53 protein-coding genes and 1 pseudogene (2 of these 54 cut by a window edge) are annotated in these 57,671 nt (G+C 44.0%); 9 read left to right on the forward strand and 45 right to left on the reverse strand.

Going from position 1 to position 57,671, the window contains the following annotated elements; translation table 11 throughout:
* Positions 1–1,498, forward strand: the 3' portion of a protein-coding gene (locus NST40_RS30660; protein WP_076276318.1) for a family 16 glycosylhydrolase. It extends 1,124 nt beyond the left edge of the window; 1,498 of the gene's 2,622 nt are visible here — the last part of the coding sequence; its start codon lies beyond the left edge, outside the window; the stop codon is at positions 1,496–1,498.
* A gap of 185 nt (positions 1,499–1,683) precedes the next feature.
* On the opposite strand, the gene NST40_RS30665 is transcribed toward NST40_RS30660, so the two are convergent.
* The 4 genes from NST40_RS30665 to NST40_RS30680 all read right to left on the reverse strand — a co-directional run bounded on the left by NST40_RS30665 (position 1,684) and on the right by NST40_RS30680 (position 4,860).
* Positions 1,684–2,064, reverse strand: a complete 381-nt coding sequence (locus NST40_RS30665; RefSeq protein ID WP_076218791.1) for a FlxA-like family protein — start codon at positions 2,062–2,064, stop codon at positions 1,684–1,686.
* Positions 2,065–2,267: 203 nt separating this feature from the next.
* On the reverse strand, positions 2,268–2,978 hold the full coding sequence (locus NST40_RS30670; RefSeq protein ID WP_076218792.1) for an ABC transporter permease: 711 nt from the start codon (positions 2,976–2,978) through the stop codon (positions 2,268–2,270).
* The gene (locus NST40_RS30675; RefSeq protein ID WP_076218793.1) at positions 2,975–3,820 is read right to left on the reverse strand and encodes an ABC transporter ATP-binding protein; all 846 of its coding nucleotides are present in this window, start codon (positions 3,818–3,820) and stop codon (positions 2,975–2,977) included. Before NST40_RS30675 ends, NST40_RS30670 begins: the two co-directional genes overlap by 4 nt.
* A gap of 104 nt (positions 3,821–3,924) precedes the next feature.
* Positions 3,925–4,860: a LytTR family transcriptional regulator DNA-binding domain-containing protein gene (locus NST40_RS30680; RefSeq protein WP_076276319.1), complete on the reverse strand. Its 936-nt coding sequence runs from the start codon at positions 4,858–4,860 to the stop codon at positions 3,925–3,927.
* A 735-nt stretch (positions 4,861–5,595) separates the two neighbouring features.
* Between NST40_RS30680 and NST40_RS30685 the strand changes: the two genes are divergently transcribed.
* From NST40_RS30685 to NST40_RS30695, 3 genes are all read left to right on the forward strand, one after another.
* Positions 5,596–6,132, forward strand: a complete 537-nt coding sequence (locus tag NST40_RS30685) for an ABC transporter ATP-binding protein (RefSeq protein WP_256718959.1) — start codon at positions 5,596–5,598, stop codon at positions 6,130–6,132.
* Positions 6,133–6,315: 183 nt separating this feature from the next.
* Entirely contained in the window at positions 6,316–8,202 is a 1,887-nt protein-coding gene (locus tag NST40_RS30690; RefSeq protein ID WP_081398205.1) for an FtsX-like permease family protein, read from the forward strand.
* On the forward strand, positions 8,192–8,872 hold the full coding sequence (locus NST40_RS30695) for an FtsX-like permease family protein (protein WP_179087486.1): 681 nt from the start codon (positions 8,192–8,194) through the stop codon (positions 8,870–8,872). Before NST40_RS30690 ends, NST40_RS30695 begins: the two co-directional genes overlap by 11 nt.
* A 126-nt stretch (positions 8,873–8,998) precedes the next feature.
* Here the strand turns inward: NST40_RS30695 and NST40_RS30700 are convergent, their stop codons facing one another.
* The 3 genes from NST40_RS30700 to NST40_RS30710 all read right to left on the reverse strand — a co-directional run bounded on the left by NST40_RS30700 (position 8,999) and on the right by NST40_RS30710 (position 11,176).
* Entirely contained in the window at positions 8,999–9,532 is a 534-nt protein-coding gene (locus tag NST40_RS30700) for a YceI family protein (protein WP_076105142.1), read from the reverse strand.
* A 251-nt stretch (positions 9,533–9,783) separates the two neighbouring features.
* Complete coding sequence (locus NST40_RS30705) at positions 9,784–10,218, reverse strand: MarR family winged helix-turn-helix transcriptional regulator (RefSeq protein ID WP_076276320.1); 435 nt, start codon at positions 10,216–10,218, stop codon at positions 9,784–9,786.
* Between the two features lies 1 nt (position 10,219).
* Positions 10,220–11,176 (reverse strand): zinc-binding alcohol dehydrogenase family protein, encoded by a 957-nt coding sequence (locus NST40_RS30710; protein ID WP_076276321.1) that lies wholly within the window; start codon positions 11,174–11,176, stop codon positions 10,220–10,222.
* 470 nt (positions 11,177–11,646) lie between these two features.
* Between NST40_RS30710 and NST40_RS30715 the strand changes: the two genes are divergently transcribed.
* Complete coding sequence (locus tag NST40_RS30715; protein ID WP_076219982.1) at positions 11,647–12,117, forward strand: pyridoxamine 5'-phosphate oxidase family protein; 471 nt, start codon at positions 11,647–11,649, stop codon at positions 12,115–12,117.
* A gap of 132 nt (positions 12,118–12,249) precedes the next feature.
* On the opposite strand, the gene NST40_RS30720 is transcribed toward NST40_RS30715, so the two are convergent.
* The 8 genes from NST40_RS30720 to NST40_RS30755 form a co-directional block, all read right to left on the reverse strand.
* On the reverse strand, positions 12,250–13,539 hold the full coding sequence (locus NST40_RS30720) for a hypothetical protein (RefSeq protein WP_342410290.1): 1,290 nt from the start codon (positions 13,537–13,539) through the stop codon (positions 12,250–12,252).
* Positions 13,540–13,552: 13 nt separating this feature from the next.
* Positions 13,553–15,214, reverse strand: a complete 1,662-nt coding sequence (locus tag NST40_RS30725; protein WP_076219980.1) for an HlyD family efflux transporter periplasmic adaptor subunit — start codon at positions 15,212–15,214, stop codon at positions 13,553–13,555.
* Entirely contained in the window at positions 15,215–17,416 is a 2,202-nt protein-coding gene (locus NST40_RS30730; RefSeq protein ID WP_076276323.1) for a peptidase domain-containing ABC transporter, read from the reverse strand.
* Between the two features lie 117 nt (positions 17,417–17,533).
* Positions 17,534–17,731: a hypothetical protein gene (locus NST40_RS30735; RefSeq protein ID WP_076219978.1), complete on the reverse strand. Its 198-nt coding sequence runs from the start codon at positions 17,729–17,731 to the stop codon at positions 17,534–17,536.
* 116 nt (positions 17,732–17,847) lie between these two features.
* Positions 17,848–18,105, reverse strand: coding sequence for a hypothetical protein (locus NST40_RS30740; RefSeq protein WP_076219977.1), 258 nt, complete (start codon positions 18,103–18,105; stop codon positions 17,848–17,850).
* Positions 18,106–18,127: 22 nt separating this feature from the next.
* Positions 18,128–18,397, reverse strand: coding sequence for a hypothetical protein (locus NST40_RS30745; RefSeq protein WP_076219976.1), 270 nt, complete (start codon positions 18,395–18,397; stop codon positions 18,128–18,130).
* Between the two features lie 104 nt (positions 18,398–18,501).
* Positions 18,502–18,978 (reverse strand): hypothetical protein, encoded by a 477-nt coding sequence (locus NST40_RS30750; RefSeq protein WP_218640427.1) that lies wholly within the window; start codon positions 18,976–18,978, stop codon positions 18,502–18,504.
* A gap of 325 nt (positions 18,979–19,303) precedes the next feature.
* Positions 19,304–20,140 (reverse strand): helix-turn-helix transcriptional regulator, encoded by an 837-nt coding sequence (locus tag NST40_RS30755; protein WP_076219975.1) that lies wholly within the window; start codon positions 20,138–20,140, stop codon positions 19,304–19,306.
* A 930-nt stretch (positions 20,141–21,070) separates the two neighbouring features.
* Here NST40_RS30755 and NST40_RS30760 point away from each other — a divergent pair.
* A pseudogene (locus NST40_RS30760) lies at positions 21,071–21,298 on the forward strand (DDE-type integrase/transposase/recombinase); the annotation flags it as partial.
* Positions 21,299–21,385: 87 nt separating this feature from the next.
* On the opposite strand, the gene NST40_RS30765 reads toward NST40_RS30760, so the two are convergent.
* Entirely contained in the window at positions 21,386–22,357 is a 972-nt protein-coding gene (locus tag NST40_RS30765) for an aldo/keto reductase (RefSeq protein WP_076220813.1), read from the reverse strand.
* Between the two features lie 373 nt (positions 22,358–22,730).
* Here NST40_RS30765 and NST40_RS30770 point away from each other — a divergent pair, with 373 nt between their 5' ends.
* Positions 22,731–23,078, forward strand: a complete 348-nt coding sequence (locus tag NST40_RS30770) for a MarR family transcriptional regulator (RefSeq protein WP_256718960.1) — start codon at positions 22,731–22,733, stop codon at positions 23,076–23,078.
* Positions 23,079–23,845: 767 nt separating this feature from the next.
* On the opposite strand, the gene NST40_RS30775 is transcribed toward NST40_RS30770, so the two are convergent.
* The 5 genes from NST40_RS30775 to NST40_RS30795 all read right to left on the reverse strand — a co-directional run bounded on the left by NST40_RS30775 (position 23,846) and on the right by NST40_RS30795 (position 29,189).
* A complete protein-coding gene (locus NST40_RS30775) occupies positions 23,846–26,089 on the reverse strand; it encodes a U32 family peptidase (protein WP_076276324.1) in 2,244 nt (747 codons plus the stop codon).
* Positions 26,090–26,199: 110 nt separating this feature from the next.
* Positions 26,200–26,340: a hypothetical protein gene (locus tag NST40_RS30780; protein WP_179086990.1), complete on the reverse strand. Its 141-nt coding sequence runs from the start codon at positions 26,338–26,340 to the stop codon at positions 26,200–26,202.
* 697 nt (positions 26,341–27,037) lie between these two features.
* Positions 27,038–27,835, reverse strand: a complete 798-nt coding sequence (locus NST40_RS30785; RefSeq protein ID WP_076218800.1) for a class I SAM-dependent methyltransferase — start codon at positions 27,833–27,835, stop codon at positions 27,038–27,040.
* A gap of 268 nt (positions 27,836–28,103) precedes the next feature.
* Positions 28,104–28,583 (reverse strand): 23S rRNA (pseudouridine(1915)-N(3))-methyltransferase RlmH, encoded by a 480-nt coding sequence (gene rlmH / locus NST40_RS30790; protein WP_036677839.1) that lies wholly within the window; start codon positions 28,581–28,583, stop codon positions 28,104–28,106.
* Between the two features lie 255 nt (positions 28,584–28,838).
* Positions 28,839–29,189, reverse strand: coding sequence for a helix-turn-helix transcriptional regulator (locus NST40_RS30795; protein WP_076276325.1), 351 nt, complete (start codon positions 29,187–29,189; stop codon positions 28,839–28,841).
* 142 nt (positions 29,190–29,331) lie between these two features.
* Here NST40_RS30795 and NST40_RS30800 point away from each other — a divergent pair, with 142 nt between their 5' ends.
* On the forward strand, positions 29,332–30,744 hold the full coding sequence (locus tag NST40_RS30800) for an MFS transporter (RefSeq protein WP_081398230.1): 1,413 nt from the start codon (positions 29,332–29,334) through the stop codon (positions 30,742–30,744).
* A gap of 98 nt (positions 30,745–30,842) precedes the next feature.
* On the opposite strand, the gene NST40_RS30805 is transcribed toward NST40_RS30800, so the two are convergent.
* From NST40_RS30805 to NST40_RS30840, 8 genes are all read right to left on the reverse strand, one after another.
* Positions 30,843–31,010, reverse strand: coding sequence for a CxxH/CxxC protein (locus NST40_RS30805; RefSeq protein WP_063829780.1), 168 nt, complete (start codon positions 31,008–31,010; stop codon positions 30,843–30,845).
* Positions 31,011–31,241: 231 nt separating this feature from the next.
* Entirely contained in the window at positions 31,242–32,993 is a 1,752-nt protein-coding gene (cydC, locus tag NST40_RS30810; RefSeq protein ID WP_341004185.1) for a thiol reductant ABC exporter subunit CydC, read from the reverse strand.
* A complete protein-coding gene (gene cydD, locus NST40_RS30815) occupies positions 32,990–34,756 on the reverse strand; it encodes a thiol reductant ABC exporter subunit CydD (RefSeq protein ID WP_076219261.1) in 1,767 nt (588 codons plus the stop codon). The genes cydC and cydD overlap by 4 nt, the downstream gene beginning before the upstream one ends.
* Positions 34,756–35,772: a cytochrome d ubiquinol oxidase subunit II gene (gene cydB / locus NST40_RS30820; protein WP_076191480.1), complete on the reverse strand. Its 1,017-nt coding sequence runs from the start codon at positions 35,770–35,772 to the stop codon at positions 34,756–34,758. The genes cydD and cydB overlap by 1 nt, the downstream gene beginning before the upstream one ends.
* On the reverse strand, positions 35,759–37,162 hold the full coding sequence (locus tag NST40_RS30825) for a cytochrome ubiquinol oxidase subunit I (protein ID WP_076124303.1): 1,404 nt from the start codon (positions 37,160–37,162) through the stop codon (positions 35,759–35,761). The genes cydB and NST40_RS30825 overlap by 14 nt, the downstream gene beginning before the upstream one ends.
* Before the next feature lie 222 nt (positions 37,163–37,384).
* Positions 37,385–37,612, reverse strand: a complete 228-nt coding sequence (locus tag NST40_RS30830) for a cold-shock protein (RefSeq protein ID WP_036677829.1) — start codon at positions 37,610–37,612, stop codon at positions 37,385–37,387.
* A gap of 92 nt (positions 37,613–37,704) precedes the next feature.
* A complete protein-coding gene (locus tag NST40_RS30835) occupies positions 37,705–37,905 on the reverse strand; it encodes a cold-shock protein (protein WP_019914582.1) in 201 nt (66 codons plus the stop codon).
* 419 nt (positions 37,906–38,324) lie between these two features.
* A complete protein-coding gene (locus NST40_RS30840) occupies positions 38,325–39,572 on the reverse strand; it encodes a trypsin-like peptidase domain-containing protein (RefSeq protein ID WP_076124305.1) in 1,248 nt (415 codons plus the stop codon).
* A 388-nt stretch (positions 39,573–39,960) separates the two neighbouring features.
* On the opposite strand from NST40_RS30840, the gene NST40_RS30845 reads away from it, so the two are divergent.
* Positions 39,961–40,167 carry a hypothetical protein gene (locus NST40_RS30845; protein ID WP_342410294.1) on the forward strand — a complete coding sequence of 69 codons (207 nt, stop codon included), beginning with the start codon at positions 39,961–39,963 and terminating at the stop codon, positions 40,165–40,167.
* Here the strand turns inward: NST40_RS30845 and NST40_RS30850 are convergent.
* From NST40_RS30850 to NST40_RS30925, 16 genes are all read right to left on the reverse strand, one after another.
* Positions 40,136–40,942, reverse strand: a complete 807-nt coding sequence (locus NST40_RS30850; RefSeq protein WP_036677825.1) for an MBL fold metallo-hydrolase — start codon at positions 40,940–40,942, stop codon at positions 40,136–40,138. The two genes, NST40_RS30845 and NST40_RS30850, sit on opposite strands and share 32 nt — an antisense overlap.
* Before the next feature lie 14 nt (positions 40,943–40,956).
* Positions 40,957–41,697 carry a two-component system regulatory protein YycI gene (gene yycI / locus NST40_RS30855; protein ID WP_036677823.1) on the reverse strand — a complete coding sequence of 247 codons (741 nt, stop codon included), beginning with the start codon at positions 41,695–41,697 and terminating at the stop codon, positions 40,957–40,959.
* Between the two features lie 38 nt (positions 41,698–41,735).
* Positions 41,736–43,028, reverse strand: coding sequence for a two-component system activity regulator YycH (gene yycH, locus NST40_RS30860; protein WP_076124306.1), 1,293 nt, complete (start codon positions 43,026–43,028; stop codon positions 41,736–41,738).
* Complete coding sequence (gene walK, locus NST40_RS30865; RefSeq protein ID WP_036677817.1) at positions 43,025–44,854, reverse strand: cell wall metabolism sensor histidine kinase WalK; 1,830 nt, start codon at positions 44,852–44,854, stop codon at positions 43,025–43,027. The genes yycH and walK overlap by 4 nt, the downstream gene beginning before the upstream one ends.
* Positions 44,854–45,585, reverse strand: a complete 732-nt coding sequence (gene yycF, locus NST40_RS30870; RefSeq protein ID WP_076124308.1) for a response regulator YycF — start codon at positions 45,583–45,585, stop codon at positions 44,854–44,856. Before yycF ends, walK begins: the two co-directional genes overlap by 1 nt.
* Before the next feature lie 191 nt (positions 45,586–45,776).
* On the reverse strand, positions 45,777–47,324 hold the full coding sequence (locus tag NST40_RS30875) for a M23 family metallopeptidase (protein ID WP_076276327.1): 1,548 nt from the start codon (positions 47,322–47,324) through the stop codon (positions 45,777–45,779).
* A gap of 316 nt (positions 47,325–47,640) precedes the next feature.
* Entirely contained in the window at positions 47,641–48,285 is a 645-nt protein-coding gene (locus NST40_RS30880) for a hypothetical protein (protein WP_076124311.1), read from the reverse strand.
* 190 nt (positions 48,286–48,475) lie between these two features.
* The gene (locus NST40_RS30885) at positions 48,476–49,762 is read right to left on the reverse strand and encodes an adenylosuccinate synthase (RefSeq protein ID WP_342410296.1); all 1,287 of its coding nucleotides are present in this window, start codon (positions 49,760–49,762) and stop codon (positions 48,476–48,478) included.
* A gap of 211 nt (positions 49,763–49,973) precedes the next feature.
* Positions 49,974–51,335, reverse strand: coding sequence for a replicative DNA helicase (dnaB, locus tag NST40_RS30890; RefSeq protein ID WP_036677807.1), 1,362 nt, complete (start codon positions 51,333–51,335; stop codon positions 49,974–49,976).
* 1 nt (position 51,336) lies between these two features.
* A complete protein-coding gene (rplI, locus tag NST40_RS30895) occupies positions 51,337–51,783 on the reverse strand; it encodes a 50S ribosomal protein L9 (protein WP_036677804.1) in 447 nt (148 codons plus the stop codon).
* Positions 51,780–53,786: a DHH family phosphoesterase gene (locus NST40_RS30900; RefSeq protein WP_342410297.1), complete on the reverse strand. Its 2,007-nt coding sequence runs from the start codon at positions 53,784–53,786 to the stop codon at positions 51,780–51,782. The genes rplI and NST40_RS30900 overlap by 4 nt, the downstream gene beginning before the upstream one ends.
* Positions 53,787–53,797: 11 nt before the next feature.
* Entirely contained in the window at positions 53,798–54,715 is a 918-nt protein-coding gene (locus NST40_RS30905; RefSeq protein WP_076124314.1) for a DUF2232 domain-containing protein, read from the reverse strand.
* 6 nt (positions 54,716–54,721) lie between these two features.
* Positions 54,722–55,024 carry a MazG-like family protein gene (locus NST40_RS30910; RefSeq protein ID WP_170914153.1) on the reverse strand — a complete coding sequence of 101 codons (303 nt, stop codon included), beginning with the start codon at positions 55,022–55,024 and terminating at the stop codon, positions 54,722–54,724.
* Between the two features lie 223 nt (positions 55,025–55,247).
* Positions 55,248–55,673 (reverse strand): CBS domain-containing protein, encoded by a 426-nt coding sequence (locus NST40_RS30915; RefSeq protein WP_036677795.1) that lies wholly within the window; start codon positions 55,671–55,673, stop codon positions 55,248–55,250.
* 194 nt (positions 55,674–55,867) lie between these two features.
* Positions 55,868–56,893 (reverse strand): LCP family protein, encoded by a 1,026-nt coding sequence (locus tag NST40_RS30920; protein ID WP_076099795.1) that lies wholly within the window; start codon positions 56,891–56,893, stop codon positions 55,868–55,870.
* 322 nt (positions 56,894–57,215) lie between these two features.
* Positions 57,216–57,671 carry the 3' end of a D-alanyl-D-alanine carboxypeptidase family protein gene (locus NST40_RS30925; RefSeq protein ID WP_342410298.1) on the reverse strand. The gene runs 489 nt beyond the window's last position, so the window shows 456 of its 945 coding nt (coding positions 490–945); the start codon falls outside the window, past its right edge — the gene reads right to left on this strand; its stop codon occupies positions 57,216–57,218.

Genomic DNA, 57,671 nt, shown 5'->3' on the forward strand with positions numbered 1-57,671 from the left:
ATTAAATGGACAGGCGGGCGGAAGTGTCGGCAACAATTACGTCAACTATACCTTTATCGGTAATCCAGATGCCCCACGTCCAGATGTATCCGATCATGATGACATTGCCATCGGAACAGCAAACGACCCGGCGATAGAGGGCATGAATCTCATTTGGCAGGATGAATTTAACGGAACAGCACTCGATACGAGCAAATGGAGCTACGAACAAGGTTATTATATTACTGACGATCCGAATAGCTGGGGCTGGGGCAACGCGGAACTGCAGCACTATACAGACAGTACACAAAATGTATTTGTACAGGACGGAAAGCTGAATATCAGAGCTTTGAACGATTCAAAATCCTTTCCACAGGACCCAAGCCGGTATGCCCAGTACTCATCCGGCAAGATTAACACCAAAGATCACTTGTCCTTCCAGTACGGCAGAGTGGATATTCGTGCTAAGCTGCCTACAGGTAACGGCGTTTGGCCAGCACTTTGGATGCTTCCGGAAGATGCCGCTTATGGAGCGTGGGCCGCATCCGGAGAAATTGATATTATGGAAGCCAAAGGACGCTTGCCCGGCACGACCAGCGGGGCCATACACTTTGGCGGACAATGGCCTGTAAACAGATATATTGCTGGTGAATATCACTTCCCTGAAGGCCAGACCTTCGCCAATGATTATCATGTGTACTCCATGATCTGGGAAGAAGATAATATGAAATGGTATGTGGACGGCAAGTTCTTCTTTAAAGTCAGTAGAGATCAATGGTATTCCGTAGCTGCACCTAACAATCCGAATGCCCCATTCGATCAACCCTTCTACATCATTATGAATCTGGCAATCGGCGGGCACTTCGACAGCGGCCATACCCCAGATCCGTCCGATATTCCTGCAACAATGCAAGTGGATTATGTTCGTGTCTATAAAGAAGGCAACAGCGAGAATCCGGTAAACGTACCGGTTACCGGTATTTCTCTGAATCAAACTACTGCGCAGGTGGAAGTCGGACAGACTGTGCAGTTGAACGCCAATATTGCCCCGTCTAATGCAACCAATAAGCAGGTCACTTGGAACGTATCAGGTACCAGCGTCGCTTCCGTGAATCCGAACGGTCTCGTGACGGGACTCACTCCAGGCACAACAACCGTAACGGCTACAACAGCCGACGGCAATAAAACAGCCCTCTCCACCATCACTGTTGTACCGGCATCATCATCCGGTGTTATCATCGTCGGCGATGAGGTGCGGGGTCTGAAGAAAATAGGTGACGACCTGCTGTTCTATGTGAACGGCGCAACCTTTGCCGACTTACACTATAAGCTAAATAACGGTGGGCAGCTAAACGTAGCCATGACCCCGGCAGGAAACGGTAACTACACCTACCCTGTAAATCACCTGCAACACGGGGATACCATCGAGTACTCCTTCACCTATAATCCGGGACAAGGGGCCGTCGATTCCCCAACGCTCTCGTATATCCATGGGGTAACCCAAGGAACACCAGAATAAAGTAGTTGAACCCTAGGCAAAATGCAAACACGAATAGGCGAGGAGGAAGTATGACGCTTCCCTCTCGCCTATTTTGTTGTTTCTACCGTGCTGCAGGTCTTCTCGGTGGAAGCTCGGCTAGCTAGCCTCATGATTATGGGCCGTCGGTTCATCACCTGACGCTTTCCGCACCTTCGCTCGCTTGCCTAAATTAACGCGTCGAAATGACCCTCCGCGTCCACCGTCGCCGTCCGGGGATCAGTCAGGCCGATGCCCTTGAGGCCTCCCTTTCCTTCATTTCCCCAAAGAGGGAGGTGATCTTGAAGCGGAGAAGCAGGCACAAAATTTACGGAGGTGCTGCTCCCGCTTTTCTGTACCAGTTGGGACTCCAGCAGCCGGATTTGCCGCTGCAGCTGCTCCCGGCGATAAGGCGTCTGCATCTCACTTCCTTGTGCCGCATTCACTTTATCCAGTTCCATCATCAGCCTGTTTCGCTGTTTCTCCAGAGAACTGACATCACTCTGTGTACCGCCGTAGGCCGCAATGGGCTGTACGGAGCTGATGCCTGATACTGTCTGTGCCGCCATGATCTTTCCCCCCGTTTCCTTGGCTCCCAATCCAAAATCAGCCAAATTTGAAAGTTCTAATCATCTTTATTACCCGGCAGGCCCCGTCATGACAACATCACAGCCTCAATTGGAAAATAATCGTCGTATAGTCTCAGTCGGCCGCTTGTTTCAACCCTACCAAAGACCCACCGAAGGCTGGCTAAAGTCCCTTCAGAGCTCCCTTACTCGTCCTTCAACCGCCGCTGATACAAAATGACAGACACTACTGTTAGCACAACCGTCCATACCAAATTAATGAGGAGTGGTTTCAATACATCGCCCGTCGTATAACCTGTATTGCTTAGACCCAGCAGATGCACAAGCTGACTGCTTGGCATGTAATCCAGCACTTTGAAGACCGGATAATCCTTCGCTAGTACTTCTCCCCACGGTGCCCCCATAAATATAAACGCCACAGGGAGTATAGATAATGAGGCTTCAAGCAACGTCTTGGAGAATAAGCCGCAGATCGTCCCAGCTGCAGTGTACAGAATAATCGAAAGAATGATTACTGCCACAAACGCCCATATATTAGCCGGCTCATAGCCAAATAATAATGTAGAAATAGCGAGAACAACAGTGGACATGACAAAGACCAAACTGCTTTTACCGATTAGTACATCCATGGTCGTAGCCGGTGTCATCATTAATGACCGTAAAGTGTTACGCTCCTTCTCTTCCGCAATCAAGCAGGCTTGTGCGAAACATGTTAGCAATACAAACGAACTATTAAAAAGAAAACCGCTGGCTCCAGGTAAAGACGCACCTGCCCTCTTGAAAATCAGAGCGATAATAATAGGAAAAATCAGCATAATGGACAGCGCGTAGTTACGTGAAAACTCTTTGTAATCCTTCACAAATATCGCCCGGGCACGTTTGTATGAGATACTCATAGTAGCTCACTTCCTGTCATTTTAATAAAAATATCACCTAGACTTGGTTCTTTCGTCTCTAACCGGTCAATTAGCCCCCGCTTCATCCAATCCGCGATTTGATCAGCCGTCCCCTCATCGATCGGGAGCTCGTAGGTTTCCCCATTGATTAAGTCCACACAAATTACGTTCTCCCGGTGCTGCCGCTTAAGTTCCTTTGGTGAGCCTATGGTTTGGATTTGTCCCTGATACAGAATCGCTACACGGTTGCATATCAATTCTGCTTCAGACATATCATGCGTAGTCAGAAAAATCGTTGTTCCTTTCTCATTTAAGTAGCGTAAGCCTTTATAAATATGTGCTGTGTTTACCGGATCTAGAGCTGAAGTAGGTTCATCCAGAAATAATAATTCCGGCTCATGGATAATCGCGCATGCCAGCATGGCACGCTGACGCATCCCTTTGGATAAGAGATGGGCTTTCTTTTTGCGCTCCCCGCTTAAGTTTACAAACTGCAGCACCTTGTCGACCGCAGATTTGGGAAGATCATATAACTTACGATACAGCTCCAGATTTTCCTCAATACTTAACCTCTCATATAGACCACTGTTATCCGTCAAAATCCCAAAACGCATCTTCTGAGCAGACTGCTGCATCATCTCAGCTGGCTGATCAAATACGCTTGCCTGTCCACTTGTCGGATTTAATTGTGCCGTTAAAATCTTGATTAATGTTGTTTTGCCTGAGCCACTCGGACCAAGGAAACCAAAAATTTCACCCTTAGGAATTGAAAAAGAAACATCTGCTAACGCATCCTTTTCTCCAAATCTCTTACGGATACGTTCTACCCGGATAACATTCATTAACTCCACATCCTTAGTGTTGATGGCTTAAACATATACAGATTACATGCTTCCTGCCATCAAAACGCGCCGAAATGTAGCTGTAAGCGCCTGAATGGTACCCTTTAAATGTTAAGAAGAGCTTTTAATTCAGACAATTTTGAACGGGATAACGGAACCACGGCATCTTGACCTGTATTTAATCGCAAGCTGTAGCTATTTTTCGTCCATGTAATAATCTCTCTTACTTTTTGCAGATTAACAATATAGGATCGGTGACACCTAAAAAAACCGAAATTTAATAATCTCTGCTCGAGCTCGGTCAGCGTCAGCGCACAGTCATAATTTTCACCGCCCACATGAACAAGGATTGACCCCTCTACACTTTCTATAAAATCAATTTCAGGCGGATTAAATAAAATCACTTTGTCATTTCTTTTGGTAGAGATCTTCTGCAAGGTTATATTGGCCTCGTCTTGTTTCTGTACTTCCTGCTTATCCTCGTCGAAGTCCCGAATATCCAATGGATGAAATCCCGATTCGTTCAACCGATAAATGGCATCACAGGAAATAAGGGCATCCTCTAAATTCGAAGTTAAAATTAAAATCTGCTTTTCTTGTGAAAGATCATCAAGAATCCGTTTGAGTTGACGACAATCTTGCTCTTCCAAGTAAAAATAGGGTTCCTCCAGTACAAGTGTAGGCTGATACGCGAAAAATACACGCAGCAATGTCACATACATTCTTTTCGATGAGCTTAGATCCTTGATCTTTACCTTCCGTTCTTCCTTTAAAGCAAAATAATCTATCAACGAAGCGGCACGCTCATACCTCTCCGTTATTCTGATTAGAAAAGTGATTAGTTCCTCCACCGATAAACGCATATACTCGTTTTGCCCAGCCCGAAATAAATAATATTGGGAATGATCCCCTAATTGATTCATTAAAAGCTGCTTTCGCTTCAAGTCCGTTATGATGCCAACCGATTGATTCGGTGTCATATTTAATTCGATCTTCGGTAGAAATAATTCCCCATTATAATAAATTGGTTGAAATTGCATGCCATCCTCCCGGTCAGTGCTGCTATAGGGTATACTTTTTCAATTTAGCTCCTGTTATTTCCTGCTAGATAAATACGATTTAGGTAATATTTAATGCAAATTTTAGTAGTCAAGGCATCTAGTTTACCGCATCTCTGGTGAGCAGGAATTCCCTCAACTTAAATTCCTCACTGAGATTTAATACATTTATTTTGAAAATTTCGGAAGAGTTTTGACTTTGTTACTAAATTTACATAATAAGTAGATTTAAAATTATAGAATAACATTGTTAATAAATGGGTTATTAGGGTATCTAAAGAATCAAGTGATGTCATTAGGTTTGGGTTAACAATTTTATCTAAAAGCATCTTTCTTCATTATTACGTCTTGATGGTTTCTGGGTACTTACAGATATCCTCGGAATTCCCAACCTGCATACTAGAAATTTTACATTGGTAAAACAAGGATTATTGGGATATGTATGTAGGAAACGACTTTTCCGCGAGAAATTCAGATTAAATATTATCAATATGAGCAGTACTTACAAGAAAGTGTTTTTAGCGTATTCCTCTTTATACTTAATTGTTTTTAGCATTGCTTTAATGTATATGTTACGTTTTATTTTTTCATTTACTTCCCTCTTTCATTCTTGGAACTGGACAAACTTCAAAGGCATTTTGATAGTGATTGTGATATTAATTCTTCAATTCACCATATTACTTATTAAAAAAATTAACAGAAAGAAGGAAAATTCAGTTGATTGTAGAACAACCGATTCTGGACATTCAAAATCTTAACAAAGAGTACGAATCCGAAGCCGGCATAATATCTGTTCTTACGGGAATAAATCTGAAGTTTTACAAAAGTGAGATTGTAAGCATTATGGGACCCAGCGGCAGCGGAAAATCAACCCTGCTTGGGATTATGGGATCCCTAGATAAGCCTAGTACAGGGAAAATCGCACTTGAGGGTAAGTCAATCGAATCTTTATCTGAAAAAAAACTTTCTGATTATCGCGCACAAAAAATCGGGTTTGTTTTTCAATCCTTCAATCTAATCTCTACAATGACCGCTCTTGAAAATGTAATGCTTCCCATGTTCTGCATCAAAGGCACCCGACATAGTGAAATACGTAAAAAAGCAGAAGAAATGTTGAAGCTTGTGGGGATGGGCGATCGGATGAAGCACCTGCCTAATCAACTATCCGGCGGACAACAGCAACGTGTCGCTATTGCAAGAGCTCTGATTAATAAGCCCTCTCTAGTCATTGCGACGAGCCAACCGGCAATTTAGATCGTGATTCCGGACAGAAAGTTCTTGACCTTATCTTCCGCTTAAAAGAGCAAATGAGAATGACCTTCATTATTGCTACCCATGATCCAGAGGTTGCTTCAAAATCCGACCGAGTGATTTACATTAGAGATGGACGGGTTGAAACTGAGGATCCTTGTCTGAGTAAAGGAAGGTGAATATCTGATGATATGGCTGAGCTCTGCCGGGAGAAGTTTATTACGTAACAAATTAAGAACAATTTTCACTATATTGTCTCTCATTATTGGAAGTGCAAGTTTCTTTAGTATGTTCCTATTATCTGAATTGGCGCCACGTTCTATTGAGAATTCTGCCAAACTGCTATTAGGTGGGGATGTATTAGTCCAGTCCTACCTTAAGCCACTACAGAGCAATATAGTGAATGATATATTCCAAGACATGGGAGAAATCGACAGCCATTCATCTTCATATGTCGGACAGAGCATGGTGCAATCCAAAAATAAAACAACAAGCGTGATCTTGAAGGGAATTGATCCGAAGACTTACCCTTATTATGGGGAAAATCAATACCCTGGCATCCGTTCACTTCAAGCGAATGAGGTCCTTCTTGCTGATAATGCAGCAGATCGCCTACAGGTAAAGGTTGGAGAAAAAATTTGGTTGCCGAGCGCGTCTGATGGAAGTCTGCATGAGTACAAGGTAAAAGGATTAGTACTTAATGTTCAAGAGTCTTACGGAGATGCGGATATTTTTGGAGCTGCTTATCTTACCTTGAATGAAGCAGCTAATCTGCTAAACGCTCCAGCCGGAAGCACAAATGAAATTCTTATCCATTGGAAAGCGGGCACACCAAAGACTTCTTGGCAAGCAGAACTTGAGAAGCATCTGCCAAGTGCTACGCTAACGGACACGAAAGAGCGGACAGACGAAAGCTTGGCTCAAGCCAAGACCCTTCTTTTACTTTTACAATTGTTCAGTCTGCTTGCACTGGGAATCAGCGCTTTGACAGTTTCAAATACTATGAAGCAGGCAATGAGCACAAGAATGCGCGATATTGCAGTTATGAAGGCAATAGGTGTACGCTCTCGCTCAGTTGCCGGTACCTTTTTAACAGAAGGTATTCTTATCGGAACGATAGGAACTATTACTGGAATAGTAACAGGTCTTCTAGTGAGTACTTGGTTAACTTCTTACGTAGGTAAAATGTTAGCTATACCGTTGTCTTGGGAGTTTTCATGGAAAGTCACAATTGTTACCTTCGCAGTAGGAATGCTAATGGCACTGATATCAACATGGATTCCTCTAAAAGGAATGCTCATCGTCTCTCCTATGCAGCTATTGCTTGAAGGAAACCATCAGATCCCTTCTTATCGGGTACGCTTTTGGAAAAGAGGACTCTTATTATTACTGATTTCGCTAGTTGTAGCATTCTACTTACAAAAAACACTTTTTCTGGGTTCAACCGAATCCATTAGTTCTAGAGTCGTTCTATCTTTTTTAGGGATTCTACTGATTATTATATTGGTAAGTATATTTGTGAAGGTATGTTCATCTGCTTTCTCTTTCATTTTCAGAGTGGTTGGAAGCATGAGGAAACTCATCTCTCCTCGTTGGTTTATCCCTTTTCATAATTTATCATCTGGAAGAAAACGATACGGACTATTGGCTCTTATCTTGAGTGTTGGTGTTGCATCAGCAGTATCAAGCGAACTTTTCGCTGATAACTTAACTCAGTCTGTCAGTCAACAGTTAGAGAACGAGGCCAAAGGAAATCTACTCATCACAAGCTCCTTAGTAGAGTCTGAAGCAGTCAAGGAAGCTTTTCAATCTCTCGATATTAAAAAGTGGACAGAGGGTGTCCAGATGAACGGTCTTTTAAGTTCAATTAACGGAAGTGAAGCAACTTCTCTTTTTCAGCAAAAGTCAGACGGGAATAAGTTCTTCGCTTCCAATAAATTGAGCATTGAAGGTGTTGACCCTTCACTTGCATCAAGGTCCTATTCCATTATTGGCGGACGTGACCTTATAGAAGATGATTCATCGCACAAGACCGCATTATTATTGGAAGATTTATCAACAGTTGGGAATTAAGACAGGCGATACAGTTGAAGTTACAATGGGAGAAAAGAAGATTCCTTTCAAAATTGTTGGCTTTTTTGAATCAGGGTTCGTAAAAACAGTAGGTATGAGAACAACTAAAGATATATTGTCTAAATATGGGGCGCCTAACCGGGTAATGTTTTCTATTGACGGAGGGACCCGGACTACGGGTTTACTATCTGAATTAAACGGTTTACTTCCAGCATCCGCTATGGCATATTCAGTATCAAGTACAGCCTCCGAAAGCTTAAATTCAATGATACGTATGATAAGTGTATTCTTCTCTATAGTGACTTTATTTGCCTTCATTACAGCGATACTTACCATCGGGAATCAAATTGTGATAAGCCTTTTAAGAAAACGCAGAGAAATTGCAATCATCAAAGCAGTGGGAGTATCCAATGGTAAGACATTACGGTCAATCTTGTTAGAGAACTTTGTTTTATCCTTAGTCTCAGGAACTGCTGGTACAGGGATAGCTTTGTTGTTAACGACTGTAGCTCTAAAACTTATGTTCAAGTTACCTGTCCTGGTTGATGTTAAATGGGTGATTTATGGGATTGGCCTATGTGTTATAACCACACTCTCAGTGGCTTGGATAGCGGCGAGGCCTGCTCTGCTTACTAAACCTACGCAGCTCTTACAGACCAACCAGTTATGATCTAATAAGGCTCTAATGAATTGGTACTTAAATAGTTACTGTCCCTCTCTATTACGCAGAGAGGGATTTTTTTATACCTTGTCATAACTACGTTTGGTGTAAAAAAACATTAATTTTTGATACGGTTCACAGTATTTTAATTGCCTCAATACAAAGCTCGATCCTCACTTCATTTCCGACTATAATTCCACCCGTTTCCAGAGGCGAGTTGAATTTCAATCCAAATTCATTACGATCAATACTGGCTGTTGAGTGAAATCCTACACGTTCCCGTCCGCGGGGGTCCTTGTTTAGTCCTTCAAAAACAGTATGAAAAGTAACAGATTGGGTTACTCCATGCAGAGTTAGATTGCCTGTAAGTTCATATTGCCGCTCACCAGCAAAGACACAGTTGGTGCTTTGAAATGCAATGGTTGGATACTTGGCAGCATGAAGGAAGTCGTCGCCCCTCAAATGTTCATCTCGTTGCGCTTGGCGAGTTGTGATACTATTTGCGTCTATGGAAGCCTGAATGCCCATGGTCGTTAACTCGTTGGGATCAAAACTTAAAATCGCCTGGAAACGCTCAAATACTCCTTTGATTTTATTAATCATTAAATGGGTCACCGAAAACTCGACGGAGCTGTGGTCCGGATCCACTTCCCATTTGATATTACTCATGAATAGATTCCACCTCTATAATAAGATTATGAGCAAGGTCACCCTATATCCAAAACAATGCGCTACTCGCTATACACCTAATATACAAAAACGCTACTGACAACGTTGTGTCAGTAGCGTTTTAGCATTTTTGCGGCTTCCTCGTAAATCCGATTTCAGAATGGTTCCCCATTGAATCCGTAATTCCTTTTACCCGAATATCCACCATCGCAATAAACATCGAACTGTGTGTGAACAGTCATAATCTGCAACTAGTCGAATCTTTGCAGCGATTCAAATAAACGCCTTAAGTTATTCAATAAGCTGTTTTTTTCCTCCAGAGTCCAGTCATCCAAAGCTTCATGCAAAATTCGTTCACGGGTGAGGCTAATCATTGCATTGATTTCCTCCCCGCTTTTCGTCAATTCAGACACACGAATGCGGGAATCTGAACTTGATGGATACGTATGAACCAACCCGGCATTTTCTAACTTATCGATTTGCCGGCTAACACTCGAATAGTTTTTACCCATCATTGCGGCCAAATCACCAACACTAGTCGGTTGGAGATGCACGATGCCCACAAAGACACGAAAGGTTGCTGCCTCCAAATTGACGCCAGCATTAGCAATCATCTTCTTATCGCGGTCTGGTCTATTGATAATGGAAACTAAATCGATCAGCGCTTTAAAAATATCGTTTTCCATTTTATTTCACCCTTACAACAGGACGAGGCATTAGCGGGGCATTCCAAGCCTCTTCAATATCTTCTAGAGCGAACTCTTTTGTGGTAATTTTTATCTTCCCCACGGCAGCCATTTCAAATACACCTCTAACAGCGGATAGCATATCAGCTTTGGAAACACTCTTATCTCCGCTACCTACGAGTTCGATTGTTGATGAGCGTAAAAGAGATGAAGGTAAATGAATGCTTTCTTGGCCAGATGAAGTTCCAATGCTTACAAAACGGGTTGAACGATCCGTTTTCGTCTTAGCAAGAGCTGACATGATGGCGAGTGCGCTGTCGCCCCAAAGATAATCCAATATAACATCAACACCTTCAGCAATAACTGGCATTAAGGCGTTTTCAAACATTTTTTGACCGTTGTCGGCTGTCATATCAAATGCAAGGCCCTCATCAGCTTCAAGTGCTTGCAACTTTGATTCGTTGCGTCCTGTTACAATGACCTTCTTGGCCCCCAGACCCTTAGCAATCTGAACTGCTAAACTACCGGATGTACCAGTAGCGCCATTAATCAATACAGTTTGACCGGATTTAAAATCAGCTCGAAATACCAATGCAGCCCATGACGACATAGCAGGGTTGGCGATAGCGGCAGCAGTGAGATCATCAATACCATCTGGTAAACGGACAGTCAGCTTTTCGTTGACAATTGTTTGCTCAGCCAAACTGCCATATGGTGCAGTAGGCAGCGCAAAGTAAACACGAGACCCATCTTTCAAAGTTCCTACACCGTCGATACCGGCTACAATTGGAAAGTTATCTTCAGAAGAATAGTGCATACCCATTGAACGGAACTTGCTAACTCGACTCAAGGCCGTTGCCGTAACGTTAATTATAACTAGCCCCTCTGTCCCAACGGGGGAATCAAAATGACCCATTACGGGAATCGTCCCCTTATCCTTTACGATTGCTGCCTTCATATTTACACCCTTCTTCCATCCCATATTATGTGCATATTGCACATAATAAAGTATAACATAAATTATGTGCAATATGCACATTTTATTCGGAATCCATCTCCATCTTGTCGGTCTCATGAAGTGGGATAAAATCGAGGCAGTTCTGGTAGATAACCCCCCCCAATCATTGAGGGAATGCATCACATTAGCCTTAGAGTGGGTATCAGAGATAGCTCGTTGAACAGCCCATACACCGCGCAAGCCCATTAGCTTATTTCCAAAAAAAACGACTGGTCAGGTTCCCCTAATCCAGCCGTTTTTTGATTATTTTAATATTACATTATCGATTAGTATCAGTTGAACCATACCTAAGTCGAGCAGAGGGTTATGATAGCGATTTAATATTTCATCGTATAATTCTTCACATGCACTAAGATTTTACAATGATAAGCTTATAATGTATGCCTTATGACACTTTAGGAGGTAATATAATGAACAAGTACGACGAAGCCATGAAGCTGCTGGAAGAACAAGCGGGTAACAAGGACGCCCTGCTCTCTCTGTCTACCATCGCGCTGGAACCGGGGGCCAATGGCAAAAGCCGTCCCGCCGCCCGTATTGTGGACGCCTATTATGAGGACGGTGCGTTCTACACCGTCACTTATGCGACCTCAGGCAAGATGCAGCAGATCGCCCAAAACCCCGAAGTCGCCGTTTGTATCATCGTCGAAAACTTTACGGCCGATGGTATCGGTGAAAACCTGGGCTGGGTATGTGACGAGAAAAACGCGGAGATGATGACAAAGCTACGCACAATATTCGCCGAGTGGTATAACGAAGCCAATAACGACGAAGATCCTAACACATGCCTGCTGCGCATTCGCCTGACAAAAGGCCTGTGGAATGACGCCCATAAAGGGATCAGAAATGAGATTGATTTTATCAATAAGACGGCAAATTAAGTGGTCTATGTGGTTTCTATAATTGGATTAATGTGAGGTAGAAATTTGATAACAGACAATTTTAGCTCAAAGGGAGTGTCCGCAGACTCCCTTTTTTTCGCCGTTATTTATGATACGGTTCCCATAAACTTCTTATAATATTACACCGTATGTTGCGAGTTTGCAGGTCTCCGCCTGGAGTAAATACTGGTAGAGCAGATCTGTTTTGCTCATCTCCGCCTGCCGCTGTGTCTGTCTTGCCTTATCCAATTCACTGAGCGATAATCTGCCTTTTGTATATAGCAGGTTGGCGTCCTCGGCACGCTGGACAGCGCCTTGTTCCTCATCCATTGCGTCCTGCAATTGATAATATAACGCGGTCAGCTTTGCCTTCTGATCGGCCCATCTATTCTCCAGCCTAGACCATATGGCATCTCTTTGACTAACAGCATTAGACCAAAGCACCGTATAGTAGTGCTTCAACTCCGTTCCAAGGTCTGTTAGGCTGGTCAGGTTATCCTTGGCAAGCTTTATCTTCGCATCCGCTTCTTGAATTTCATAATTGCGAGATAAGTCTACAGTCTGCTCGTAATCAGTTAGTTGGGGAGTTGCAATTGTAATATTCTCAATCTCAATTGAGGTATTCAGGTCCAGCTTTAACTCTCGTGCCAACTGCGCCAACTGTGTTTTATAGCCTCTAACCTGAGAATCCAGCTTGCTTTGCTGAATACGCTGTTGCCGTTGCACCTGATCCCATTCACTCTTGGATGTCCTTCCAGCACGAAACAAGATCTGGGCATCCGAAGCTAGTGTGCTGGAATGAGCATACAAATTTTGTTGATAGGCGATTTGGGATGATAGAGCCGCTAATTGAATATATTGCTGTCTAACGGCATAGATTACAAGTTGTTGTGTCTTCTTGAGAGCAAGTTCTGCCAGTTCGTTATCATAGACCAAACTTCTAAGTTGAGCCTCGTAGGTTTGCAATTGCTTGTCTTTCACCTGCTGATTGTAGCTGCTTTGCATTTGGGACTGGAGCCCGATCCACTGGTTAATCGAACTATTAATGGCAATTTGCAACCCAATTGCTTGAAGAATCTGTTGCTGTTCCTCTTCACCTAATTGATTGAATTCCGGGATTTGCTGTAAAAAATCAGTTGTGTTTACTGGAAGATGACCCGGATTCACAGAAACGCTGCTAGACTCCAGTTCCTTTTTCTCCGAAGCTATATAAGCAGTATTAGCACTGCTCTCCGTAACCTTACCCTTAGCCTGCTGGATATCATCAATGTTTGTAAGAGCTATTTGAACCGCTTCCTCCATCGAAAGCTTCCTTACAGAAGACGACGAAATTGTATCATCTGCATAAGCAAATGGCACCCAGAGTACCAACCATAATCCTAGATATATAAAGATTAATTGAGTTTTTTTCAAGAATTCCATCCATGAACCCTCTCTATTCCTTGAGGTTGATCTTCTCCAGTACAAAGTCGAGAATGCGTTTGGAGTCGGTAATAATATAAGCCTCGGCGCTCATTCCCAGGCGGATTTCACCCTGTTCTCCTCGGCGATCGACTAAACTCTTGCCCGATAACGCTGCCTCCACTAGATAATAGCTGCGGCCGTCCTGCTGAACAACAGAATCACTGGCGATCGAGGTAACGGTTCCGTTCAAAGACCCATAACTCTGCTTGGGAAATGCAGCAAAATTAAAGTGGACCTTGTCACCGAGCTTAATCTGTCCTGCAGCGGAATTAGGAACGGCCAAGCTCATTTTATACATGGACTCGTTAGCCGGAATGATTGCAAGCAAGGCTTCGCCCGTCTGGATTACATCCCCTACGTTGACTTCTTTAAGAATGTTTAGCGTGCCGTCAATAGGGGCAAAAAGAATGCGGTTACTTTTCTCCAGCTTAAGTTGCTGAATGTTGTTTTGCAACAACTTCGAGTTGGCCTGCTCCTCTTCGATTGAGCTGCCGATCTGAACAATCCGGTCAGCCTTCAATTTATTCAGGGCTGTCTGCTCCACAGATCGTCCAAGTTCTTTACTGTTCTCCAAATCCTCAAGTTCTTGGATCAGCTTGTCCTGCTGCAATCGGGTTCCTTCCGCCTCTGAGTACCGGGCAGACGCTTGCCGGATCAGCGTTTCCAGATCGGTATGCAACTCTTTCAGCTGATTGCTCGCATCGGATACATTAGCGGCAATACCAGAAAGAGTCTCTTCTCTGAACTGCTCAACCTGAGCGGCCGACGTACCGGCCTCTCTCCACGCATTTTCAAGCTCTACCTGCGATACAAGCCTGTCGCCGAGTTCCTGCAAGCTATGATAGTCCGCTTCCTTTTCCTCAGCTACTTTCTTTAACTGTCCATACTTGGTCTCGTAAGCCGCATATTGTTGACTGTGTTTGCTATCGGCGGAAGCAGGCATGCTTCGATTCTCAGCTACAGAATACTGAAGAAGCTTCTCCTGCTCAAGCTCGGTTTGAAGCAATCCGAGCTTGCGTTTTAAATCGACTTGCTGCTCTGTAAGCTTGGATTGATTGACCTCCAGATCGTTCTTTAGCAACGCCTGTGAACCCATATTGTCATGAATGGCCGAGGCGATCTCTTGTGATGATGCAGACTGGCTCTGCTGAAGCCGCTGATTTTCCAGTAAAAATTGCTCTACCTCATCATAATATACCACTTCGTCCGGCAGTGTCTTCGAGAACTCGTTATGAAGCGAGGCTACACTATTCCGGTACCGCTTTAGCAGCGATAGCCTGCGATTGCTTTTCTCCAGCAGCCCGGTTTGAGAAGCCAATTGCAGATCCAGATCCTTGGTATCCATCGCTATCAGCTCTGTACCTTTTTGTACGGTCATTCCTTCTCTGACTTTAACAGCGGTCACTTTCCCCATTGATGCGGTCTGCACAGTGCTGACCTTCTCGTTAGGCCGAACTATTGCAGCCGCCTTAGAAGTTATGTCAATTTCTCCATAATAGGACCAGATGGCTGCCGCACCCAGCAACACTAGCAAAAAGAGCAAAAATCCTGATATAAAGGGATGTGTCTTAGCTTCAAGCAGTTCGCGGCTGTCCGTCATTTCGCTTAATTCAGTTAACTTAACCTGCACCATTTATCGTTCACCCGGTCTTCCCGCATACGCAAATTGCTCCTCATCCTCAGGCAGTTGATCCTTCCAAAGACTGTAGTATTTCCCTCTTTGGTTCTGTAACTGCTGATGACTTCCGGATTCGATGACATGTCCCTTCTCCATGACGTAAATCCGGTCGCATCGCATAATTGTGCTCAGCCTGTGGGCGATAATAACCATACTCATATCTTCCAGACAGTTAATTGTGTCCGAGACGGCTCGTTCTGTGGTAGAATCCAGATTGCTCGTAGCCTCATCCAGAATTAAAATATCCGGCTTCCGCAGCAGCGCTCGGGCAATGGCCAGCCGCTGTCTCTGGCCTCCCGACAGATTAGCACCGTTCTCTTCCAGCATGGTTTGATACCGAAGCGGGAATTGATTAACAAAATCATGTGCCTGAGCCATTTGACATGCTGCTGCAATCTCCTCCAAGGTATAATCTACTACAGCTCCCAGACATAAGTTCTCACGGATAGTTCCGCTGAAGAAAAAGGTATCCTGAGAGATGTAAGAGATCCGGTCCCGCAGACTGTCTAAATGAATATCTTTAATATTATAGTTTCCAATAAGAATATCGCCATTCTCATGCGAATAGAACTGCATCAGCAGCTTGATGAGGGTGGTCTTGCCTGATCCGCTCTCGCCGACCAAGGCAATCTTCTCCCCTTGATTGATCGTCAAATGAATATTATCTAGAATCAGAGCACGGGTTCCATAACGAAAAGAGACTCCTCTAAATTCAATATCCCCTTTTAAAACCGCAGGCCGCATCTTTTGCTCCTCATTCGCCTGTTTTTCCGCCTCAAGGTCTAGAATCTCGCTCAATCGGTCGGCTGCTACCATCGCCGTTTGAAGAGTCGGTTGCAAATTGATTAAATTCTGGATGGGTTCCAGAAAGTAAGCCAGCAATGAGTTGTAAGCGATCAATTGTCCAATGGAGAGATTACCCTTAATGACTTGAATGGCGCCCACCCAAAGAATTATAACGCCTCCAATTAACTGAACAGTCGCCTTGAGCGAACCCTGAATATTATTAAAAAGTCCCAGCCGGAAAACGGATTTCAACAAGCTGACAAATTTACGTTCTGTTTCAAATCCTGATTGCCCTTCGGCGCGGTATGCTTTTACTGTCTCAATGCCTTCAATTGATTCTACAATATAAGAGGTCAACTGCGAGTTGTTCTCCATCTGCTCACGGTTCAGCCGATCAAAAGGCTTATGAAACCCCCATACCAGCAGGAGATAAAACGGGATCATTAATAAAGTGACACCGAATAATAATCCGCTTTGGGTATAGAGAATGGCTCCGCCGGCAATTACCATGATTGTATCAATCATTACGGTGAGCGTTGCGCTGGAGATAGCATCCCGAACCTTGGATGCATCCATCAGCCTTGAAATAATCTCACCGGTTTTACGTGCACCGAAAAAACTCATCGGCAGCTTCAGGACATGATGATAGTAACCGAGGATCAAGGAAATATCGAGCTTTTGGCTCAGCGTTAGAAGAATATGGTTCCGGAAGGCACTCAAAATCACTTTAAATATGTAAAGTGCAATTACTCCAATAGAAACAATATGTAGGGTCTTGGTGAGGCTATATGGGAGAATTTCGTCGATAAGTAGCTGAAAGTAAAATGCTGATAGAATCCCCAGGATGGTAAAGAGCATAGAAGACAAAAATATACCGCCCAACATGCGCCGCTGCGGTATCAATAGACCAAAGAAGCGGGAAAACAATCCCTTTGTTTGATCTCCTCTTTTAAATTGGGGAGTCGGTACCATCAATATGAGAACGCCGGTCCACATTTGAAAAAACTCATCAGGCTTGAGTCTGACAATTCCTTTACTCGGGTCAGCTAGTATAATCTCTGTTCGGGTAACCTTGTGAATCACTACATAGTGTAGGAGTGTACTGTCAACTACCACATGAGCAATTGCTGGCAGAGGAAATTCACCAAAAAAAGATTCCTGACTTCCCTTAACGGCCTTAACAGTAAAACCAAGCTGCTCAGCAGCTTTAACTAAACCGTAGGCACTTGTTCCCTGATTATCGGTGCCCGCTGCTTCCCGCACTCTGGAAATCGGAATTTTTAAACCGTACTGCTTGCAAATAGTAGCCAGACAGGCTGCGCCGCAGTCCTTGATATCATGTTGTTTAATGCAGATCAGTTTTTTAAACAGATAAACCCCCGCCTAGAGCAATAATATGATTTTTATGTAACTGGACTGTGTGGTAGTGGAGCTTTCCCGCTATTTGGATGCGAAGCCTGAGTTTGTTGGCACTCCCTAGTTTAACTTTTATTTCACACTATTATTTTTAATGTTTTTCATTTCTATTGTATAAGCAACAACTTGAATTATAAACGCAACTGAAATTACAATAAGCAATATCCCAACTACAGGCAATTTATTATTTAAGTAGTTGATTCCTGATGTAATAATACATAGTATAGAAAAGAGCAGAGAAACTCTTAAAGTTTTAATTTTTTTCGCCATTATATTCATCACCTCCTAAAACTTAGGATTTTAATCACTCACAGACTAATTAATGTTAAAAAAAATTTGTGCAAGAAGGCATCTTTACCTTCTTGCACACAAACATATTAAAAAGTTTATTTCCAGTTTGACGAAATACTGGCAATACCTCCACCAACAGCTCCTATTCCAATTGATATCGCTGCTGCTCCTGCAAATTTGCTTGCCATTGTAGGTTCAGGGACGGCTAAAGCTGCTATTCCTCCAACTATTCCAGCTACACCACTAACTACCTCAGCTACGCCACCAATTATTCCCCAAACACCGCCTGCATTTATTTCGGACAATGCAGATTCATTTAGTTCAAAAAAACCATGGGAAATAGATAGTTCCATTTTTTACTCCTCCTTATTCAAATTATTTTTTTGTACCATAATCTAACATATATGCACCTGATGATACCATAGCAGCTGATGCACTAATACCTGCTGCTACTCCTATCACAGGCGTACCCACAACGCTACCGCCAATCCCCGCAAGTACGCCCACAAGAGGAGCAGCTCCAATAGCGATGGCTCCCGCTGCCCCTACAAGGGCTTGCCAAACACCTCCGCCATCTACAAACATCAATTCATCATTTGTTAACTCAATAAAATTATTATTCTTAAGAATCAGTGCGCTTGTCATTATTAATCCTCCTTTACTATTTTTACTTCATTTATGTATTTCAACTGTAATCCTGATACATAGACTAGTACTATGAAGCAAAAAATTACAGCTAAAATCGTCATTTATACGATTGATGGATTTACTCCTACATAAACATCCACAATCATATCATCCATGGATTGCCCCGGGTTTAAGTCAACAACATTTACATTATAAGCTGCTGTTATCGGTTGCAGTCCCTTCTCACTAATATACTGATTTAATTCGTTATATGTATTCTGTAACGTATTGGGATTGCCTTCATGTCTAGCATAAACTGCATTTATGAGGTGAAAGACATCTTTAAATTTATATTTACCATACAAATTTGCAGGCTTATCTATTGGAACCAAAATCTCTGTATCTAATAGTGGCTGTTCATTTGATTGCTCAATTGCAAAGGTAGCAGTTACAATGGGACCATTTTTTTTAAAACTGTTTTGCTCAAGGAATTCACCAATACTCATCATTTCCTGTTGTATTTCTTGTTGAGTCATTTTCTTTCTCAAAGACAACACATTCTCAATTTTAAATTCTTTTCCTATTTCTAATATTTTCATATGCAAATTTATTCTCCCTTCAATGAAGAATCGAGTTTTGGCAAGTCATCCAACCTATCGTTTGCCAATAAATCATCAAATTTAAGCAATATATAAAATTTCTGTATAATTGTCGTTGAACGAACACCGCTGTGGAGACATCATAATTAGATCAAAGCCTATCAGCCTTCTACCTTCTTCACTCGAAACCACATATAACTCTTTTTTCAACTTATAGAAACATTTTACTAACCTCTAGGTTTTTTGTTAACTACCCCAAAGGGTAGGTTTCTAGAGTCATGTAATTGCCCGGGTGAACTATACTGCTAAACGACGTCAAGCCAGGTTAACTCTTATCAATTCCAGAAAACATTACTTTCTTCACAAACTCAACCTGATGGTTAACCCCTACCTTCTCATAAATATGTTTCACATGAAAACGGACCGTTTCCTGAGAGATAGTAAGCATTTGGGCAATCGCTGAACGGCTGTGGCCTTCCAGCCAGCAATAAGCAACTTCCTTTTCCTTATTTGTCAAATGAAAGTCCTCGAAATTCCGATTGATTCGTTTCTTTTGCGCAATGGGATTCATCCAATCCAAACGCTCCTCTATATTGCGTACGATCTTCTCCACCAACAGTACTGCAAAGATCACATCTTCTACTGAATCAAAGGACATATTTAAATAACCGAGAACTTTCCCCTCTGATTGAATAGGGGTACAGATGGAGGACCACGAGAAAAACAACTCGAGGCTATGCTCTTCCCCTTTTACTACTGTAGTACTTCCAGATTCCATCGCTATAGAAATAGCATTGATTCCTAAATCCTTCATAGCAAAATGTGTTCCAGGTGCTATATAATGCTCCTTCAACTGATTCAATTGTTTAGAAGAAGCAAATAATTGCAGGCACATCCCTTCATCATCTGCCAATAGAAACAAATGAGGCGGGGCAACAGAGGTACTTATGCTTTCTAGTTCCGTTTGCGTCACATGTACCAAATTGCCGTGCTTCGCTAGTTTGCGGCTCAGTTCCCGCCCTGCTGTTTTGGTTCTGGGGGACACTGGGCTACGCTTTGACTCTTGAAAGACACGATCCCACTGTGTCTGTTCCCGCTTTGAATACTCTTGAATTGATATCCAAGATCTAGGGACAATTGGACTTTCACGAAACAAATTCATGTTGAACACTTCCCTAATTATGAAATGTTTTCTTCACCCATTCTTTCAGATTTTCCATTCCAGATTTTCTATAATTTTCATCCTCTCCCTATTTGCTCAGCCACCTCAGGCGTTCTAAACTCTTCCAGAATGACCCCAAATTACTCTACCGTGAAAAACCTTTATTGGGATATGATGGAAGTTACTAAAAAGCGTTTTTTTCACATTTATCTGCTATATTACAGATTTTATATAAATTACTACAACTATAGGAAATGAAATTGGCTAACGGCGAAAATCCAACTTTTTGCAATCCGACGAAGATTGTGTTATACGCTGACTCTAATACAGTCAAGCAACCGAGTCCAAATCCCCTGCGATTTATGGAACTATCCACGACTGCACAAAAAAACATCCCGTCAGCTTCCGGGCATTTTTGCCTACAGATTTTAGGAGGGGATAGTCTGGTAAGCCAGGTAAGATCATCTCATTTTTTAATTGGTTTACCGTAATGTATCCAAGCACAAAGTTCAACTCGACCACAAAATATACATTTCCATGTAAAACAACGCCATCCCCGACACAAGGGGTGGCTTCTTATGTGCTCGGCACTTTGGGGTTGCTCATTATGCTTAGCCAACTCAAAGCGAGAGAACGCCGCAATGATGTAAGACATACCAGGCAAATGAGAGCCGTGCGTGAACATAATAGATTGGAAAAATCGAAGTTTAATTCGCATAAAAAACGTCCTAATCATGGAAAATTACTAAAGTGGAATAGCAAGGTTGGATGCCCCTCGATTACCTTAAAATAATACGACTGCATGATTATATTGAATAGACCCGAGTTTAGCCCTAAAGAATTGGGCATGCAAAAGACTGGAAGAAAGCAATAAAAGGTCAGAAGTTTAAACATTATCCTGAGTCACTAAAGGCGAGATTGTGGGGTTCCCATATCAGCAGATGTAATGACAATCCACTTGTATTAGATACATTTAAAAAGGCCTTTGAAACGCATAAAGACGTGACTGGACTGATCGTTCACAGCGATCAGGGATACCAGTACACGTCCCATGCATACCACGACATGCTGCCACAGATTGGAGCCCAAATCAGCATGTCACGCCGAGGCATTTATTATGACAACGCCTCAATCGAGAGCCTCTTCTCTCATCTGAAAGTCAAAGCACTCTTTTGTGGCTCCCCTTTCGTGGGAGTTTCCATGAAGAGTTCAATACATAGGATTCGTTGTATAGATGTGTCCAATTTATACTAATGGATGTGGTACATAAAGTTCTTCTAAACTGGTAATTTCTTCAGGTGTCAATTTAACTGACAACGCCGAAACGGCATCTTCGAGATGGCTGGTCTTGGTCGAACCGATAATTGGGGCGGTGATCTCTTCTTTTTGCAGCAACCATGCAAGAGCAACTTGTGCGCGTGGAATTCCTTGGTTAGCAGCGACTTCCGCAACTCTCTCTGCTACTTTACGATCAGCTTCTTCCGTTTTAATAAACAACGTTTTAGCTATCTGGTCATTCTCGGATCGTGAGGTCTGATCATTCCAATCCCTAGTTAACCGGCCTGCAGCCAAAGGCAGGTAAGGAGTGACGCCAACTCCCTCGTCTCTGCAAAGGGGGAGCATTTCTCTTTCTTCTTCCCGGTAGAGCAGGTTTAATCTATTCTCCATAGAGACGAACCGTGTCCAACCGTTGCGCTCTGCAACATGCTGAGCTTTCGCAAACTGCCATGCCAGCATGGAAGATGCTCCGAGGTATCTGACCTTGCCCGCCTTAACTAAATCGTGAAGAGCCTCCATCGTCTCTTCAATCGGCGTATTTGGATCCCACCGATGGATCTGGTACACATCGACGTAATCTGTTCCGAGTCGTCTTAGACTGTTATCAATTTCGGTCATGATGGCCCTGCGGGAAAGTCCCATAGCATTCGGACCTTTGCGCATCGGAACAAATACCTTTGTAGCTATGACGACTTCGTCACGATGAGCGAAGTCCTTTAAGGCACGCCCGAGGATTTCTTCGCTTGTTCCGTCGGAATACATGTTGGCGGTACTGAAAAAGTTGATGCCCAATTCGAGTGCCCTTTTAATAATCAGTCTGCTTGGCTCCTCATCCAGAGACCATGGAGTATTGCCGCGTTCAGGTACGCCGAAACTCATGGTTCCAAGGCTTAACTTCGAAACCTCTAACCCGCTGCGTCCAAGCTTCACATATTCCATTTAATAACACACTCCTTATATATTTGTAGGGGAAGGCGTTACGCCTTTAGGTTTCGTGGATCTCTCGGTGATACGTCGCTCGTGATTACATTACCAAGGTAGCTGACGTCTCTCGTTTAAAAATTTGCCTGTCGGACCGTCCTTATCGAGGAGCGCAAGGCGCACGGTCGAGTTGATGCATCAACCTAAACACAATACCACTCCCTTAAGTTGACATATCAACCTATGGATACATAGTAACACCTTGTGGTTGATGCGTCAACCGTGATATTATATTCGTATGGATATAAACGAACTTAACGAAGATGAAATGCGGATATGGAATATGTGGAAAGGCTCCTTTAAACGAATCTTCGGTCGGGTTGTAAAAGAAATGTCTGAACACACAGGACTCTCAGAAGGTGATTTTGGAGTATTAGACCGGCTAGTCCAATTTGGCAATGGTAAGCTTCGCCAACAGGAATTAGCTGACTCGATGGACTGGGATAAGAGCCGACTATCACATCATCTAACGCGGATGGAAAAACGAGGTCTAGTTCTAAGAAAACCTCTAGACACAGATCGCGGTGTTCAAGTCATCATTACTTCCACCGGAAGGTCAGCCTTAGACGAAGCCCTTCCCATAGTCTCAAAGGCAATACGCAAGCATTTTCTAGATCTATTAACCGATCAAGACATTGAGTCGATTACTACACTTGCGGAAAGAACAACAACATCCTGATTACTGTTTTTGATGTAAGGAACCGGCCCCTTCCGCCAAAATAGCAGAGGGGGCATTTTCTTTCTTATCGGGCAGAGGGAAGATTCTCCGCAGGCATCCTTGTTATATGTTCCCCTTCCCGATCCGCCACGTGCTTGAACCCCGTTCTGACTATAATCCAAGTTTTTATCACTAAGACCACCAACCCAAAATGAAAGAAACTTGCCCCTACTTATGATACGGTTCACCGTAACATCTATAGAACGAAATTGAAGGCCTCACTGTTCCTTCATCCCTTAACTCTTTCGCTGTTCACTCCGCACTCTCCCCGCCCTGCGCCAATCTCTCCAAAAATCTTCTTTTACGATACAGCATCCGCGCGGCCTCGGCTGCCTCTTCCAGGGACACAAGGTAGAGCTGGGTTCAGAGATATCGTTAATTAATCTACACTACTATTCGATTTCTTCGTGATAGTTAACCTATCATGTTAGGACTACCTAAGCATCTTAACTAGAAGTTCGATGTTTTGGACCTAGTCTATCGTCCTTAAATTCGAAGGTTAATTCGATCCTAAGATTTCTACAACTAACCAATGTAGATTCAACGATAAGGGGATTTCTGCTGAAAAGCAGTCGCCTCTCCAAAAGACTTTTCCTTACTTCTGACACGTTCACTGCGATGGTTGAAGCGGCAAGTTTTAGAGCCGCCCGGTACTGGGCGGCTCTTTCTTGTTCTTTTATGTTAAGCTGAACGATTAGCAAGGAAGACAGCGTCATCCCTTTGGCTACCTACACAATCTCTTTATTAAAATGTCCTCTTGTGTCTGTTTCCTGATTAAAGACAGCATTATTCATAGAGCCATTTAATTTGCCTGACGCCATATTAATGACTTTCACAACCCGCTCTTTGGATTCAACTGTGAAGTTTAATCTGAGCGCCTCGATTCCTTTGATGTTTTGTAGCTCATCTAAAAGATTAAGCGTCTTCCCATTAAGGAGAGTCGTTGTACAATCATTATGGGAAATGATAGGGAACGTTCCGTGCTCATCTTTTAACTCATAGCTCTTCGTTTTGCAAATTCTGCATTGATTCATTTTTTTCATCGGACAATATTTTGTAAACATCAAAGGAACCTTGCCATATACAATCATTTCCAGTGCAGGATAGCCGTCATTTTCTTCATAATAGGCATTCCTTAAATCTTCAATTTGGCTCTTATTCAATTCATAAGATAAAGTGACTCGTTTTGCACCTAATTTATATAATTCATAGCAACTAGTAGCATTAACAACATTTAGAGAATAGTCCGTAACAAACGGATTCGTTTCTCTGTAGTGATAAATTCCGCCATATCCTCCGATTAGTAGCTGCCCTTCTTTTTCCTTATAACGATTCTGATTTCTTCTAACAACATTTTCATAATAGATTTCCTTAATTCCACAGCTCACGCAAGCATCATACTGCTCCTTAGTCGTTACAGAGGCCGTAAAGTATGGTTTTTCAGGGGCAAAACTTATTTTTTCTTTTGCTTCCAAAGCCTTGGTTCTTTTCTTCTGGCTGTTAAGCTTTAGGTCATATAAGCCCAGTACAATATCTCTTCTTGCTGCATTTAACAGTTTAGCTGGAATAAAAGCATTGCATTCCTCAAAATCCACATGATTAAGTTCGAATATCGTATCATTTAATCTTGAAAATTGCTTGATTACCTGGTCTTTTGTTGTTGGATTATTAATGGCTTCGCCTAGTATTTCCTCGCTTTCATATGAATAATGACAGCCTAAGCCCTCCGCATCTATGACAAGCTTTGAATCTGGACGTGCATATACTCTAATATCGAGGTTAAACCGCTTAAATTCTTTTTCCAGTGATGATTCTAATTCTTTGTTATAGAAATAATCCTTCGTTTTATATACTAAATCTCCCGTAGACATCTTTTCTTTGATTTTGATATAGCAGACATCATCTGCTTTGTTGATTAATTCGCCCTCTTTATCGTACAGTTTTGCAACCGTTAAATTAACATCTTCATTGTTGTGACTGATTCGAATGGTATCGTTCTGATTTAAAGGACGTGTAAGTGTTATTTCATACCTATCTTTAACAATCTTGCTGATTGTTCCAATTTCATAACCAAAGTGATTAGGTCTTAAAATGTTTGTAATATTTCTCCTATCTTCGTGAAACAAATATCCTTTAGTAAATGTTCGATTGAATGTTTTTTTCAGATTTTCTTTATCTACTTCGGTTATTTTATGATCTAAGGCCATGCGATATTTGGATACAACATTAGCAACATACGTAGGCACTTTCATTCGGCCTTCTATTTTTAAAGAATCGATTTCTTTTAAATCCTCGATATAGTCGATTGTGTTTAAGTCCTTGGTAGATAGAATATGGTTTTTCCCTAAAGATGTACCTGTTGTCTTATCCATGAGTTCATACTCCTTACGGCATGACCCCACACATCTTCCGCGATTTGCGCTTCGATTACCCATTAATCCTGACATTAGACAGTTTCCCGAGTAAGATACACATAAAGCACCGTGAACGAAAATTTCTAAAGGTATCTCAGCTTTTCTTTTGATCTCTTTTACTTTTTCAATCTCAACCTCACGGGACAGAACAACTCTTTTGGCACCAAGTTCTTTTAATAATAAAGTTCCGTCTAAATCGTCTATTCCCATTTGAGTTGAACAATGTGCTTCCATATCAAGAAAGTTTTTAACGATATAATCGAACGCAGTCAGATCCTGGACGATAATGCCATCCACACCGATTTTATTTAATTCGTGGATCTGCTCTTTCATCTCTTCAACTTCGTTTTCAAAAACGATGGTATTCATTGTAACATAGAGTTTAACGTCCCTCAGGTGCGCATACGTAACCGCCTCTTGTAACGATTCTAAATCAAAATTAGATGAGTATGCACGCGCACCAAATTTTTGCATTCCTAAGTATATGGCATCACAACCATTAGAAATTGCAGCTTTTAAAGCTTCCATATTTCCTGCTGGAGCTAGTAATTCAGTCATTTCTTCCTCCTTATGATCCATAAATAACGGCAATGCTAGTTTGTCCAAAGGTGTTCTTAAAAGTACATCGTCAGGTCTGCATGTTGTTGAAGAACGGTTAAAGGTCGTTTTCACGCTTTTGTTATTGCTTTTCTTAACAGCAGGTTTCCGCTTGCCGTACTGCGTTCTCTCTTCTTCTTAGTCCCCTGCTTCATCCCAGTTAAGATGGGTAATACGATAATAACTACTATAAATCCGATAAATGACGACATGGCCGCTCCCGTTTAAATTAATAAGATTATTAGAAAATTAAATTTCAGACTATTACCATTAATCATAAAATAAGAACTATACTTAAGCTGCAGCAAAACGCACAAGCCAATGGCTTGTGCGCTTGTTTTAAATGACCTCATTTGCTCTGAGGGACGTATCTCATAATAATTCTTTAAGTACATTTTTCGCCACGCGTATCTTCTCATCATTAGCGTCACGAAGCATACCTACAATATCCTGAATATCGCTCTCAGCTGAGGTAACCATAAACTCTTCACTCCTCATGTATAGAGAATTATTTGGCTCCTGGAGCCAAAATTGAGCAGGAATTATGGGTGCCTAGCATTGCCAAGTAGCAAACATTTAATTTTACATAAGTATGAGCGAGCATCTGGCGCATTGATTAGCAGCCTTAAAAGAGCCTCCACTAAAATCGAAGTGGAGGCTCTTTTTACATTTTTGTTATTTCAATTGTATTGGCTTTCAACCGTTATGCCGTGCATTTCAAGTCATTTAAACTAATATTGAGTTCTGTTCTCCGCTTTACCACTATTTGTGATAAGGTTCACCGCGCTGTCTATAACGGCAAGTTTTAAGGCCATCCTATAGTGGATGGCCTTATCTTGATTTATTCAACTACTATAGTAGTTCAGCAAAAGTATAAGCCAAAAGAGTGCTTCAGACCTACATGAAAAATTATAACTTTCTTGCCCATATAATAGCGCGATTTGTAGCTTCACCAATCGGCTCCGGAATTGGTTCAGCCGTATAATTTTGATAGGTATGCTCTATGGTAAACCCTGCATCTGATAGCCAATCGTAAACTTGCATTTGCGTAGGAATGTGCTTATACCAGCACTTGGTTATATTGATTTGCTCACCACTATTTGTGGTAAGCTCCCAATGACCAGTTCCGGTACAAATTTGGGTTATGGGGTCATACACGCTCCCATAACTAACGGTTCGACCATTCGTGCCCAATTCGTCTGTCCCTTTGAAATAGCTGCTCTCTTTCAACCTATTGAACCGGGCCGTTGGATTATTATGCAGGTCAAAATCCATATAAAGATGTCCACCCGTGCGAAGCGCCGCAGCAGCATTTTTAATAAGAGTCTTTTGTGCCTCTTTGTAATCAATTTCGCTTTCAATATTAATCAAAATATTACCTGCCATGACTACGAGATCAAAAGCAACGCCCCATACGGAAATTGCTGCATCAGCTTGGTAACAGCGTATATTTGCTAAGCCCGACATCCGGCGATAACAGTTCAGGAGCATATGTTCATCGACATCAAAGCCTGTAACGAAATGATTCGCCTTTGCAAGAGGGACACAGATCCTACCACCGCCGCAGGCGACTTCAAGTATATTTTGTGGTTGGTTGCCTGTTTGCTCTGTAAGTACTCTTAATAGAAAATCGACGTCATGTGTTTGGTTTTCGAACTTTTCATACATACTGGCATACCAATGTTTTGCGATAAAATCACTTTTCACAGATTTACCTCCAATTTTAAGGAGGGTTAAAGTATAGTCACCCTCCAAGAAATTATGCGGGCGGACAATTCTGTTGTATTAATCATCTGGCATCATCCTTTCAACATTTAACAGATAGCGGGAAAACAACAAAAAGTAATAAAACCTGTGTTTCTCCATGACTATAACTGAAAAAAAATTCACTATCAATGTAAAAATTCTTTATATCTATCCTCCCCGCCCAACAAGCTCTAACAGGCTCCTGGCGTTTCACCCCAAAAATTTCGCCCTACTTGTGATACGGTTCCCCCCGATTGATCTTCACCGCGCGATACACCTGCTCCACCAGCACCAGGCGCATGAGCTGATGAGGCAGCGTCATACGCCCGAAGCTCATGCGTTGCTGCGCGCGGCGCATGACCTCGTCGGAGAGCCCATGGCTCCCTCCGATGACGAACACGACATGGCTTGTCCCGTAGGTGCCGAGCCGGTCAATTTCTGCGGCAAGCTCTTCCGAGCTCCACAGCTTGCCGTCGATCGCGAGCGCAATGACATGCGCCTCGCTCTTAATCTGTGCGAGGATGCGTTCGCCCTCGCGTCCCTTCACCTGCACCACCTCTGCTTCGCTTAGAGAATCGGGTGCTTTTTCATCTGCCACCTCAATGACCTGAAACTTCAGGTATGGTGTCAGCCGTTTTGCATACTCCGCGATGCCATCGATCAAGTACTTTTCCTTCAATTTTCCTACGCCAATAATTTGAATAAGCATAAGTGCCTCCTGTCATAATCCTCTATAGAAATAGCAAAAGGACGCGCACTGGGCGTCCCTTGTAGTTTTAGTAAGTCCTTCTGTTCTATCACATATTTGTTGGAAAAGAAACGACAATTAAAACGGCTTACTCTTGCGCATTCTCTAAATGGCCTATTTTTTATGCAATCCCTGGATCTCCTGATCCCCAGTATTCCTAGATTGCCTGAATCTAGAATTTCATGTATTCCCCGTCCTCAGCAGGTTCAATCCCCCCTACTTACTCTCCCCCTGCTCCTCCATCACAAAATCCGGTTGCTCCCCAGCTTCATAAGCACTCAATATAGAGTCCAGCAAGCCTGGGAAACGTGCATTAAGATCCTCAGTCCGCAGGGACAACATGCGCTGTGTTCCTTGAACTCGTGTAAAAACAACCCCTGACTCGCGCAAAGTACGGGCATGGTGAGACATGGTGGATTTTGCGATAGGGACGTTGAAGCCGTTGCAAGCCTGTTCTCCATTTAAGTGAATATCCGATACGATATGTAAGCGAATCGGATCGCTGAGTGCATACAATACGGAGGCAAGCTGAATGTCCTTGCGGTCCGGATGAAATAGTATTTTCACGGATGATTATCCCCTTTTGTCGTACGATGAATGCGAAAAAAATATTGGTGTTCCTAATTGCATTTTATATCAACGCATGCTATATTTCAATTGTTCGTAAGTAATCGAACTATTAAACAATAATAAAAGGAGCGCTTCGCACATGACTTCTGTAAATAACCTCTCCGCGAATGCGGATCATGAAGCCTCCGTTCCGGAAGCGCCTCTTCCACGAGAAGGCCTACTGACCCTGCTGTTCAGTGTCGCTGTGGTTCTCGTCATCATGAATACGGCTATGTTCAATCTGGCGCTGCCTGATGTGACCGAAGCATTTGGGATTACGGCTGCGTCCGCTTCTTGGATTGTCACTGGGTATTCCATTATGTTCTCGATTGCCTCAATCACGTACAGCCGGCTTTCTGATTTTCTGCCGATTCGCCGTCTGTTGGTTATAGGCTTGTTGACGCTGGGCCTCGCGGCTGTTGCCGGCTTTTTCAGCACCAACTTTATCTTCCTGCTTATCGTTCGCATTCTCCAGGCCTCGGGCGCGGGCGCGGTAATGTCCTTATCTCTTGTCCTGTTTACCCGCTATATCCCGCAAGCCCGCCGCGGCAAAGCAATGGCGACAATTATGTCAGCCGTCTCGCTGGGTCTAGGGCTTGGGCCGGTCGCGGGCGGAGCCATCGTCGAATATCTCGGTTGGATTTGGTTATTCTCTGTAACGGCAGCTATTCTGCTTCTAGTGCCGCTGTTCCTTATTCTGCTGCCCAAAGAAGTACCCACCCGTGGCTCCTTTGATGTGCTTGGCGGGCTGTTCTTCGGCGTCGGCACGACCGGGCTGCTGCTGTTCCTGACCAGCGGGCTGTGGATTGCCTTGATCGCCGGAATTGTCGCCATTGCTTTATTTGTTGGCCGTATCCGCAGCACACCTGATCCATTCGTGATGCCGGAGCTTTTCCGTAACCGCTCATATCTAGTGTTGGCTCTGATCGGAGTTGCCTCCTACCTGTGCAGCTTTGCCACGTTATTCCTGCTGCCGCAGATTCTGACTCACCGTTTCGGCTTCAGCGCAAGCCATGCCGGGCTTGTGATCTTTCCGGGTTCGCTGCTCGCCATCTTTGTCTCCCGCTCCGTGGGACGAATCATTGACCGTTATGGCAATGCGGGGATTTTACGTTTTGCACCATTGCTCGTATTGACCGCTACCATCCTATTCGCTTTCTTTGCTGGGCGGTCATGGATTGCCGTCATGTTCATCTATATGATTATGAGTCTGGCCTTCACGACACTGTCCAGTAGTGTATCCAATGAAATCTCTCGGATTCTGCCTTCTTCGCAAATCGGCTCTGGGATGGGCCTGTTCCAGCTGCTGCAATTCTTTAGCGGCGCCTTCAGCGTAGCTATGGCCGCAAGCGCTCTGGAATGGCAGCGCGGACTGCCGCTTTCTGCAGCCTACTCCAATATCTACTGGGGACTCTCTATTGCAGCATTGATCGCCATCATCTCAGCTATTCTCTACCGCCGAGGCAACCGAAGTAGCTTGCTGACCGACATAGTAGATGCAGCAGATGCATAAGACCTAATCGGCTAACACATATATTATTTCATGCAAAAAAACACCCTGCGGCCCATTTTCGGGACTGCAAGGTGTTTTTAATAAATTTTAACAGTCCTTTAGACCACTAAATATTCCGCATTCTTCTCACATTCCGCACATTTGGCCGGCGGGTCCCAGTCCGAGAACTCGGTCTCCTTCAAGTCCACAATATCAGGTGCATCCTCATACTCGTCCACAAATTTGTCGATGGCTAACTCTACATGTTCTTTACATACTACATACATTCAACCAAGCATCCCTTTCTGTGCCGCTGCGGCCTAATACTCCTTCTATTGTTCTACCATACTTCCCACGAAAATGGAACTCCTATCTATCCATTCCAGCAATCTGTTCATCCATTGTCTATATTCTTACCCTACCAAAAAAAAAGATTCCTCCCACCCCAAACGGGCAAAAGGAATCTCTTCACTAATATCTCTCTAATTTCTATAAATGTTATCTGCAAACTCTCCATCCTACCCTAGAAACTCCACTGGACGATCCAGCTCATACAATCTGCGGTAACGTGGTTCTTTTTCCATCAGCTCTGCATGGGTTCCACGCATTTCTACCGAGCCATTTTCCATAAAAATCACTTCATCCATCTGCTCCGCACCAACCAAATGATGCGTTACCCAGATCAGAGATTTACCGTCCATAGCTTCAAACATCGTCTGCAAAAGATCACGCTCCGTGCTTGGGTCCAACCCTACGGTCGGTTCGTCAAGAATGACGACAGGTGTATTTTGCAGCAAAATACGAGCTAACGCTATCCGCTGGCGCTCTCCACCGGAGAAACGTTGCCCTGCTTCACGGACAAAGGTATTGTATCCATCTGGTAACGAGGAGATCAGCGTATCCATTTTGGCTAATGCTCCAGCTTCTTTAATCGCTTGTTCGGAAGCCTTCGGATCACCCATGCGAATATTGTTCGCTACCGTAGTATCAAATAAGTGTGGGCTTTGATTTAGCACCGCTATAATAGACGGAATGTTATCGCCATAGGCAGCAGCCGCGATTCCATTAATCATAGCCGAACCTGCAGAAGGTTGGATAACCCCTTGAATAGCCTTTAACAACGTCGATTTCCCTGCCCCGCTACGGCCGATGATGGCAATTTTTTTGCCTTGTGGGATGTCGAGGCTGAGATCACGAACCGACCAATTATCCTCTGATCCATAGCGGTAACCCACATTTTCGAGCTTGATATGAGCACTTTTTATGGCCTGAGGTAGAACATCGACTACAGATGCCTGTTCGGAAACTATATTCTGCTCTTCTCCGACCACTCCAGACAACCGCTCCAGCGAGTTACGGTACTGCGGGATTTTCTCCACCGCTTCGGATACTGGCAAAAAAGCATCTGCTACAGGAAAAACAACCAAGACAAACGCCGCAATCAACGTACCTGCAATAGCACCATCCGCATACTCCCCGGCGGCCCAATATAACATCGAAAGTACACCAACCCCAACGACTGCTTGCCCGATGAACGCACGTAGACGCGCCCAGCTGCGCAGCGCTGCATCAGTTTTGGCCACTTTTTTCTCATCTGCTTCATAGGTCTCCACGAACTGGCTTTGCCGTCCACTAATGACCCAATCGCCCATACCGAGAACGGCGTCCGTCAGCTTTTGATAGAGGCGATTACGCTCTACCTTCACTTCACGTTGACGTTTCTGGGTGAACAACAAAGATATAAGCGGCAATACCACGACCAACACCAAAATATACAAAGCCATTAATAACGCAAAACCGATATCAAAGGTGCCCAACGCAATCACTGCAACCCCGTAGATCAATAAAGCAATAACACTTGGAAATACGGTTCTCAGATATACATTTTGCAAATATTCGATGTCATCAGCTAACATCCCGAGAATATCCCCAGTACGGAAACGCGACGACAGGAACAAGGCCTGTGGCTCCAAAATATTGTACAGGCGCACACGCATTTTAGAAAGAATCCGTAAAATGGTGTCATGCCCAATCAGCCGTTCCACGTAGTGAATGACTGCCCGGCTTGTTCCGAACGTACGTACACCAACAATCGGCACGTAGATCATCAGGATATTTTCGACTGGTGTAGACGCTTTTGAGATCAGAAATCCTGAAGTATACATCAATGAAGAGGCAGTAAAAATCGTCAACGCCCCAAGCACAATAATTAGCACAAAACGCCAAAAATACGACGATACATAGGGAGCAAACCATCCTTCACGTTTCAATGGATTCCCTCCAATTGCGACCCAATCAACTCATAATACGCACCCTTGCGGGCAAGTAACTCCTGATGGGTACCGATTTCTGCCACTTGGCCTTGCTTCATTACTACAATAATGTCCATATCGAGCATCCAGTGCAGGCGATGGGTAGCCAGAAAGACCAGCTTTCCTTCAAAAAGGGGCACCATCGTCTCCTTCAGCTCATATTCCGTTTCAATATCCAGATGCGCCGTTGGCTCGTCTAGAAGCATAATCGGACGGCTGCTAAGCAGTGCCCGGGCTAATGCCACCCGTTGCTCCTGGCCACCGCTGAACGAACGGCCGCCGCCACCAATCATCTCATCTAAGCCATGCGGAAGAGTATCCACCAAACCCGATAAACCAGTAGCTTTCACTGCCGCGGCAACAGCCTCCATAGAAGCCTCAGGGTAATAAAAACGTATATTATCAGCTAACGTACCGCTAAAAATATACGGACGCTGCGGGATATACGAGGTCTGTTTTCGCCAAGCCTCATCCGTTAATGCACTAACCGTAGTACCGTTAACCGTGATACTTCCTGAAGTAGGGTGTAAGAAGCCCCCTAATATATCCACTAAAGTAGATTTACCGGCCCCGCTCTCTCCGATAATCCCAATTTTGCTAGCTCCTTTAAATTGCAGGTTCAGCGCTTCCAGCGAAGAAAGCCCTGCTTCCTCATACTTCACGCTAACGTCATTTAATGTGAGCACGCTATTCTCATGCCAAGTGAATATTTGTTCCAATGTTTTTGCTGCAGAACTGACAGATAGATCACCGTTAGGGACGATTACTTCAGCCTTCACCTCATCTTGATCTATAATGCTCTTCATTGCTTCAGCGGCTTCTTTCCCATCCAAAGTAGCATGGAAATCTGAACCTACCAATCTGACAGGCAGGAAATATTCCGGAGCCAAGATTAGAATCGTTAAGCCCGTAACCAATGTCATTTGTTCATTTACAAGCCGCAAACCAAGACTTACCGCTACAGAAGCTACTGACAGCATAGTGAAGAAATCCAGGGCGAACGATGACAAAAAGGCCACTCGCAGCGTACGCATGGTCGCCGAGCGATAACGATCGCTGACAGTAGCAATGCTGTCGCTATGACTACGACTGCGTCCTAGAAATTTTAATGTTTCTAGCCCACGTAATGAGTCTACGAAATGATTAGATAATGTACGATACGATTTCAATTGCCGATCCATTTGCTTACGGGCCGTCATCCCAATCAAAATCATAAAAACAATAATAATCGGCATAGTTACCGTAAGAATAATCCCGCTCGTAGTGTCCATCGTAAAGACGTAAATAAGCACCAAGATCGGTGTAACAGACATCCCTACCATTCTAGGAATGATCGCTTCCAGATACGTGCGGAATTTAGTTACGCCTTCCAGCACTAGTGTAACAAGATCCCCGGTTCCACGCCCGCCCACCATTCTAGGGCCAAGCTGGAAGAGCTTGTCCATCATTTCCCTCCGCATAGTGCTGCCCGTTGCTTCCGCGAAGCGGTAAGAGACACGGCTCATCAGCATAGCACAAGCATGGCGCACAAGAAATGCAAGAAGGAACAATAGCGCAGTGCCCCATTGTTCCTTCAGAGGTTCTCCCGCAAATAGCGCAGAGATGACTTCTGCCAGCGATTTAGCCAGCAGAAGTATGGACAAGCTTTGCACCAGGGTAAGGAAGCCTACAATCAGAAAGACTGGCTTAACTCCTTTATACCCAAGCAAGTTTTTATCCATTAGTATTCAAGATGCTCCTTCTCGTGAACCCGTTTATGAAAGACAAAGTAACTCCAAATTTGATATCCCAATACGAACGGAAGGATAGTCAGTGCCACAATCGTCATTACCTTCAAAGAGTAATGGCCCGAAGCCGCATTGGTGATCGTCAAATTAAAAGCTTGATCAATTGAACTAATCATAACACGCGGGAACAATCCTACAAAGATAGAAGTTACCGAAAGCGCCATTACCGCTCCTGTCATTCCAAAAGCGTAGCCATCCTTCTTCTTCGTCATGAAGTAACCGGACAGTACAAAGGCGATAACTCCCAGGGCTACAATAATCATAAGAATCGTTCCACGTTGCTCGAAAATATCCGTCATATTATAAGTCATAATCACAAAAGCAGTAAATAAAGCTGCGAGTGGGATTAGCAATTTTTGAGCCAACTTGCGAGCGCGAACCTGTAGATCACCCACTGTACGCAGCGTTGTGAACATAAGACCATGCACCAGGCACAGAAGGACAACAGTAAGCCCTGCTACTACAGTGTACACATTCACGATATCTGTGAACCCTGCATACATTTGCATATCCCCATCAATAGGCAACCCTTTGATAAAGCTTGCAAATACTACTGCCAAGAGGAATGGTGGAAGGAAGCTGCCGATAAAGATACAAGCATCCCAAGTTCTTTTCCAAGCCAATGAATCACGTTTACCTCTGAATTCAAAAGCGACACCACGCGCTATCAAAGCTAATAAGGCAAATACAAAAGGAATATAGAATCCACTAAACAGCGTTGCATACCACTCCGGGAAAGCCGCAAACATTGCACCCGCAGCTGTGATAAGCCATACCTCATTCCCATCCCAGAAGGGTCCGATCGAGTTAATCAGAACACGGCGCTCTGTATCATTTTTAGCGAGAATTTGTGTTTCCATCCCTACGCCGAAATCGAAACCCTCCAGGAAGAAGAACCCTATAAACAGAACTGCAATCAGCACAAACCACAATTCATTAAGAGATATCATGGGAACCCTCCTCGTTATATGGATCATTCGAATCGCCGTGATCGTTATCCATCGCATAAGGACCTTTTTTAATCACTTTAATAAACAATCCGACCAACACTAATCCTAGAATTAAATAAATCGTTGTAAAAGAAATCACGGAGAACAGAACTTGACCACTTGTAATATTAGGCGACACACTGTCTTCCGTTGTCATCAGTCCGAATACCGTCCATGGCTGACGCCCGAATTCGGTCATAACCCAACCGGCTGTATTCGCAATCGGAGGAAGCAACAAGCCCCATAACATAAACCGCATAAACCAAGTGTTCGGACGGTCCATTTTTTTGCGCCACATTAAGTACATAGCGTACATTCCCAATACAATCATTAACGTTCCTGCTAGAACCATGATCCGGAAACTCCAGAATGTCGTACGTACAGGTGGAATATAGTCACCGGGGCCATAGGTTTGCTCATACTCCGCTTGCAGCTCAAGCATACCTTTAACTTCACCGGAAAATTTACTGTATGAAAGGAAACTCAGCATATAAGGAATTTGAAATTCTCCACTACTAATTTGATTCTTTGGATCAATGTTTGCCCATACGGTCCAAGGTGCCGGGTCACCACTCTTACCCCACAGTCCTTCGGAAGCTGCCATTTTCATTGGTTGAGTTTCAACCAAATATTGCGCTTGGGCGTGACCAGCAACAGCTACACCAATAGAAGAAATAATCCCTACGATGGCTGCAATCTGAAAAGACTTCTTAAAGAAAGAAACCTCTTGTTTCTTCAATATTTTATAAGCACTAATACCAGTTACAAGAAAAGCACCTGTTGCATAAGCAGCCAGTACTGTATGTGGGAATTCAACCAGCAATTGTCCGTTCGTAATAAGCGCGAAGAAATCATTCATTTCTGCACGTCCATTATTTATCTCAAAACCCACAGGATGCTGCATAAAAGAGTTAGCCGCTAGAATCCAGAATGCAGATAACATCGTACCGAATGCTACCAGCCAGATGGACAGTAAATGTACTCGCTTGGACACCTTATCCCAGCCGAATATCCATATCCCAATAAAAGTAGACTCCAGAAAAAAGGCTGCCAATGCCTCAACTGCAAGCGGAGCCCCGAATACATCACCAACAAAACGTGAATAATCGGACCAGTTCATCCCGAACTGAAATTCCTGCAAGATTCCTGTAACTACCCCTACTGCAAAATTGATGAGGAATAGCTTTCCCCAGAACTGCGCCATTTTTTTGTACTCTTCATTACCTTTTCTAACGTACATTGTCTCCATGATTGCAATCAAGAGCGCTAGTCCGATTGATACCGGTACAAAGAAATAGTGGAATATTGTCGTCGACGCAAATTGTACACGCGACAGCATTACTGTATCCATATTTGTCCCTTCCTTCTCCCCTTTTCGTTAATTATATTCTGTCAAAAATTTAAACTTCTTTTTGTGATAAATGTCACATAAAGATAGTCATTTAACGGTGAAATTCAAATGATTTGTGACAAAGATCACAATTTAGCATAAAGAAAGCAAAAAAAATAAGACGGTTTACCCGTCTTGAGTGGTTCGTCGTTCTATTAAATGCTTGACTCATTTAGGTATTGGTTAGATGGAAATACCCTTCTTCAGCGATTTGAGATCGCCATTCGAATTAAGCAATTGGGGTAGCATCTTCGTGCTGCGAACCATTGGAGAGTCACATAGACGGCAAGAAGGCGCATGTTCAAATGCGAAATTATCCCTCATCCATCCGTTGCATCCCTCATTGGTACATGCCCAAATTGCGGTATTTTCTTCCGGTATTTCTTCCAAAGGTTTCTTCCGGTAGTTCATTGCCGTTCCTCCCATCCTGTAAGTCAATAGTGAGTAACTAGATATAAAAAGACCGTCCCAACTTTCACAAGCTGGGACGGTTTCTTCTATTATTACAGTTTTACAACGTTTTCGGCTTGTGGTCCACGGTTGCCTTGAACAACGTTGAATTCAACGCGTTGGCCTTCGTCCAAAGTTTTGAAGCCGTCGCCAGTGATTGCGCTGAAGTGAACGAATACGTCGCTTCCGCCTTCAACTTCGATAAATCCGAATCCTTTTTCTGCGTTGAACCATTTAACTGTACCTGTTTGCATGTGTGTTACCTCCACAAATTTAAATTAATATGTTCTTTTTATCTTCAAACAAAGAAAAAATTCACACATTGAAAAAGGTTGTATTACCAAATATGACAGCCCTTTTCAATGCGAGAATTAGGGACTAAATGTATGATTGATATCATATTACCACACCTGATTAGCAAAGGCAAGCAAGCATCCGAATATATCCGTTTTTGCCCTAATAAGTATTACCTTCCAATGTAAGGGCTGCCACTTAGTGTTTATTCCCTAAATAGATCCTTTATTTGGCATAATTATCATGGTTTTAGAAAAATAGCTTTTCCAAAAACGTTACTTTTATCCGCTTTTTCAAGAAGGTACCCCCTCGGAATCGAAGGGGTAGTCCGCTCTACTTGTCGTAACTGCTATATCATTATATACCGACTTCCAGCATATTATTCCTGTGGTTTTTCAAGAAGTTTAACTGTTGCCTGTTTGGCCTCGCCGTTTCGATAGTAAGTAATTTTCAGATCATCACCGATCTTCGTATGATTATATAAGTACTTGCGAAGAGAAAGGGTAGATATGATTGATTGATCATTAAATTTGGTAATGACATCATTGAATTGCAGTCCAGCTTCCTTCGCAGGGCCAACGGCTTCTAGAACAACTACTCCATCCTTAACACTGTTCGGCAGGTTCAATTCATTGCGTTGATCTTCTGCTAGTGGAACGTACGGATTGTTCAAGTCAACTGAATATACACCCAAGTACGAACGGGCAATATGTCCTTTTTCAGCCAGCTCATTAGCGATATCTATCACATGATTCGCAGGAATTGCAAAACCCAGACCCTCTACACCCGTATCTGAAATCTTCATTGTGTTAATTCCAATGACCTTGCCATCCAGATCCACTAATGCGCCGCCACTGTTTCCTTCATTAATCGCCGCATCGGTCTGTATCACTTCTTGTTCCCAGTCATATACTCCATCCTGATTAAGGGATACGGGAACCATCCGTTCAGTATAGCTAACAATCCCCGAGGTCAATGTATCACCAAGTCCTAGCGGATTACCGATAGCAATGACCGTTTCACCTAGACGAAGCTTAGAGGAATCACCGAGCTGCGCGATGGTATCGATTCCTTTGGCATCAATAGAGAGTACCGCAATGTCGCTTACTTTATCCGTTCCAACGAGTGTTGCCTTACGAGTCTCTCCGTTCACTGTAACTACTTCGAGATTACCGGAGTCTTCGATGACATGATTATTGGTAATGATAAATGCTTTATTCCCTGTCTTTTTATAGATCACTCCTGAGCCTAGTGCAGACTCATCCAGAATGTTTAATTCTTCATTATCTTCTTTATGATTGATAATACTTACTACTGCAGGGCGAACCGTGGCAGCAGCTTGAATAATCCGGTCAAATGGATCACTACTGCTTGGGGCAACATTTCCAGTTGCTACAACCGGCTTCTGAGCAGTCTCATGACTCATCTGGCCTGTAAACATACTGAATAACAAAACTGCCACCACAGCGCTGACTAAGGAGCAAACGGCGGATATTTGCCAGGTAGATAAACCCTTACGCGATCTGCGTACAGAATGTCTACGATTAGCAAACGATCCCTTTGATGCTTCATCCCCTCTGGACCGCGAAACTTTAGTTGAATAGAAATCATCATCAAACAATCCCACCGAAAATCTCCCCCTTCTATTGCCAAGCGTTCACTGTTGGTAAGACCTGAACCTATAGCAACCACGTCCGAACCAAACCTCTGTAACCATTAGACTCCAAATATCACTAAAAAGTTTCACTTTATCCATTAACCCCACAAGAGTTTCGGTCAATCGTTAGATTATGATAATCTTTTAATATATCTTCTCTATTAGGAATATTTTGCAACTTAAAAGACTACAATAAAATAGAAGTGTCCCTAAAATTTTAGCATTGCTCATCACGCTTTTAATTGTATCACAGGCAACCTGCAATTCGGGATTTTCCTCAGCTAAAACACCTGCGAATTTTTTACAGTTTTCAGTTCTAATTACACTATATATTCACACTATTAAAGGAGGATTAATTATGAGTTCTTTTTCAACAAGTATGGATTTAGTCGAGTTTATCGGTAAGCTTGGTGACTTAAAGGATGAACACTACCACATGACCCTTGCCTTTAGCGCAATGATCGAATTGATGATTGAAAAAGGTCTAATCTCCCGCCAAGAATTAGATCGCAAGACCGCTGAACTTGATCAGTTTATGACTGGCTCAGCTTATCCCATGGCGTAGGTTGATCATAATACGTATCACACAGTCTGAACTCACTATCTTTGAAAAAACAGCCCCGATCCTCCATTGCGCCGCGTACTGACATTTTTGCCAAATCCATCATATTGTGATCCCGGCTTAAATGCGCCAAATAGGTCCGTTTAGTCCGCCCTGTAAGAATTTCGCTAAGCGCAGCTCCAGCTGCCTCATTGGAAAGGTGACCCATGTCGCCTAGGATGCGCCGTTTCGTATTCCACGGATAACGTCCCATTCTCAGCAATTCGATATCATGATTCGCCTCCAGCACCAATACATCTGCATCTGAAATTGCATCTCTTACCTTATCACTAACATAGCCCAGGTCTGTAGCTACACATAACTTCTCTTTTCCATCATAAAAATTGTAACCCACTGGCTCCGCTGCATCATGAGAAATCGCAAAGGATTCTACTCGCATACTGCCGAAATCCTTGTGCTGGCCAGACTCCATGATCATACGGTTATACTCCGGTATTTTACCAATTCCCTTCTCGATAGCTCCCCAGGTATTGGTGTTCGCATAAATCGGAAGATCGTATTTACGGGCCATGGCCCCGAGTCCCTTGATATGATCGGAATGTTCGTGTGTAACTAGAATCCCGTCTATATCATTACCCGTTAGTTCACGCATGGCCAACAGCTCATCAATCCGCTTGGCACTAAAACCTGCGTCAATCATAAGTGTTGTCTCCCCGTTTCGTACCACCGTTACATTGCCGGTAGAACCACTGGACAGTACTGTAAATGAAATCCCCATTTTCCTTACTCCTTCTACTCTGTTGTCTTAGGACTGATGATGTCCGCACTAATAGCATCCACATAATAGGCATTGCCGTTCTCCAGCATAAACCGCCACATCGGCGAAGCTACCTGACTTTCCGAGTTGAACAGCTCACCGTAATATCCCAGCTCAATCTCCTTCACTACGGAATCTGCCGGGAAATACTTCTCTATCAAACTACTAAGTGCTTGCGATGCTGGAAGCACCTTCTGTTCTTTATCGCTGCTGCTTGTCCCTATTTCAATCTTCGGCCAGCGGTAAGCTACGATTTTTTGATCACTGTTAATCAACTCTAGCCTAACACGGAACAACGACCACTGATTTTGAACCAGCGGATGAAGAACGAACTTCCCAACCTCACTTTCCTGTGAATCAAAGCGATAATTGGAAATGTCAGGAATCTTATCTTCAAGCGCCTTGCTAAGCTCTGAGAAGGAAGAATAGATCAGCTTGCTGTCTATAGGTACATCTAATTTAATTGGTGGTTCAGTCTGTTCTTCAGCAGAATAACGATAAGTAATGTTAGGAAGCTGCGGGGTAGAAGCCGGAATGGGACACAATACACGAATCCCTTTCTGCTCCATTACGGCTTGGGTCTCAGCAGACAGGGAAGTAAAATCAAGATTAGCACTAACCTGATCGCGCAAATCGACCCACAGCTGGTAACATAGCAGCAGATTCAGACCTAAAAAGGCGCAAATCAGTACATTTTTAGCTCTTCCCCAATCCATACCCGAACCTCCTAAATGTTATATGAACCACTTGCCCATTAATTCAAAGTAAGCACGCTGCCATCACTAAGTGTAACTTTCCAGACAGGTATCAGCTCCAGATGATCTTCCTTCACCTCAGGCACATAAGCAGGCGTTAAATCCTTCACTGCCGAAGTTTTACTGACCAGAGACAACCTATACTCCAGATCCGCACCTCCAGATAGCTCCACTACCTTTTTTACGGCCTTACTTTCATCTATATAGATTAGAGAACGTTCATAAGAGGATACTGTTCCCTGCTGCAGTTCCAGATTTATTACACCATACTGTAATGATGAATGGCTCATTATCGGATAGGAGCCGTACGGGTAGGAGCCATAATATTGTTGAAAAGAGACCTTTCTCTCCTGTCTGCCTTCCTCTGTAGCCTCCAAACGGTAAGTCCCATTCCATCCGCCATGCTGGTTCACAAATTCTACAGCTTCCAAAGCATCCTTGGCAGGGGTACTTTCTCCAGCTGGAAGAGCCGCAGGGTCGCTATAGCTCATCCAGTTCTTACCCTGGTCCACCTGAAGGCTTCGTTTGCTGTCCGTATAAATCTCCGAGCCGTTTTTCTCCCGGATATATCTAGTACTTCCAACATCGAAGAAAAGATTACTCTGCATTTGCTCTATGGTGTACATCCCGGAAGGCATGTCTACCTGAACCAGAGAAATCTTACTGTCTGGCACATAATAATCCCCGCTTACGGTCTTGTAAGGCGTCCAATTCTTACCGAAATCAACATGCTGCTGCACATCCTGAACCGTTAAATCCGCTTTTGCCGCTTCGTATATGATGTCGCCTCTCGTACTGAAGAAAATAGCATGGGCCTTGGAATCGTTCTTAATGTTATAGATCCAAATGCGATCGATGCTTTCTCCTTCAAAAAGGGAATCTGGCGATAACTGCATCACCCGCTGCAATAACGTTACCGGAATGCCCGCTCCGAACGAAAGCTCAATCCCAGGATTCTCATTGCGGATCTTATCCCAATCATAATCCTGTACCGAGTGCCGCTGAAAGCTTTCAAAGCCACGACCTTTTAAGCGATTCATGATCAAGCTATAGAACGTAGAGTCCGGATAAAAAAGCGTATGCTTGCCTTCCCCCATATGGATGATCATTTTGTCAGGGTATAACAGGTTCTCTACCTTCTCTTCCGGACCCATATTATCTGTCTTCACATACAGGTTCTCAGAAAGCACCGCAGAATCAGCACCAGGCAAGCGGTAGATCAAATAATAGCTTTCAACCAGGCTTCCGAGCACGAGCAAGGCTAGAATGCATGATTTGATTCGTTCCTTCACGCCTCACTCCCCCTTTGCTCGTTCAAAGGCAGGGTAAAGGTTACCTTTGAACCTTCATTTAGCTCGGATTGCAGGGAAATGGAGCCTCCATGTGCCTTCACAATTTCCCGGGCAATGGAAAGGCCAAGTCCAGTGCCTCCCATGTTCCGCGAACGTGCCTTATCCACGCGATAAAATCGTTCGAAGATCCGCTCGATATCTTTTTTCGGAATCCCTATCCCCGAATCACGTACAGAAATGGAGAGCATTCCATCCTCATTCTTCAACGCTTCCAATTCAATTGTACCGCCTTCTGGCGTATATTTTAGCGCATTGGAGACCAAATTCCCCAAGACCTGGTCGATTTGATCACGATCAAGCCACGCCGTAGTAACATCTTTGCGGACCCTTGTACTGATATCGATACGCTTTTGCCGAATTTGAAAAGAAAAACGATCCGCCACATCCTCCAGCATCTCGGTAATATCCGTCTGCTGAATTCGAAGAAGAGCTTCCTTGGAATCCAGACGGGAAAGATGCAGTAAATCCGTAACCAGACGAATCATCCGTTCCGTTTCGTTGCGAATCACCCCAACAAACCGAACCGCCAGCTGCGGATCTTCAAGTGCTCCATCATCCAGTGCTTCAACATAGCTTTTAATAGTGGTAAGTGGTGTTCTTAGCTCATGCGAAACGTTCGCCACGAACTCCCGGCGTGATTCCTCCAGATTCTCCTGTTCGGTGACATCCTGCAGCACAGCAATTGTGCCGGCAATGCCACCCTCACGACGATGAATCGGAGTAAACGTCACTCTTACAATATTAGAATCTTCTCCACCCATATGGGTCAGATGAAGCATTGCAGATTGGGCATTACCTTTAGCCAGAGATCCACTTTGTTCGTAATCTAAGCCCAACAGTTTATCTAGAGGAGCACCTTCCGGCAACGGACCTTCATTTCCGAGCATCAATGCTGCCCGCCGATTCATCAGAATCACTACTCCGTTCTCATCTGTAGCCACAACACCATCACTCATGTTCGTCAGAATAGAGGTAAGCTTCTCCTTCTCCTCTTCATTCTGCGAGAGTGCCTCACGCAATCTACCGGTCATATAATTGAATGCCTGACTGAGTTGTCCAATTTCATCATTGCCCAATACGGGCATTTTACGATTGAATCGGCCTTCAGCGACCGCCGTAGCATGCCTCGTCATTTCCTTAATAGGCTGCGTAATGGTGTGCGCCAGAATGACGCATAAAACAACCGTTAACGCTAGAGCTAACAGCAAACCTGAGATAAATACACTATTGATCCGGCCCATCGTGGCGTATAGATCCTTCATGTCAGCAGCAATATAGATTGCGCCCACTACCTTGTCCCCCGAGAGCACAGGCTTAGCCACAACCTTTTTCCGCACATTATCATCCGCAATAATATATTCCTCGTTATCACTGATGCCCTGCAAGGCCCGATTCACAACTGTCTGGGTGTTACGCTGCCCGACATAGTCATTCTGCGAGGGAACAGAAGTGGTGATGATTTTGCCGCTGGCATCCAGTACCTGAATCTCGGCCCCGTTAATGTACAGATTATTGACCATCCCGCGCAGACTCTCCACAGCCGTTTCCTCATCAGCCGTTCCAGCCTCACTACCAAATTTATCAGCAGTCAGGATAGACAACATCTCAGCACGTGCTTTAAGGTCCTTGGTGAAATTATCTGTTAACGAGTTCTTCATCGAGCTGACAAAATAAACCCCGATCAACTGCATAGCTATCAGAATCAGCAACACGTAAATAATAATAAGTTTTGCCTGAATTGTCCGGATAAAGGACCGCCACTTCATCACAGTCCTCCATTTTTAGGGCTATGCATCAAATAGCCAAGTCCACGCCGAGTATAAATATATTCGGGCTTGCTGGGGTTCTCCTCAATTTTCTCTCTTAGACGACGGATCGTCACGTCAACGGTCCGCACATCACCGAAATACTCAAATCCCCACACTGCCTGCAGCAAATGCTCCCGAGTCATCACCTTACCGGCATGTTTGATCATATAGTAGAGTAGCTCATATTCACGATGGGTCAAGTCAAGCGGCTCCCCGCCCTTATAGACCATATACATATCTGTATCTATAAACAGATCAAAATGATAAATGCCCTGCTTATTCTCTGCTGGTTCACTCGCCATCCCCTGTGGTGACGGTTTATGCTGTCTCCGCATCTGGGCTTTAACTCGGGCCAGCAATTCACGTGTACTAAAAGGTTTGGTCACATAGTCATCAGCACCAAGCTCCAGGCCAAGTACCTTATCAATCTCTCCGTCCTTGGCTGTAAGCATAATGATAGGAATGTCCAAGTGCGCAGAACGCACCTCGCGGCAGACGTCCATGCCATCTTTGCCGGGCAGCATAAGATCAAGCAGCATAAGATCCGGCCTTTTGGACAATGCCAGCTCCACTGCGCTGTTGCCATCAAAAGCACAAATAACCTCGTAGCCTTCTTTTTCTAAATTAAATTTCAATATATCAGCAATAGGCTGTTCATCATCTACTACCAGAATCGTTCCCATCTGCATGTCCCAGCTTCACCTTCCTATCCTTACTTAATGATCATTCCTTTATTTTAACATACCTGTCTAACCGTCACATCCTACGAAATAAGCAATCCCCCTGCCCCGCAAAAAGAAACGGCTTTGCCGTCACTCGTAGATTAAAAAAAATAAAAACCGCCCGATTAAAATCGAGCAGTTAAAGGATTAAGTATGAATTATTGCAAATACTTCATTGGATTTACAGCAGTGCCATTCTTCCGAATCTCAAAATGCAGATGTGTACCCGTCGAACGTCCGGTGCTGCCCATTACGCCAATCTTGCCACCCTGCTCCAAGCGTTGGCCTGTAGAAACCGAGATGCTTTTTAAATGACCATAATAGGTCTGGTATCCGTTGCGATGATCCACAATAACTACATTCCCGTATCCATTCTGCACCCCTGCAAAGATTACGGTCCCGGCATCAGAAGCTTTTATATTCCGATTGCTAGATACCATATCAATACCCTTATGGGCACGGCTCCAACGCTCACCGAAGCTACTTGTCAGGGTTGCCCCGCTCACCGGCCAACTGAACATGCCTGTTCCTTCACCAACAACCTTCGTTCCCCGATAAACAACTTCTGGCAGCGAGGCTTTTATAACGGTCTGGCCTAACCATTCTTCTTGAACAACCGTGCCATTTTCCTTTGTTACCCGATACTCCATTTCTTTAAGTCCAGTTTGTCCTGGACGAACCACTTTGCTTTTGCCTGCCGCTAGCTGATCGCTCGAACGCACAACCACTTCCGGCTCAGTCACTATCTGCTCAGTCACTTTTTCCACAGTTACTACTGTAACATCTGGTTGGGGTACCTTCAGCTTCAGTGTATCTCCAATCTTCAACGTCAGCTCTTTCACGTTAGGGTTGTTACTATAAATCTCTTTTTGGGTGATTTCAAACCGTTTGGCAATCCCCGAAATCGTATCACCCTCTTGAACGGTATAAAGAAGAGGCGCCTCTTTGCCTTCGGTAAGTGTCTGGACCGCTGCCTCCACATCCAACACTTTATTAGGATCTGCTTTGATAGGAACGATAGAAATATCTTCACTAATCTCTACCGACTCTACTTGCTCTGGAGCCTTCGCTTTTGCAGCAGATGAGCTGGAAGCAGCTGTTCTCGTTAGCTTACTAGCCGTCGTTGCTACTTCTGCTTGTGGGACATAATGATTTTTTACCCCTTCGAGCACAGCATTAGCAGTCTCCTGATCCTTAACTATGCCAACGGCCTTGCCATCTACCATCAATTGCACGCCTACCGCATAAGCTTTCAGCATTCCATCTAGTTTAGTAAGTGTCGCCTCACTATCAACTTCTGGCTTGTATGCCTTCTGCTCTTCTATTGTTATGCCCTCTGTTTGCAGCACCATGGTTGAATTCGGATATTTCTCCTGATATTCTCGTTGTTTCTTATCATATAGCTGGTTAAGCTGCGTCTGATCGGTAAGTCTTCCGACTTCTTCACCCTTCACCAACACTTGATAATAGGTAACCGTGTTAGCGGCTACATACTTTTTCTCTGCTCCAACCAACACCGTAGCTAGAAGCACAAGGCCGACAGATCCCAAAATCCAAGCACGCCGAAATCTGCGAGTACCTTTCTCTTGTTGAAAGTGTTTGGAGTCGTGATCGAAATTGTGGCTCTGTTGAACATTCGCCTCGGATTCTGCTGGATGTCCATCCTGCAGCTTGCTCATCCGACGCATGAACTTAAATCCCTTCATGAAACTCTCCCTTTCAGTCCGCTTTTACTTCCGACAAAAGCGGCCAAGCTAATTGTACGACCTCGATTATATAGATTACGTCCATGTAAATTTCTGCGTATACTAGTGCTTAATTCCTGCTTCTAATGAACCTATAAAAAGGTTGTTAAGGAGGTTACAAAAATTTAACCTCTTGAGGTCCTTGTTTACTGTACCATAGCTTAGAGAAAAATTTCAACTTTAGACATGACAAAAAACCCGCCAAATACGCGGGTTTTTTGCGCAAATATGAAATTTTAACCTTTTTCTTGTGTCTATAAAGTGACAATTATAAAAGCTATTGCGTAGATTGTGTAGTTGGTGTAAGCATTTTCATTATGCTCTCATATTCGTCTGCATCAACATATTTTGCAATTACCTGTTGCAGCTCTTTAACCTCATCTTCTGTTAATCCATCCTCCATCGCTGTTGAAATTTTTGCCATCTCATCCTGTGGTAGTTTGGACATCAAAATATTGAATATATTTACCTTCTCTTCCGATGGAAGATTATCTTTGAAGTCACTGAGTGCCTCAGGTGTCATTACTAATTGTTGGTCACCAACACTTCCACTTCCGTTATCAGCTGAACTTTCGGTTGTAACTTGCCCCATAACTGGTAAGGCATCAGTCGGAGTATTATCATCTACGGGCTCGCCCTTGCCTTTAGCTGGCGAATCCGTGCTTTTGTCGGTCTCCTTGCTAACTGTACTCCCTGTGGTTACTTCTTTATTGGCTGTATCCGAGTCAGATTTGTTATCCATGCCAATGATGCTCCGAATCATTCCTCCAAATCCCGGACCGGGAGTATTCACTTTAATATCGAAGCTAGCCAGTACCGACTGAATATAAGCATTTACAACCACGCCCGTTGTTAGAATTGAAAGAGTGCTGGCAAGTACCACAATCAGACATACGCTAAGTGCACGCTTCACGATCTTCATCTTCATTTCTCCTCTCACCTATGTTCAAGTCTATCTGGTAGATCATGTACATGTTCTTCTATACATCCAGTATTGACTAGAACCGGCCTTGGGAAACGTCTAGGTATAAATCTAGGCACCAAAAGAGAGAGAGATAGTCCTCAGAACAAAAAAAAGAGCCTCTAACGAGGCTCCTTAGTATAACTAGGTTTTAGATATAAATTGGCAATACTTGATTCGTCTGCTCACGGTTACGACCCACTGAGAAGATAGCAATCGGAATACCTGTAAGCTCAGATACACGTTCAACATATCTGCGTGTATTTGCTGGAAGATCATCCAACGTTTTTGCAGAAGTAATATCTTCGCTCCAGCCTGGAAGCTCCTCATATACCGCTTCACATTCTGCCAGCATTTTGAGGCTAGCAGGGTAATGAGTAATTACCTCACCACGGTATTTGTAGCCTGTGCAGATCTTCACAGTCTCAAGTCCGCTAAGTACATCCAGCGAGTTAAGAGATAGCCCTGTGATTCCACTTACACGACGAGCGTGACTCACAACTACACTGTCGAACCAGCCTACACGGCGTGCACGTCCGGTAACTGTGCCATATTCATGACCTGTTTCACGGATATAATCACCTGTTGCATCATTCAGCTCTGTAGGGAACGGGCCATCTCCAACACGAGTGGTATAGGCTTTTGCAACCCCAATAACCTGTTTGATTTTGGACGGTCCCACACCAGAACCTATGCACACCCCACCGGCAGATGGGTTGGATGAAGTAACAAACGGATACGTGCCTTGATCGATATCAAGCATTACTCCTTGCGCACCTTCAAACAACACTTTGCGATCCGCATCAATGGCATCATTAAGAATAACAGAGGTGTCTGTTACATAATTACGCAGCAATTCTGCATATTCCAGGTATTGAGTCAGAATCTCTTCTACGTTAAGAGCTTCGGCACCATAGACCTGCGTAATCACTTGGTTCTTCTCTTGCATCAAGGGGCGGAGTCTCAGTTCGAATTCCTCAGCGTCCATCAAGTCAGCAATACGGATACCGTTGCGTGCTGCCTTATCCATATAACAAGGACCGATACCTTTACGTGTAGTACCAATCTTGTTCGGACCCTTACGGTCTTCTTCGAGAGCATCCAGCACCATATGGTATGGCATAATGACATGAGCACGATCACTGATCACTAAGTTCTTAGTATCAAAACCGTTCTCGTGAATATAATTAATTTCTTGGATCAAGGCAGCCGGATTAATAACCATTCCGTTACCAATTACACAAGTTTTCTCTTTATAAAATACACCCGAAGGGATCAAGCTGAGCTTAAACTTCTCACCGTCAATCAGAATCGTGTGACCGGCATTATTGCCCCCTTGATAACGGGCGACCACATCTGCACTTTCCGCTAGAAAGTCAGTGATTTTCCCTTTACCTTCGTCTCCCCATTGTGTTCCCACGACGACTACCGTTGACATGTTCATTCCTCCGTAGGTGCTACTTAGCACCATTATTTTTCATAATATGGACCCTATACGTCATTCTTATGTACGTGGCCCTCCGGACGCCAAGCAGATTTAACCCGCTAAAGGACAATTCTCAGTGTAACAGCGGTTTTTTTCAAAGTCAAATAAAACGAACGATTACACAAAGAAATGTGCAATCGTTCGGGAATTATACATGTCAGGTTTAACCAGCAAATGGTTCCGCATGTGCTCGCTCGTAGTTAACGAACTTGTTGAAATTTTTAAGAAAGACCAGTTCTACCGTGCCTACGGGACCATTACGCTGTTTAGCTATAATGATCTCAATAATATTCTTCTTCTCCGTATCCGCATTGTAATAATCATCACGATACAGAAACGCAACAATATCGGCATCCTGCTCGATAGAACCCGATTCACGCAAGTCACTCATCATTGGACGTTTATCCTGGCGCTGCTCTACACCCCGGCTTAACTGCGACAGGGCAATAACCGGCACATCTAGCTCACGAGCAATCTGCTTCAGTGTACGAGATATATCCGATACTTCCTGCTGACGGTTCTCTCCGCCTTTACCGCGGCCCTGAATGAGCTGCAAGTAGTCGATGACGATCATGCCAAGTCCTTTTTCCTTCTTCAGTCTCCGGCACTTTGCACGAATATCGGTTACCGTGATACCTGGTGTATCGTCGATATAAATCTCCGCTTCAGATAGAGACTGAATACCCATCGTCAGCTTGGACCAATCATCATCACTCTTGAAGTCACCGGTACGCATAATATTGGCATCTAAGTTGGCTTCAGCACAAATCATCCGCTGTACCAGCTGTGGCGCTGACATTTCCAGACTGAATATCGCAACAGTTTCTTTAGCGCGTACTGCCACGTTCTGTGCAATATTCAGGGCGAATGCAGTCTTACCAACAGATGGACGAGCCGCAACAATGATCAGATCGTTACGTTGGAATCCGTTAGTCATATGATCTAAATCCACAAATCCGGTTGGGATACCTGAGGTACCCCCCTTATTTTGATGAAGCAACTCAACCTTGTCGAACACTTCCATCAAGACATCGCGGATCGCAATAAATCCACTGCCGCTCCGCCGGTTGGAGATTTCAAGAATGCGCCGCTCTGCATCACTCAGCATATCGGCTACATCTTCACCGCCAGTATAACCTTCGCTCACAATTTGCGTGGCTGTGCGAATCAAACGGCGCAGCATGGCTTTCTCTTCGATAATCTGGGCGTAGTATTCTACGTTAGCAGCAGTAGGCACGGCATGCGCCAGCTTAGCTAAGTAGCTAACCCCACCAATATCTTCAAGCTCTCCTTTGTCCTGCAGTCTGGACGTAAGTGTAACAAGATCAATCGGCTGGCTCTCTTCTCCGAGCTGCACCATCGCCTCAAAAATCATTTGATGCGCTTTATCGTAGAAGTCTTCGGTATTCACCCGTTCCATTGCAGTAATGAGCGCTTCATCCTGCAACAGAACCGCACCAATTACCGCCTGCTCGGCTTCAAGATTCTGCGGGGGAACCCGATCGAAAAAGAGATCTCCACCCATGTTACTCCTCCGTTACCTCAACCTTAAGTGTGGCCTTTACTTCAGTATGCAATTTTACGCTTACTTGAAATACTCCTATATGGCGAATTGGCTCACCTAATTCAATCTTGCGCTTATCAATAGTAATTCCTTTGGTGGAAGCCAGTGTCTCAGCAATCTGTTTGCTTGTAATAGCACCGAATAAACGTCCGCCTTCACCTGATTTTGCTTTCATTGTCAGTGTTAGCTCGTCAAGCTTCTTACCCAATTGCTGTGCTTCTTCTTTTTCGTTATCTTTACGGCGTTGTTCAGCAGCCGCTTGATTCTCCAGCGTCTTCACGTTACCTTCCGTTGCCGGACGAACCAATCCACGTGGCAATAAGAAGTTAGAAGCATAACCTTCGGATACCTCTTTAACCTGACCTTTTTTACCTTGACCCTTAACATCTTTTATGAATATGACCTTCATTCGAATAACCCCTCTTTCGATTCGATTTGAGCCAGCACCTGCAGTAATCTGGCTTCTGCTTCTTTACATGTTCCTTCAAGCTGTACCGCGGCATTGGACAGATGCCCTCCGCCGCCTAATTTCTCCATCACGACCTGTACATTCATACGTCCTAGTGATCGGGCACTAATGCCAATCAGGCCGTCAGGCCGCTCGCTGATGACGAATGAAGCGACTACGTTGGTCATCCCAAGCAGCGTGTCCGCAGTCTGAGCAATAAGAAGCTGCGGAATTTTCATGCCTGGTGCCGTAACTACGAGCGCGATTTGGTCATACACCATCCGCGCATGTTTGATAATTTCGGCTTTGGAAATATACTCCTGTAAATCCTCCTTGAGCATGCGCTGAATAAGTACAGTATCGGCACCATTCCGGCGCAGGAAGCCTGCGGCCTCAAAGGTACGCGACCCCGTATGAAGCGCAAAATGCTTCGTATCCACCGTGATCCCCGCTAACAACATTGTAGCATCCAGCGGACTGATCTTTACCTTCTCATGAATATACTGAAGCAGCTCTGTCACCAGCTCACAAGTCGATGAAGCGTATGGCTCCAAATACACCAATACAGCATCGTTAATGAACTCTTCACCTCTGCGGTGATGATCCACCACTACGATTCTGCTGGCATATTGCACTAGCCGCGGCTCCATCGTCATAGACGCCTTGTGTGTATCCACAACAATAAGCAGGGTATGCTCTGTCATGATCTGTAGGGATTGCTCCGTTGTGATGAATGACTTATACAATTCATCATCCTTACGAATCTGCTCCATCATGTTAGTTATCGATGGATTAGGAGTCTCCATCACAATGCTAGCCTCTACATTATACATCTGCGCAGCCCTTAACAGGCCGATTGCAGCACCTACAGCGTCGATATCCGGTGTCCGATGACCGAGGATCAGCACACGATCGCTCTCCTGCATCAGATCCCGCAAAGCATGCGCAATGACCCGCGCCCGCACTCGGGTACGCTTCTCAGCAGCATTACTCTTGCCGCCGTAGAAGGATAACCGTTGGCCTGCTTTTACAGCCGCCTGATCACCACCTCGGCCAAGCGCCATATCTAGACTGGATTGGGCCAATGCCCCTAATTCACTTGCAGAGTCTGCGCCAAAGGCCAGACCAATACTCAGTGTCATGGGTACCTTAAGATCAGCAGTCATTTCTCTGACTTCATCTAGAATCACGAAGCGGCTCTCTTCCAACGCTTGCAGGCTACGATGATTAAGCAGCATTAGATAACGTTCCGAGGACAACCGCCGCAGATAAACCTCAAACTGCTTACTCCATTCAGTGATTTCACTCGTCACCTTAGCAATCAGCGAGGTTCGCTGTTGATCATCCATTCCTTGAGCAGATTCATCCAGGTTATCCATCATCACTATGCCGATCGCCAGCTTCTCATCCTCATACCGCTCACGTAACACCACAAGCTCAGTGATATCATACAAGTATAGAATACGCTCACTCGGAATAATGACAGCTTGATAAAATCGTTCATCCACGGTGATCTCAAGGCGGGTGTCATGGAGCACCCCCTCTTTGGCGACCTCCCGTTTACCCGCTGCAGCACCTGTGAAAAAAGACTGCATATCAGGCAATAATTCTTGCAGTGATTCCCCAACTAAAGACTTGCGTGCGAAAATATCGCCGGCATAGCGGTTATTCCATTCCACCGTTCGATCCTCGCTAAACAGAATGATTCCAAGCGGCAGCATGCTGACTGCTTCGCCCTCTACCCGCTTAATGCGGAAAGATAGCCCATTAATATATTCCACCAGATTACGGCGGAACGAGATCTCCGCTTTCAACATATAGAAGCATAAAGTACCTGACAGAAACAGGCCGGCGACCCCAAGCGCCCAGTTATAAACACTGACAATTATAATAAGGACCAACAGCAGCATGAACGCCCATACGGTATGATAGCCGTGCCAGCGTCTTTGCAGAAATTTAGGCATGAACTCTCACCCTATCGTTTCGATTTGGTCACATACTCCCGCAGTGGGAACGCAAGATCAATAATACCAATAATGCGCAGCGGCGGCAGTAAAATAACCGGTATCGCTAACAAAACGGCAGACATCTTGTTCCATTTGCGTTCATGCGCCAGGAAGAAGAAAAATCCGATGGCCTGAATCATAAAGCCAATTCGCAGCAATGGCAGAAGATTGGCAGAAATCATGAGGATGAAATTGTTCTCCGACCCTGAGAAGAAGAGCTGTAGAACAACACCAATCAGATAGTACCAAATAAAAGATCTCGAAAGTCTCCATTCACGTGCAGGCTTCATCTTAGGTACTGCATAATTCATACTGTTCAGAATCGGGCGGGCAATAGAATGCGTAATCACAGCAATCATGAAGGAGCTTACGATTAGAGTCATAGGGATCATTTGAACCGTCATATGACTTATCTTGTTTACATCCTCAGTTGAAAATCCAATATCAGTGAGCAGAGGATTAGTAGTTCCGAGCTCAGACAGAGGTGAATTAACCATTTGCAATACATCGTTCACATAGGTAGACAGGTCAAAATTAAATAATGCCGTACCCAGCAGCAAAAGCAGCAGGAACTGTGCAAGAATCGTAACCGTACCTGCGATCACAGTAGACATGGCCGGGGCATGTCTTTTATACCAACGCCCCATAACCAGAGCCGGTATTAAGAAATACGCAGCTATCAACAGATAAATTGGTGTAATCAAGCCTACAATCAGCAACACCGGCAATACATGCAGTACAAATTGTCTCGTGTTCAGTGTAGTAAACAACACTACTGCCGGAACAATCATAAACAGGGTAGTGATGATGAGGAGTGGAGTCGTTAAACTAAGCAGCAAAAGTAAGTATGCTACGCTCCAAGCCACAGATGACCAGCGAAATTTCAACAGTATTCACCTCTTACGCATATGTTCTTCTAAAGCAGATATATCTTGGTACCAATCTTCCAGTTGATGCCCTTCCTGCTTGTGCTTTCTAAGCTTCTCCAGTAGCAAGTCATCTAAAGAACGATAAGGAATCCCTAGTCTGCGGCCCAAAATATAAGAGCTCATAATCAAGCTAGCCAGACTGTCACCGACACGGGTAGTACTGCCTTCCCATAACGCTTTAAATAACCTTGAAACTTGATCAATCACTTCGGTTTTCAGCCATTCAATTACCTTGGCGCGCTTGGCTACATCCAGATCCTTCGGCACATTGGACACGTCTCTCTACCTCCGGCAAAAAGCTTTATTCTCCATTATAGCATAAAAAATTCGGTGTCACACTGGACGCCCCGCGCCCCTTAAGTATGCTTCAATCCATGCTGACTATGCCTCTTTTTGGAGAGGAGCTTTCTTTAAAAAAGACCCGCATTCCGTTATCGCCGGAAATACAGGCCTTGTTCCGATAGCTTCTATAACCGCGAATACACTGGGACTATAATGATTCCTGTGATTGTCTTGTTACAAATTTCTCGCAATATTCTATGACTTGACTCCGGCGAACAATTCCAATAAACCGGTTCATATCATCGACCACAGGTACAAAGTTCTGCACCTTAGCCAAATTAATTAGATCTTCCATATCCGCATCAATTGAGACCGGCTTGTTATTCATACGTAATGGAACGTCCTTCAGCAAAAATTTTGAAGCGTTCTCAAACGAAACCTTACCCTCCGACTCTTTCATGTACCAGAGCAGATCACCTTCCGTTACCGTGCCGGCATACTCTCCATTACGGTTAAGAATCGGGACTGCTGTATAGCGGTGAAACTCCATCCTCTCAAGCGTTTGGCGCAGCGTAGAATCGAGCGTTACGCAGGCCACCTCCTGTTTCGGAAGTAAAAAAAATGCAATATTCATCTCTTGATCCTCCTCAAAGAGTTCCGAAGGAATTACGGTTCTTTAACTTCCTTTTACTGCCATGCCAATGTGATTATACGTAGCAGCTAAATAATAGTTCCAACTCATTATAACATGAAGACAGTAAGCAGCAGCCATGAGAATGTTTATGGCTGCTGCAATTTATTTATATGAGTTTAGCTTTCCAATTAGAATTACTGCGTAACTGCTGTTGCTTTGGGCTCGAGTGCATTACTTGCTTTTCCCGGCTCAATCAGTTGATCTACAGGTGTTCCTGCATTCATCCAATTATCAATCAGCGCCTTAGCTTCGCGCAAGTCCTCTTCATCAACGATATCATAATAAAGTCCGTCAATACGTTTTCCTTCGCCCATTACCGTAAAGCTTGAGATATCCATATCTTTGCCGCCCATAAATTTCTTGGCCAGACTAATAATCATTGAAGGCTCAATATCGGTCTTAAAATTATCGCCCATAATATCCAGCAGCTTAGGAATATTGCCGATTTGGCTGATCGATAACATTTTATTAGCTACGACATCAATAAAAACCTGTTGGCGTTTGGTCCGGTTAAAGTCACTATCTTCACGGTAGCGTGTATAGTTGAGTGCTTCTTGACCGTTATAATTCGACTTTCCACCCTCGATCGTAAACTTTTCATGGTCCTTACCCTTGTTTACAATATCCTTCTTGATTGGCAGCGGAACACCTCCAATAGCATCAACGGCATCCTTGAGCCCTTGAAAGTTAATGGTGGCATAATACTGAATATCATGCTCCAGCAGTGCCTCCAGAGTATCCTTAGCCATTTGCTGCCCACCAAAAGCATAAGCATGGGTAATCTTATCTTTTTTATTATCGTTATGCCCAATAATCTCGGTATACGTATCACGTGGAATAGAAATAAGCAGAATTTTGTAATCCTCAGGGCGAACAACAGCATACATCATAGTGTCTGAACGTGCGGTTTCATTGTCGCGTTGATCAGTCCCGAGCAGCATCAGCGAGAATGGATCGCTTTTGTATACAACCGGCTCTGGCTTAACCTTATTCTCATCCTTAAGCGGCTGGTAAGATTCTTCTTTCAGCTTGCTTTCTACCCGATCGGACAAAAAGAGGTCAAAGGCTAATACGGCCAAAGAATTCCGAAACAGAAAGCCTCCCGCTATAACAACGACGAGAACAATTAGCGCAATGTATCTTTTCTTTATTTTTTTCATCTTTGATTCCTTCTTTATTGTAGAATAATTACATATACCATATATTTACAATGCCTCCTGATCGTTCTCAGGCAGTCATGGTTTTATTTCTCTCGGCGGCGAATTTACTGTCCCTTATTCCATTATCTTATTGTCCCCCCTTTCAGGAAATTCGGGTCATTCTAAATTATAGAAAAAAGTTTTTTTGCGTTTCTAAAATAATATGGGATAAAACAATATTTCTATTGTAATCACTAAATGGATAAAAAGAAACAACAAATACCGACATGAATAGGGAAAAAGCACCATACCAAGTAATAATTACTGGTATGATGCTCCAAATTTAACTTCGAATTCCAAGGGCATGTATAATATGTTTTACCCGTTCTCCATAATGTAAACCGCGGAAAAACCCATAATCGAACAATTTAGCAGCACCCTCAAATCGGCTGCCATAGGTCTCTGCCCCCATAACGACCGCAATAAGCCGGTGCCCCTCTCGCTGGGCTGATCCCGCAATACAATATCCCGTCTGGCTATCATATCCAGTCTTCAACCCATCTGCCCCATCGTATGCGTAAGCGCCGCCCATACCTGGAAGCATAAGGTTGCTATTACTAACATATAACCCTTTATCCTTTAATTGCATCTGTGTACGACCGGAAATATTCAGTACATCAGGATGATTATGGATTAGCGCAGCTGCCAATTTGGCTGTATCCCTCGCTGTCATCAACGTCTGGCCAGCGATATGCGTAGGCTGACGAATGATACCAAGATCCTTACTCGACAATCCAGA

This window comes from Paenibacillus sp. FSL R10-2778 (genome assembly GCF_038593035.1).
GTDB classification, from domain to species: Bacteria; Bacillota; Bacilli; order Paenibacillales; family Paenibacillaceae; genus Paenibacillus_AQ; species Paenibacillus_AQ odorifer.

Excerpts from the sequence above, each read along its gene's own strand:
- NST40_RS30665 (WP_076218791.1), bottom strand. The coding sequence starts at position 2,064 with ATGGCGGCACAGACAGTATCAGGCATCAGCTCCGTACAGCCCATTGCG.
- NST40_RS30670 (WP_076218792.1), bottom strand. The coding sequence starts at position 2,978 with ATGAGTATCTCATACAAACGTGCCCGGGCGATATTTGTGAAGGATTAC.
- NST40_RS30675 (WP_076218793.1), bottom strand. The coding sequence starts at position 3,820 with ATGAATGTTATCCGGGTAGAACGTATCCGTAAGAGATTTGGAGAAAAG.
- NST40_RS30680 (WP_076276319.1), bottom strand. The coding sequence starts at position 4,860 with ATGCAATTTCAACCAATTTATTATAATGGGGAATTATTTCTACCGAAG.
- NST40_RS30690 (WP_081398205.1), top strand. The coding sequence starts at position 6,316 with ATGATATGGCTGAGCTCTGCCGGGAGAAGTTTATTACGTAACAAATTA.
- NST40_RS30700 (WP_076105142.1), bottom strand. The coding sequence starts at position 9,532 with ATGAGTAATATCAAATGGGAAGTGGATCCGGACCACAGCTCCGTCGAG.
- NST40_RS30705 (WP_076276320.1), bottom strand. The coding sequence starts at position 10,218 with ATGGAAAACGATATTTTTAAAGCGCTGATCGATTTAGTTTCCATTATC.
- NST40_RS30710 (WP_076276321.1), bottom strand. The coding sequence starts at position 11,176 with ATGAAGGCAGCAATCGTAAAGGATAAGGGGACGATTCCCGTAATGGGT.
- NST40_RS30715 (WP_076219982.1), top strand. The coding sequence starts at position 11,647 with ATGAACAAGTACGACGAAGCCATGAAGCTGCTGGAAGAACAAGCGGGT.
- NST40_RS30720 (WP_342410290.1), bottom strand. The coding sequence starts at position 13,539 with ATGGAATTCTTGAAAAAAACTCAATTAATCTTTATATATCTAGGATTA.
- NST40_RS30725 (WP_076219980.1), bottom strand. The coding sequence starts at position 15,214 with ATGGTGCAGGTTAAGTTAACTGAATTAAGCGAAATGACGGACAGCCGC.
- NST40_RS30735 (WP_076219978.1), bottom strand. The coding sequence starts at position 17,731 with ATGGCGAAAAAAATTAAAACTTTAAGAGTTTCTCTGCTCTTTTCTATA.
- NST40_RS30740 (WP_076219977.1), bottom strand. The coding sequence starts at position 18,105 with ATGGAACTATCTATTTCCCATGGTTTTTTTGAACTAAATGAATCTGCA.
- NST40_RS30745 (WP_076219976.1), bottom strand. The coding sequence starts at position 18,397 with ATGACAAGCGCACTGATTCTTAAGAATAATAATTTTATTGAGTTAACA.
- NST40_RS30750 (WP_218640427.1), bottom strand. The coding sequence starts at position 18,978 with ATGAAAATATTAGAAATAGGAAAAGAATTTAAAATTGAGAATGTGTTG.
- NST40_RS30755 (WP_076219975.1), bottom strand. The coding sequence starts at position 20,140 with ATGAATTTGTTTCGTGAAAGTCCAATTGTCCCTAGATCTTGGATATCA.
- NST40_RS30765 (WP_076220813.1), bottom strand. The coding sequence starts at position 22,357 with ATGGAATATGTGAAGCTTGGACGCAGCGGGTTAGAGGTTTCGAAGTTA.
- NST40_RS30770 (WP_256718960.1), top strand. The coding sequence starts at position 22,731 with ATGTCTGAACACACAGGACTCTCAGAAGGTGATTTTGGAGTATTAGAC.
- NST40_RS30775 (WP_076276324.1), bottom strand. The coding sequence starts at position 26,089 with ATGACTGAATTACTAGCTCCAGCAGGAAATATGGAAGCTTTAAAAGCT.
- NST40_RS30780 (WP_179086990.1), bottom strand. The coding sequence starts at position 26,340 with ATGTCGTCATTTATCGGATTTATAGTAGTTATTATCGTATTACCCATC.
- rlmH (WP_036677839.1), bottom strand. The coding sequence starts at position 28,583 with ATGCTTATTCAAATTATTGGCGTAGGAAAATTGAAGGAAAAGTACTTG.
- NST40_RS30800 (WP_081398230.1), top strand. The coding sequence starts at position 29,332 with ATGACTTCTGTAAATAACCTCTCCGCGAATGCGGATCATGAAGCCTCC.
- NST40_RS30805 (WP_063829780.1), bottom strand. The coding sequence starts at position 31,010 with ATGTATGTAGTATGTAAAGAACATGTAGAGTTAGCCATCGACAAATTT.
- cydD (WP_076219261.1), bottom strand. The coding sequence starts at position 34,756 with ATGGATAAAAACTTGCTTGGGTATAAAGGAGTTAAGCCAGTCTTTCTG.
- cydB (WP_076191480.1), bottom strand. The coding sequence starts at position 35,772 with ATGATATCTCTTAATGAATTGTGGTTTGTGCTGATTGCAGTTCTGTTT.
- NST40_RS30825 (WP_076124303.1), bottom strand. The coding sequence starts at position 37,162 with ATGGATACAGTAATGCTGTCGCGTGTACAATTTGCGTCGACGACAATA.
- NST40_RS30830 (WP_036677829.1), bottom strand. The coding sequence starts at position 37,612 with ATGAACTACCGGAAGAAACCTTTGGAAGAAATACCGGAAGAAAATACC.
- NST40_RS30835 (WP_019914582.1), bottom strand. The coding sequence starts at position 37,905 with ATGCAAACAGGTACAGTTAAATGGTTCAACGCAGAAAAAGGATTCGGA.
- NST40_RS30845 (WP_342410294.1), top strand. The coding sequence starts at position 39,961 with ATGAGTTCTTTTTCAACAAGTATGGATTTAGTCGAGTTTATCGGTAAG.
- NST40_RS30850 (WP_036677825.1), bottom strand. The coding sequence starts at position 40,942 with ATGGGGATTTCATTTACAGTACTGTCCAGTGGTTCTACCGGCAATGTA.
- yycI (WP_036677823.1), bottom strand. The coding sequence starts at position 41,697 with ATGGATTGGGGAAGAGCTAAAAATGTACTGATTTGCGCCTTTTTAGGT.
- walK (WP_036677817.1), bottom strand. The coding sequence starts at position 44,854 with ATGAAGTGGCGGTCCTTTATCCGGACAATTCAGGCAAAACTTATTATT.
- yycF (WP_076124308.1), bottom strand. The coding sequence starts at position 45,585 with ATGCAGATGGGAACGATTCTGGTAGTAGATGATGAACAGCCTATTGCT.
- NST40_RS30875 (WP_076276327.1), bottom strand. The coding sequence starts at position 47,324 with ATGAAGGGATTTAAGTTCATGCGTCGGATGAGCAAGCTGCAGGATGGA.
- NST40_RS30880 (WP_076124311.1), bottom strand. The coding sequence starts at position 48,285 with ATGAAGATCGTGAAGCGTGCACTTAGCGTATGTCTGATTGTGGTACTT.
- NST40_RS30885 (WP_342410296.1), bottom strand. The coding sequence starts at position 49,762 with ATGTCAACGGTAGTCGTCGTGGGAACACAATGGGGAGACGAAGGTAAA.
- dnaB (WP_036677807.1), bottom strand. The coding sequence starts at position 51,335 with ATGGGTGGAGATCTCTTTTTCGATCGGGTTCCCCCGCAGAATCTTGAA.
- rplI (WP_036677804.1), bottom strand. The coding sequence starts at position 51,783 with ATGAAGGTCATATTCATAAAAGATGTTAAGGGTCAAGGTAAAAAAGGT.
- NST40_RS30900 (WP_342410297.1), bottom strand. The coding sequence starts at position 53,786 with ATGCCTAAATTTCTGCAAAGACGCTGGCACGGCTATCATACCGTATGG.
- NST40_RS30915 (WP_036677795.1), bottom strand. The coding sequence starts at position 55,673 with ATGAATATTGCATTTTTTTTACTTCCGAAACAGGAGGTGGCCTGCGTA.
- NST40_RS30920 (WP_076099795.1), bottom strand. The coding sequence starts at position 56,893 with ATGAAAAAAATAAAGAAAAGATACATTGCGCTAATTGTTCTCGTCGTT.